This is a genomic window from Vibrio profundi, assembly GCF_043642225.1.
Lineage (GTDB): Bacteria > Pseudomonadota > Gammaproteobacteria > Enterobacterales > Vibrionaceae > Vibrio > Vibrio profundi_A.
This window is the reverse complement of the sequence record NZ_JBHZSF010000011.1, coordinates 57,672-115,342: the sequence shown is the minus strand read 5'-3', so window position 1 is coordinate 115,342 and position 57,671 is coordinate 57,672. Positions and strand designations below refer to the sequence as shown.

The 57,671-nt window shown below is 43.0% G+C and carries 54 protein-coding genes and 4 pseudogenes (2 of these 58 cut by a window edge); 25 read left to right on the top strand and 33 right to left on the bottom strand.

What is annotated here, in order from left to right:
* Positions 1 to 680, top strand: the 3' portion of a protein-coding gene (locus ACHUFI_RS16325; RefSeq protein WP_394250995.1) for a GGDEF domain-containing protein. The gene continues 289 nt to the left of window position 1, outside the view; the window shows 680 of its 969 coding nt (coding positions 290-969); its start codon lies off the left edge, out of view; its stop codon occupies positions 678 to 680.
* A 183-nt stretch (positions 681 to 863) separates the two neighbouring features.
* Positions 864 to 1,208, top strand: a complete 345-nt coding sequence (locus ACHUFI_RS16320; RefSeq protein WP_394250993.1) for a DUF3802 family protein — start codon at positions 864 to 866, stop codon at positions 1,206 to 1,208.
* A 17-nt stretch (positions 1,209 to 1,225) separates the two neighbouring features.
* Here the strand turns inward: ACHUFI_RS16320 and ACHUFI_RS16315 are convergent, their stop codons facing one another.
* A complete protein-coding gene (locus ACHUFI_RS16315) occupies positions 1,226 to 1,714 on the bottom strand; it encodes a C40 family peptidase (RefSeq protein WP_394250991.1) in 489 nt (162 codons plus the stop codon).
* A gap of 104 nt (positions 1,715 to 1,818) precedes the next feature.
* Here ACHUFI_RS16315 and ACHUFI_RS16310 point away from each other — a divergent pair, with 104 nt between their 5' ends.
* Positions 1,819 to 3,852 (top strand): methyl-accepting chemotaxis protein, encoded by a 2,034-nt coding sequence (locus ACHUFI_RS16310; RefSeq protein WP_394251111.1) that lies wholly within the window; start codon positions 1,819 to 1,821, stop codon positions 3,850 to 3,852.
* A gap of 60 nt (positions 3,853 to 3,912) precedes the next feature.
* Here ACHUFI_RS16310 and ACHUFI_RS16305 read toward each other — a convergent pair whose 3' ends face one another.
* Positions 3,913 to 4,716, bottom strand: coding sequence for a sterol desaturase family protein (locus ACHUFI_RS16305; protein ID WP_394250989.1), 804 nt, complete (start codon positions 4,714 to 4,716; stop codon positions 3,913 to 3,915).
* A 76-nt stretch (positions 4,717 to 4,792) separates the two neighbouring features.
* Here ACHUFI_RS16305 and ACHUFI_RS16300 point away from each other — a divergent pair, with 76 nt between their 5' ends.
* A complete protein-coding gene (locus ACHUFI_RS16300; protein WP_394251109.1) occupies positions 4,793 to 5,533 on the top strand; it encodes a tRNA-uridine aminocarboxypropyltransferase in 741 nt (246 codons plus the stop codon).
* A gap of 153 nt (positions 5,534 to 5,686) precedes the next feature.
* Positions 5,687 to 6,595: an N-acetylglucosamine kinase gene (nagK, locus tag ACHUFI_RS16295; protein WP_394250987.1), complete on the top strand. Its 909-nt coding sequence runs from the start codon at positions 5,687 to 5,689 to the stop codon at positions 6,593 to 6,595.
* 110 nt (positions 6,596 to 6,705) lie between these two features.
* Here nagK and ACHUFI_RS16290 read toward each other — a convergent pair whose 3' ends face one another.
* From ACHUFI_RS16290 to ACHUFI_RS16265, 6 genes are all read right to left on the bottom strand, one after another.
* The gene (locus tag ACHUFI_RS16290) at positions 6,706 to 6,972 is read right to left on the bottom strand and encodes a DUF2960 domain-containing protein (RefSeq protein WP_394250985.1); all 267 of its coding nucleotides are present in this window, start codon (positions 6,970 to 6,972) and stop codon (positions 6,706 to 6,708) included.
* Positions 6,973 to 7,034: 62 nt separating this feature from the next.
* The gene (locus ACHUFI_RS16285; RefSeq protein ID WP_394250983.1) at positions 7,035 to 8,819 is read right to left on the bottom strand and encodes a bifunctional molybdopterin-guanine dinucleotide biosynthesis adaptor protein MobB/molybdopterin molybdotransferase MoeA; all 1,785 of its coding nucleotides are present in this window, start codon (positions 8,817 to 8,819) and stop codon (positions 7,035 to 7,037) included.
* A complete protein-coding gene (mobA, locus tag ACHUFI_RS16280) occupies positions 8,819 to 9,403 on the bottom strand; it encodes a molybdenum cofactor guanylyltransferase MobA (RefSeq protein ID WP_394250982.1) in 585 nt (194 codons plus the stop codon). The genes ACHUFI_RS16285 and mobA overlap by 1 nt, the downstream gene beginning before the upstream one ends.
* Positions 9,381 to 10,100 carry an ABC transporter ATP-binding protein gene (locus tag ACHUFI_RS16275; protein WP_394250980.1) on the bottom strand — a complete coding sequence of 240 codons (720 nt, stop codon included), beginning with the start codon at positions 10,098 to 10,100 and terminating at the stop codon, positions 9,381 to 9,383. The genes mobA and ACHUFI_RS16275 overlap by 23 nt, the downstream gene beginning before the upstream one ends.
* A gap of 9 nt (positions 10,101 to 10,109) precedes the next feature.
* Positions 10,110 to 10,808 carry an ABC transporter permease gene (locus tag ACHUFI_RS16270; RefSeq protein WP_394250978.1) on the bottom strand — a complete coding sequence of 233 codons (699 nt, stop codon included), beginning with the start codon at positions 10,806 to 10,808 and terminating at the stop codon, positions 10,110 to 10,112.
* Between the two features lie 27 nt (positions 10,809 to 10,835).
* A complete protein-coding gene (locus ACHUFI_RS16265; RefSeq protein WP_394250976.1) occupies positions 10,836 to 11,642 on the bottom strand; it encodes an ABC transporter substrate-binding protein in 807 nt (268 codons plus the stop codon).
* 295 nt (positions 11,643 to 11,937) lie between these two features.
* On the opposite strand from ACHUFI_RS16265, the gene ACHUFI_RS16260 reads away from it, so the two are divergent.
* Positions 11,938 to 13,404 (top strand): sigma-54-dependent transcriptional regulator, encoded by a 1,467-nt coding sequence (locus ACHUFI_RS16260; RefSeq protein WP_394250974.1) that lies wholly within the window; start codon positions 11,938 to 11,940, stop codon positions 13,402 to 13,404.
* Entirely contained in the window at positions 13,391 to 15,415 is a 2,025-nt protein-coding gene (locus ACHUFI_RS16255) for a sensor histidine kinase (RefSeq protein WP_394250972.1), read from the top strand. Before ACHUFI_RS16260 ends, ACHUFI_RS16255 begins: the two co-directional genes overlap by 14 nt.
* Before the next feature lie 67 nt (positions 15,416 to 15,482).
* Here ACHUFI_RS16255 and ACHUFI_RS16250 read toward each other — a convergent pair.
* The 3 genes and pseudogenes from ACHUFI_RS16250 to ACHUFI_RS16240 all read right to left on the bottom strand — a co-directional run bounded on the left by ACHUFI_RS16250 (position 15,483) and on the right by ACHUFI_RS16240 (position 19,804).
* Positions 15,483 to 16,409: pseudogene (locus tag ACHUFI_RS16250) on the bottom strand (LysR family transcriptional regulator).
* Between the two features lie 169 nt (positions 16,410 to 16,578).
* Positions 16,579 to 17,457 (bottom strand): mechanosensitive ion channel family protein, encoded by an 879-nt coding sequence (locus ACHUFI_RS16245; protein WP_394250970.1) that lies wholly within the window; start codon positions 17,455 to 17,457, stop codon positions 16,579 to 16,581.
* 1 nt (position 17,458) lies between these two features.
* The gene (locus ACHUFI_RS16240) at positions 17,459 to 19,804 is read right to left on the bottom strand and encodes an ATP-binding protein (protein ID WP_394250968.1); all 2,346 of its coding nucleotides are present in this window, start codon (positions 19,802 to 19,804) and stop codon (positions 17,459 to 17,461) included.
* A gap of 298 nt (positions 19,805 to 20,102) precedes the next feature.
* Between ACHUFI_RS16240 and ACHUFI_RS16235 the strand changes: the two genes are divergently transcribed.
* Positions 20,103 to 21,695: an ABC-F family ATPase gene (locus ACHUFI_RS16235; RefSeq protein ID WP_394250966.1), complete on the top strand. Its 1,593-nt coding sequence runs from the start codon at positions 20,103 to 20,105 to the stop codon at positions 21,693 to 21,695.
* Positions 21,696 to 21,770: 75 nt separating this feature from the next.
* Here the strand turns inward: ACHUFI_RS16235 and ACHUFI_RS16230 are convergent, their stop codons facing one another.
* On the bottom strand, positions 21,771 to 23,657 hold the full coding sequence (locus ACHUFI_RS16230; protein ID WP_394250964.1) for a methyl-accepting chemotaxis protein: 1,887 nt from the start codon (positions 23,655 to 23,657) through the stop codon (positions 21,771 to 21,773).
* Between the two features lie 331 nt (positions 23,658 to 23,988).
* Complete coding sequence (gene fdhD, locus ACHUFI_RS16225; RefSeq protein WP_394250962.1) at positions 23,989 to 24,822, bottom strand: formate dehydrogenase accessory sulfurtransferase FdhD; 834 nt, start codon at positions 24,820 to 24,822, stop codon at positions 23,989 to 23,991.
* A 171-nt stretch (positions 24,823 to 24,993) separates the two neighbouring features.
* Between fdhD and ACHUFI_RS16220 the strand changes: the two genes are divergently transcribed.
* Together ACHUFI_RS16220 and ACHUFI_RS16215 are read left to right on the top strand one after the other, a co-directional pair.
* Positions 24,994 to 25,461: a DUF3305 domain-containing protein gene (locus ACHUFI_RS16220; protein WP_394250960.1), complete on the top strand. Its 468-nt coding sequence runs from the start codon at positions 24,994 to 24,996 to the stop codon at positions 25,459 to 25,461.
* The gene (locus ACHUFI_RS16215; protein WP_394250958.1) at positions 25,451 to 26,065 is read left to right on the top strand and encodes a DUF3306 domain-containing protein; all 615 of its coding nucleotides are present in this window, start codon (positions 25,451 to 25,453) and stop codon (positions 26,063 to 26,065) included. Before ACHUFI_RS16220 ends, ACHUFI_RS16215 begins: the two co-directional genes overlap by 11 nt.
* 265 nt (positions 26,066 to 26,330) lie before the next feature.
* Here the strand turns inward: ACHUFI_RS16215 and cydX are convergent.
* From cydX to ACHUFI_RS16195, 4 genes and pseudogenes are all read right to left on the bottom strand, one after another.
* Positions 26,331 to 26,431, bottom strand: a pseudogene (cydX, locus tag ACHUFI_RS16210) (cytochrome bd-I oxidase subunit CydX).
* Between the two features lie 51 nt (positions 26,432 to 26,482).
* Entirely contained in the window at positions 26,483 to 26,890 is a 408-nt protein-coding gene (locus tag ACHUFI_RS16205; RefSeq protein ID WP_394251107.1) for a cytochrome ubiquinol oxidase subunit I, read from the bottom strand.
* 261 nt (positions 26,891 to 27,151) lie between these two features.
* Positions 27,152 to 27,382: pseudogene (locus ACHUFI_RS16200) on the bottom strand (HvfC/BufC family peptide modification chaperone); the annotation flags it as partial.
* Between the two features lie 13 nt (positions 27,383 to 27,395).
* Positions 27,396 to 27,851 (bottom strand): multinuclear nonheme iron-dependent oxidase, encoded by a 456-nt coding sequence (locus ACHUFI_RS16195; RefSeq protein WP_394251105.1) that lies wholly within the window; start codon positions 27,849 to 27,851, stop codon positions 27,396 to 27,398.
* Positions 27,852 to 28,206: 355 nt separating this feature from the next.
* Here ACHUFI_RS16195 and ACHUFI_RS16190 point away from each other — a divergent pair, with 355 nt between their 5' ends.
* The 9 genes and pseudogenes from ACHUFI_RS16190 (at position 28,207) to cobB (ending at position 38,161) form a co-directional block, all read left to right on the top strand.
* Positions 28,207 to 29,868, top strand: coding sequence for a 4Fe-4S dicluster domain-containing protein (locus ACHUFI_RS16190; protein WP_394250956.1), 1,662 nt, complete (start codon positions 28,207 to 28,209; stop codon positions 29,866 to 29,868).
* A 6-nt stretch (positions 29,869 to 29,874) separates the two neighbouring features.
* Positions 29,875 to 30,522, top strand: coding sequence for a TorD/DmsD family molecular chaperone (locus tag ACHUFI_RS16185; protein WP_394251103.1), 648 nt, complete (start codon positions 29,875 to 29,877; stop codon positions 30,520 to 30,522).
* A 46-nt stretch (positions 30,523 to 30,568) separates the two neighbouring features.
* Entirely contained in the window at positions 30,569 to 30,772 is a 204-nt protein-coding gene (locus tag ACHUFI_RS16180) for a twin-arginine translocation signal domain-containing protein (protein WP_394250954.1), read from the top strand.
* Between the two features lie 9 nt (positions 30,773 to 30,781).
* Positions 30,782 to 33,637, top strand: coding sequence for a formate dehydrogenase subunit alpha (locus ACHUFI_RS16175; RefSeq protein WP_394250952.1), 2,856 nt, complete (start codon positions 30,782 to 30,784; stop codon positions 33,635 to 33,637).
* Positions 33,638 to 33,648: 11 nt separating this feature from the next.
* Positions 33,649 to 34,257 (top strand): formate dehydrogenase FDH3 subunit beta, encoded by a 609-nt coding sequence (gene fdh3B / locus ACHUFI_RS16170; RefSeq protein WP_394250950.1) that lies wholly within the window; start codon positions 33,649 to 33,651, stop codon positions 34,255 to 34,257.
* Between the two features lie 14 nt (positions 34,258 to 34,271).
* Positions 34,272 to 35,240 (top strand): annotated as a pseudogene (locus tag ACHUFI_RS16165) (formate dehydrogenase subunit gamma); the annotation flags it as partial.
* Between the two features lie 58 nt (positions 35,241 to 35,298).
* Complete coding sequence (locus ACHUFI_RS16160) at positions 35,299 to 35,715, top strand: hypothetical protein (protein ID WP_394250948.1); 417 nt, start codon at positions 35,299 to 35,301, stop codon at positions 35,713 to 35,715.
* Between the two features lie 321 nt (positions 35,716 to 36,036).
* Entirely contained in the window at positions 36,037 to 37,257 is a 1,221-nt protein-coding gene (locus ACHUFI_RS16155; protein ID WP_394250946.1) for an ammonium transporter, read from the top strand.
* 169 nt (positions 37,258 to 37,426) lie between these two features.
* Positions 37,427 to 38,161, top strand: a complete 735-nt coding sequence (gene cobB, locus ACHUFI_RS16150; protein ID WP_394250944.1) for a Sir2 family NAD+-dependent deacetylase — start codon at positions 37,427 to 37,429, stop codon at positions 38,159 to 38,161.
* Between the two features lie 47 nt (positions 38,162 to 38,208).
* Here the strand turns inward: cobB and ACHUFI_RS16145 are convergent, their stop codons facing one another.
* The 6 genes from ACHUFI_RS16145 to potA all read right to left on the bottom strand — a co-directional run bounded on the left by ACHUFI_RS16145 (position 38,209) and on the right by potA (position 44,134).
* Entirely contained in the window at positions 38,209 to 39,003 is a 795-nt protein-coding gene (locus tag ACHUFI_RS16145) for a GGDEF domain-containing protein (RefSeq protein ID WP_394250942.1), read from the bottom strand.
* 97 nt (positions 39,004 to 39,100) lie between these two features.
* Positions 39,101 to 40,138, bottom strand: coding sequence for an extracellular solute-binding protein (locus tag ACHUFI_RS16140; protein WP_394250940.1), 1,038 nt, complete (start codon positions 40,136 to 40,138; stop codon positions 39,101 to 39,103).
* A 141-nt stretch (positions 40,139 to 40,279) separates the two neighbouring features.
* Positions 40,280 to 41,314 carry an extracellular solute-binding protein gene (locus ACHUFI_RS16135; protein WP_394250938.1) on the bottom strand — a complete coding sequence of 345 codons (1,035 nt, stop codon included), beginning with the start codon at positions 41,312 to 41,314 and terminating at the stop codon, positions 40,280 to 40,282.
* Positions 41,315 to 41,407: 93 nt separating this feature from the next.
* Positions 41,408 to 42,178 carry a spermidine/putrescine ABC transporter permease PotC gene (gene potC / locus ACHUFI_RS16130; RefSeq protein WP_394250936.1) on the bottom strand — a complete coding sequence of 257 codons (771 nt, stop codon included), beginning with the start codon at positions 42,176 to 42,178 and terminating at the stop codon, positions 41,408 to 41,410.
* The gene (gene potB / locus ACHUFI_RS16125; protein WP_394250934.1) at positions 42,178 to 43,035 is read right to left on the bottom strand and encodes a spermidine/putrescine ABC transporter permease PotB; all 858 of its coding nucleotides are present in this window, start codon (positions 43,033 to 43,035) and stop codon (positions 42,178 to 42,180) included. The genes potC and potB overlap by 1 nt, the downstream gene beginning before the upstream one ends.
* A complete protein-coding gene (gene potA / locus ACHUFI_RS16120; RefSeq protein WP_394250932.1) occupies positions 43,019 to 44,134 on the bottom strand; it encodes a spermidine/putrescine ABC transporter ATP-binding protein PotA in 1,116 nt (371 codons plus the stop codon). The genes potB and potA overlap by 17 nt, the downstream gene beginning before the upstream one ends.
* A gap of 334 nt (positions 44,135 to 44,468) precedes the next feature.
* Here potA and ACHUFI_RS16115 point away from each other — a divergent pair, with 334 nt between their 5' ends.
* From ACHUFI_RS16115 to ttcA, 4 genes are all read left to right on the top strand, one after another.
* The gene (locus ACHUFI_RS16115) at positions 44,469 to 45,272 is read left to right on the top strand and encodes a DUF2189 domain-containing protein (protein ID WP_394250930.1); all 804 of its coding nucleotides are present in this window, start codon (positions 44,469 to 44,471) and stop codon (positions 45,270 to 45,272) included.
* Positions 45,265 to 46,113 carry a glucosaminidase domain-containing protein gene (locus tag ACHUFI_RS16110; RefSeq protein ID WP_394250928.1) on the top strand — a complete coding sequence of 283 codons (849 nt, stop codon included), beginning with the start codon at positions 45,265 to 45,267 and terminating at the stop codon, positions 46,111 to 46,113. Before ACHUFI_RS16115 ends, ACHUFI_RS16110 begins: the two co-directional genes overlap by 8 nt.
* Before the next feature lie 19 nt (positions 46,114 to 46,132).
* Entirely contained in the window at positions 46,133 to 46,786 is a 654-nt protein-coding gene (locus tag ACHUFI_RS16105; protein WP_394250926.1) for a DUF2987 domain-containing protein, read from the top strand.
* Positions 46,787 to 46,993: 207 nt separating this feature from the next.
* Positions 46,994 to 47,887 carry a tRNA 2-thiocytidine(32) synthetase TtcA gene (ttcA, locus tag ACHUFI_RS16100; RefSeq protein WP_394250924.1) on the top strand — a complete coding sequence of 298 codons (894 nt, stop codon included), beginning with the start codon at positions 46,994 to 46,996 and terminating at the stop codon, positions 47,885 to 47,887.
* Between the two features lie 61 nt (positions 47,888 to 47,948).
* Here the strand turns inward: ttcA and uspE are convergent, their stop codons facing one another.
* The 10 genes from uspE to ccoN all read right to left on the bottom strand — a co-directional run bounded on the left by uspE (position 47,949) and on the right by ccoN (position 56,868).
* On the bottom strand, positions 47,949 to 48,899 hold the full coding sequence (gene uspE / locus ACHUFI_RS16095; protein ID WP_394250922.1) for a universal stress protein UspE: 951 nt from the start codon (positions 48,897 to 48,899) through the stop codon (positions 47,949 to 47,951).
* A 133-nt stretch (positions 48,900 to 49,032) separates the two neighbouring features.
* On the bottom strand, positions 49,033 to 49,779 hold the full coding sequence (locus ACHUFI_RS16090; RefSeq protein WP_394250920.1) for an FNR family transcription factor: 747 nt from the start codon (positions 49,777 to 49,779) through the stop codon (positions 49,033 to 49,035).
* Positions 49,780 to 49,865: 86 nt separating this feature from the next.
* Positions 49,866 to 50,546: a sulfite exporter TauE/SafE family protein gene (locus tag ACHUFI_RS16085; protein WP_394250918.1), complete on the bottom strand. Its 681-nt coding sequence runs from the start codon at positions 50,544 to 50,546 to the stop codon at positions 49,866 to 49,868.
* Entirely contained in the window at positions 50,543 to 50,713 is a 171-nt protein-coding gene (gene ccoS, locus ACHUFI_RS16080; protein ID WP_394250916.1) for a cbb3-type cytochrome oxidase assembly protein CcoS, read from the bottom strand. Before ccoS ends, ACHUFI_RS16085 begins: the two co-directional genes overlap by 4 nt.
* Positions 50,713 to 53,085, bottom strand: a complete 2,373-nt coding sequence (locus tag ACHUFI_RS16075; protein ID WP_394250914.1) for a heavy metal translocating P-type ATPase — start codon at positions 53,083 to 53,085, stop codon at positions 50,713 to 50,715. Before ACHUFI_RS16075 ends, ccoS begins: the two co-directional genes overlap by 1 nt.
* A 2-nt stretch (positions 53,086 to 53,087) precedes the next feature.
* Complete coding sequence (locus ACHUFI_RS16070) at positions 53,088 to 53,567, bottom strand: FixH family protein (protein WP_394250912.1); 480 nt, start codon at positions 53,565 to 53,567, stop codon at positions 53,088 to 53,090.
* Positions 53,568 to 53,650: 83 nt separating this feature from the next.
* A complete protein-coding gene (gene ccoP, locus ACHUFI_RS16065) occupies positions 53,651 to 54,625 on the bottom strand; it encodes a cytochrome-c oxidase, cbb3-type subunit III (RefSeq protein ID WP_394250910.1) in 975 nt (324 codons plus the stop codon).
* Complete coding sequence (locus tag ACHUFI_RS16060; RefSeq protein WP_394250908.1) at positions 54,625 to 54,798, bottom strand: cbb3-type cytochrome oxidase subunit 3; 174 nt, start codon at positions 54,796 to 54,798, stop codon at positions 54,625 to 54,627. The genes ccoP and ACHUFI_RS16060 overlap by 1 nt, the downstream gene beginning before the upstream one ends.
* 9 nt (positions 54,799 to 54,807) lie before the next feature.
* On the bottom strand, positions 54,808 to 55,428 hold the full coding sequence (ccoO, locus tag ACHUFI_RS16055; RefSeq protein WP_394250906.1) for a cytochrome-c oxidase, cbb3-type subunit II: 621 nt from the start codon (positions 55,426 to 55,428) through the stop codon (positions 54,808 to 54,810).
* Between the two features lie 12 nt (positions 55,429 to 55,440).
* Positions 55,441 to 56,868 (bottom strand): cytochrome-c oxidase, cbb3-type subunit I, encoded by a 1,428-nt coding sequence (gene ccoN, locus ACHUFI_RS16050; RefSeq protein ID WP_394250904.1) that lies wholly within the window; start codon positions 56,866 to 56,868, stop codon positions 55,441 to 55,443.
* A gap of 258 nt (positions 56,869 to 57,126) precedes the next feature.
* Between ccoN and ACHUFI_RS16045 the strand changes: the two genes are divergently transcribed.
* Together ACHUFI_RS16045 and ACHUFI_RS16040 are read left to right on the top strand one after the other, a co-directional pair.
* On the top strand, positions 57,127 to 57,507 hold the full coding sequence (locus ACHUFI_RS16045) for a hypothetical protein (RefSeq protein ID WP_394250902.1): 381 nt from the start codon (positions 57,127 to 57,129) through the stop codon (positions 57,505 to 57,507).
* 72 nt (positions 57,508 to 57,579) lie between these two features.
* A protein-coding gene (locus ACHUFI_RS16040; RefSeq protein WP_394250900.1) for an FIST signal transduction protein crosses the window boundary here: on the top strand, positions 57,580 to 57,671 show its 5' portion. It continues 1,087 nt past the right edge of the window; only the first 92 of its 1,179 coding nucleotides appear in the window; its start codon is at positions 57,580 to 57,582; its stop codon lies beyond the right edge, outside the window.

Below are 57,671 nucleotides of genomic sequence, written 5' to 3'. Positions count from 1 at the left end.
GTAATTTCTCTCCTGTCTCCAACGGCGCGGAATTCATGTACCAGGATATTGTGATCACACCACTAAGATCACTGTGTGGTGAAACTTCTCATATGTCGATCATCATTAACGATGTATCAGATATCGCGAAGAATAAAATAGCCATGAGGGAAACGAACTTACGACTGTCGAAAGCCAGCAAAACTGATGGTCTAACCGGTTTGTATAATAGAAGGTTCTGGGAGGAATCTCTCAAAGCCGAATTTGACCGCACGTTGGCACTGGAAACCTCTTCTTCAATTGTTATCTTCGATATAGACCATTTTAAAAGGGTCAATGATACTTATGGTCACACGGTTGGTGATGATGTGATACGTAAAGCTGCGGAGTTAGTACAACAAACCGCGAGAGGTACAGACATTTGTGGCCGTTACGGTGGTGAAGAGTTTACTGTGTTGTTGCCAGATACCACTTCAGATCAAGCCTATTACTTTGCAGAACGGTTACGTAAACGAATTGCGTCTACGATAGTCGAATCTGATGGCCACAGTATTGAATTTACCGTTAGCCTTGGTGTCTGTGAAACCAGCTTATATGTGACAGATTATTTAGATTGGCTAAAGCAAGCGGATAACTGTTTGTATGAATCTAAGCAGCAAGGCAGAAACACAACCTCAGTTTTTATGCCTCAAGACTCATAAATGCTGAGTTTACTTGGATTAAAACTTTGTCTCGCTTTCATTATATTGCTCAAATAATTACCAACTAAATAACCTGTGCTAGGTTTTTAAAAATATATTGATGACAAATGTCAGAGTTGTCTTAGTATTACTACTAATAGTGAGATTAAAACTCTGATACTAGCTCAGAAGTGGAGAAATATAGTGGTTGTAGAAACCGATGGTTATTTAGCGTTGATTGAGCATTTGGCATTTAACTTAGATGTCTTTGCCAAAGAGCAGGGTGATACCGGCACTGAGAGCGTGGAAGATATCGTAACGGATATGATTTCAAGCAACATCATGGCGATCTTTGAACAAAACCCTGAGTTGCACTCAAGTGTTCGTTTTCAGCTGCTAAAAGAGACGGACTCAGTGGTTGCTGATTTAAGTGAAGTATTGGCTGGAGTTTGGGCCAAGAAAGCAACAAACGAGCAAATCGAATTTCTCGATGAATACATTGCGTTAGTAAAGAATCTATTCGATTCAGCGGTTGCTAAATACGACTAGCTTTTTTGATGGCGAGCTTAGACTCGCCTAAATTGCCAAAATACTGAAGCCCAATATGGGTTGTCTAATCGTGAAATGATCACGCCCTTTGAGGTAGAAGCATGTAAAAACTGTTTGTTACCCAAGTATACGCCTACATGGTTGGTCGAACGCGATGTTCGGAAAAAAACTAAATCCCCACTTTTAGCTTGTTCAAAGCTCACTTCAAGCCCGTGTTCACTTTGTTGATGCGTAGTCCTTGGAAGTAGTTGCTGTGTGACATCTCTCACGACAACTTGCACAAAGGCCGAACAATCTATGCCAGAAAAAGAATTTCCACCATATAAGTAAGGCACGCCTTGCCATTTATCATAAAGCGCAAGATAGGCTTGTGTTGTTTCTTTTTCGGCGTGTGAAGTTGGTTGATTACGATAGGCACTTTCTGGTGCTGAAAAATCCGGCTGGTGGCTACAGGCCGTGAGCAACAAAATATTAAAGGTAAGATATAAGATTATCGGTGCTTTCATGTGTCACTCATTTGAAATCTATATGAAATAAAACCGTAATCTACGGATCCTAGTATACGCCTTAAATTAAGGGGTTAGCCCTTATGAGTCAAATTGGATTCCTTATGCCCAACACCACTAGTTCTCGCTACACCTTTTCGCTGATTCAAATGATCAGTGTGATCTTTCTATCTATCATTTTATTGGTTGTCGTACTTTCTTTCACAAGTGTCCGTGGTGTAGAACGTATTGGAGGCCATTTCGAAACCCTATCAGAACAAGCGCTACCTTTGGCGATGCATAACGCAGAACTCACGCAAAGTATATTAGAGCAGGTTAAGTTACTTAGCTATGGGATTCAAACTGAGTCTAAGGGCTCACTCGTTGAGTACAGAGAAAGCATTACGTCACACAATCTACACTCGGCTCAACTCACTCAACAATTGTTTAATATTGCAGACCGATACAGTGAAGCCGTAACTCAAGACCAGCAGCTTGCCTTAAAAGCCGACATAGAAGCATTTCAGCATTTGTCACTAAGCATATTAGATGCGCAAATGGAGATCTTGAATAAGCAAGCCAAGATTGGAAGTGATGTCACTGAATTTCGATATGGGTTGAGCTCGATTGGGCCAGAAATGAATCGGATTAGCTCATTCTTGGTACAAGACAACCCTGAGGCCTATGATGCAGCGAACCGTTTTACGGCAAGTGCCAGTTCCATGGAAAGCACATTCTTAGTGTTAATGATGCAGGATAATTTGCAAAGTGCGGAGCGAGAGTACCAAGAAATGAAAAACCGCATCGCTGGCATCAATTTAGCCTATGATGATTTTTCTGAGTGGCACCCGGATATCAAAGAGTTTGCGAGCTTAACTGCGCCTTACGATATGGTCCGCAGTGGGTTTGAAGAGCAGGGAGTACTCAAGCAAATTATAACTAAGTTGGCATTAGTTGAAGAACAAAAACACGACTTTTCAGAAGTCAGCATGATCGCTGAGCGAATCATTAATACTTTAAACACTATTTCTCACACCGCGTCAGCGTTAATTGGCAACAGCGAGCGAGTGGTTACCGCTACCATATCCAATATCATTGGGATCATCATGATGAGCAGTGTTGTGATTATCGCCGTGGTATTCGTTTCATGGTTATGGCTACGCACTTGGACAAATAAGGGATTAAAGAACATTACGAGGCAATTGAGTCATCTATCTAGCCATGACTTCTCGCACAAAGCCGAGTTAATAGGGCCTTTTGAACTGAAAGATATCGCCCGAAAGCTGAATGTAGTGATCGATTCTACAAACTGTTCGATTGCAACAGTTACTCGGAACTGTGAAACACTTTATCAAACCGCTGAAGTCAGCCACGATGCAGCGGAGCAAACTAACCATAGTTTGCTTGAGCAGAACGATTCATTACAAAGTATGATTTCGACTGTCACCGAGTTGGAGGCGTCAATCGGAGAGATTGCAACAATCACTAACGCATCCAATGAAGACGCCACTTTAGCGGCGAATCAATCATTACAGGGTGGGAAAGTGATCGGGCTTAATCAAGAACGCCTACAAAGCTTGGAGCACACGCTAAATATCAACGAGTCGTCGATGGTCGAGTTGGATTCTAGAGTCAAACAGATTCGAGAAATGGTTGATATGATCAGTGGTATTGCTGAAAGCACCAACTTGCTTGCTTTGAATGCTGCAATTGAAGCCGCGCGAGCTGGGGAACAAGGCCGTGGATTCGCTGTTGTTGCAGACGAGGTACGAAAACTTGCCAGTGATACCTCGCAACAAACGACGAACATCCGAGACATGATGAATGAGTTAGTCAATGCCGCTGAGAAATCGCGAGTCGCGGTGGCAGAATCGAGAAAAGAAATGTCGAGCGCGTTACAGACCAGTAATGATGTGAAAGATACCTTTGAAGAAATTGCGCTAGCGGTTGAACAGATCCGTGGTCGGGTTGAGCAGATTATGGTCGCGACAGAAGAGCAAGAAAGAGCAACAGCCGATGTTTCACGTTCAATATCTCGTGTGTCAGAGCGTGGAGAAAATACAAAACATCAAATTGAATCCATGGTGGAAAGCTCGCAACAAGTCGCTCAGATAGCTGGAAATCAGCAAGCGATGCTACACAAGTATTTGCTTGATTAGTATCGGTGGGGTGAATGAAGCAAGAGGAGCGCATTACGACGCTCCTTTTTCGTTTAAGCTCTATTTATCTTGAAATGAATGGTGAACAAAAGGCTGAACTAACATTTTGTCGAGTCGCTGTGATTTCGATTCCCTTATTTCTGGCACACCTATGGTTACTTCTGTATGCCCAAGACTAGGCTGGTCACGATATGTTTTGAAAATGACATCCCAGATAGATAAGAAAAAGCCAAAGTTAGAATGCGTTTCTCGTAAAATTACCGAGTGATGAACCCGATGCATGTCTGGGGTCACGATCAGTTTACGGAACCATTTATCAAAACTGAGCGGTAGCTTTGCGTTGCTGTGATTAAACATGGCGCTAGCATTCAGTATGATCTCAAAAATGACGACAGCGATAGGCGAAACACCAAGCGCAATAACCACTGCAACCTTAATCCACATAGACAATATAATTTCAATTGGATGGAAACGAGTGCCTGTTGTAACGTCAATATCTAAGTCTGCATGGTGTACGCGATGTAATTTCCACAGCATTGGGATACGATGAAAGAGTAGGTGCTGAAGGTAAATGGCTAAGTCGAGAAGTACAATACAAATGATGAGCTCAATTGGATTCGGCAACGCCATTAGGTTGAACAGCCCCCAACTATTACTTTGAGCGATGGTAGCCGCTTCAAAGGCTAGAATCGGCATTAATAAGGCGACAAACACACTATTGAGCGTTAGTAGTGAAAAGTTATTAAGCCAGCGGAATGCTTTGTTTTGCGTGAGCGCTTTACGCTTAGCTTTATATTCCCATAAAGCACATAAGACAAATACAGAGACAAAGCTAGCGAAACGTAATAACGATGGGTCTTGCATGGAGAAATTCCTTCTATCATTCTCCTCCCACTGTAAGTACAATCAGCGCAATTTTCTAGACCTACCTTTAGTGACCATGAGATTCCACGCTTTTCACGCCCTATATAAACACCGATTGTCCCTTTCCACACGACCTTTTAAAGCTCGTGGCTGTAAAGTGGTACGTTGCGAATATTGCAAAATCGAGCAGGGACATTGCATCTGCGACCATCAGCCTGATATAGAAACCGATGTCGCAACTATGTTGATTTTGTCGGATAACGAAGTATTGAAGCCAAGCAATACCGGGAGACTAATCGTTGATACGGTAAAGGAAAGCCATGTGTTTTTATGGCATAGAACTGAACCGGACCCAAAAATGCTAGAGGTTTTGGCTGACGATAAATACCAACCTGTAGTTGTGTTCCCAGAAGATTACACCGATGATAAATCACGGGTAATTGAGAGCCTGCCGCATATGCGGGATAACGGAAAAACGTTACTGTTGATCTTTATCGACGGAAGTTGGCGTGAAGCCCGCCGGATCTTCCGCCGTTCAGAGTATTTGCAATCCCTGCCAGTTCTGTCAGTTGAGCCTGAATCGGTTTCGCAATATATGATGCGAAAGTCAGACAATGAACAGCATCTTTCTACCGCTGAAGTGGCCAGTTTAGTTTTAAAGCAGGCAGGGGAAGAACAGGCAGCGGAAACACTGAACCTTTGGTTTGAAGCTTTTCGTGAAAGCTACATGCTGAGCAAAACACGCTATAAGTCTGATCAAACTAAACCGAGCTTGAAAGCGTTCATAGAACACAGTAAAAGCGAGAAGTCAGTCTAAGCTTTGCCAATCCGTGTGCTGACTTGTTGTGCAACTGAATCGATTCAACATATAAATAAGCTTTCCGTCACAGTTTGTGGGGGGAGGGATATGGATAATGCCCCTAGTTTAGTTTAAAACTCCCATTTTTAGGGAAGAATCAGGAGAGAGTTAATGTATTACGGCTTCGATGTTGGCGGTACTAAAATTGAATTTGGTGCTTTCAACGAAAACTTAGAGCGAGTAGCAACCGAGCGCGTTCCAACACCAACAGATGATTACGCTAAGTTGGTAGAAACCATCGCTTCGATTGTGAACAAGTATGATGCTGAATTCTCTTGTGAAGGTAAAATTGGTTTAGGTCTTCCGGGTATGGAAGACGCTGATGACGCAACGGTTCTTACTGTGAATGTTCCTGCTGCTAAAGGTAAGCCTTTACGTGCAGACCTAGAAGCTAAAATCGGACGCTCTGTAAAAATTGAAAATGATGCTAACTGTTTCGCACTTTCTGAAGCGTGGGATGAAGAGCTGAAAGATGAACCATCCGTAGCGGGCTTAATTCTTGGTACTGGTTTTGGCGGTGGTTTGATTTACGATGGAAAAGTATTTTCTGGTCGTAATCACGTAGCTGGTGAATTAGGCCATATGCGCCTACCACTTGATGCATGGCTTCACCTTGGCGAGAACGCACCATTACTTGGTTGTGGTTGTGGTAAAAAAGGGTGCTTAGACAGCTATTTGTCTGGCCGTGGTTTCGAACTTCTATACGAACACTATTATGGTGAGAAGAAAAAAGCGATTGAAATCATCGAGGCGAACGCGCAAGGCGAAGAAAAAGCAGCTGAGCACGTAGAACGCTTTATGGAGTTGCTAGCCATCTGCTTTGGTAACTTATTCACTGCACTTGATCCACATGTTGTTGCATTAGGTGGTGGCTTATCAAACTTCGAGCTAATTTACGAAGAAATGCCAAAGCGTGTACCTAAGTACCTACTTTCTGTTGCTAAATGTCCGAAAATCATTAAAGCAAAGCATGGTGACTCAGGCGGTGTTCGTGGCGCAGCTTTCCTAAATATTAAGTAATTCAGATTTATTCGTTTTACTTCGATTGAATTAAAAAAGGTTGATGCAAGCATCAACCTTTTTTGTTTTCGAAATCAAAGAAACTTGTGCTAAAAGCAGGGCTTCCAGATTTATTTTTTCTTTTTACCGACACCAAGGTTATCTTTTTGCTTCAGAGTAAGCTTTGTGAAACCTAATTTGCGGAAATAGTTGTCTTGGTAATTTCTAACGGCTTTCGTATCAGAAATTACCTCAAGTTGTTGCTCTGTCTTGAGGTATTCAGTTAAGTCGATACCTTCTGCATCCGCAACGGCTTCTTGAATGGTGCGGTGCTCTTGATAAGAAAACAATAACTCTTTGTCTTCGTCTTTGTAGGTGTAAAGAATGGTACGTGCCATGTCAATCTCTCTAAATGCTGCGATTGGAAGCCAAACATCAAATGGCTTCCAAATAGAATTGGCTAGATTCTGCCTTGAAGCGGGATGATTGTCACGCTTTCACCGGTTTTTACTGTGTCTACGCATGGAGAAACTTCAATTAAGCAGTTTGCTTCGCTCATTGAGCGTAAAATTCCAGAGCCTTGCTTACCTGTCGTACGAACTTCTAATACACCATGCTCATTCATATGAAAGACGCCACGACTAAACTCGGTACGACCTTGACGTGAACGAATAGATTCAGCGGCAATGGCATTTGCTTTTAGTGGCGTCCAATTGGCTTGCCCTTGTAGCTTACGGATAGCAGGTTCGACAAAGTTGATGAATGAAACCATGACGGCCACTGGGTTACCAGGCAAGCCGAAGAAAGGAGTATTTTCAATCTTGCCATAGGCAAGTGGGCGACCTGGGCGCATATTGATACGCCAGAAATTGATTTCCCCAAGTTTATCGAGAGCAAGCTTTATGTAGTCCGCATCGCCAACAGAAACGCCACCAGACGTGATCACCATATCGTTATCAAGCGATGCGGCGTGAAGAATATCGACCATCTTTGATTCGTCATCTTCGATAATTCCGTAGTCAACCACTTGGCAGCCAAGCTTACGTAGCATCCCCATGATGGTAAAACGATTCGAATCAAATATGGAGTTGGCCTTTTGCGCTTCACCTGGGTTTTGAACTTCATCACCCGTAGAAAATACGGCTACTTTTATTTGGCGCTCGACCTTACATTCACCAAAGCCTAACGACGCCATCATGCCCATTTCCGGAGATTCAATATGAGTCCCTTTGGTAAACACAGCTTGGCCAATCGCCAAATCTTCACCAGCTTGACGAACATTTTGTCCTAGAGTGATTTTTGCGTCAGGGAAACGGACTTTATTCTCTTCTTGAATCGCCTGCTCACGCATGATGACAGTATCCGCGCCCACTGGCATCGGTGCACCTGTCATGATCTTCACGGCTTGCCCAGATTTCAGCTCTTCGTCGTAGGCATGGCCAGCCATCACTTCCGCGACTACTGTATAAGAGTCGAGTTCTAGATCATCCGCTTTAATCGCATAACCGTCCATTGCAGAGTTGGTATACTGCGGGACATTAATCGGTGAGATAACATCTTCCGCCAATACGCGTTCAAAACTCTCTAACAAGCTGACGGTTTCAGAAGTGTTAGAGGAATCAATACTGTCTAAGATTTTTTCTTGGCCTTGAGTGACGGTTAGACCGGCAGGAGAGAAAGAATCACAGCAAACAGCAGGAGTATCGTCTTTCGTTTGACTATTAAAACTAGCAGTGTAGTGAAGAACGAAATCGCGAATCGCAGGAAGGTCGTTGATAGACATTTGCGGTAAATCGGATTCAACGGCGGAATCTGCAGCAATCGCAATGATGTTACTATCGTTTTGGTATAACCAAGGTTTACCCACTTCGTCACGGTGTAATTCGATCTTAGGGAAAGCAATATTCTTACAGCCTTCAACCAAAATTAAATCGAGCTTATTGGCATCAAAGCGAGACAATAAATACTCAAATTCTGCCTCGGCTTCTGGTGTTTCAGTCATTAACGCATGGCGGTTACGAGATGAAATGAGCATCTGACTTGCGCCTGCTTTTCTTAAACGGTGGCTATCTTTGCCAGGTTTGTCGACGTCAAAATCATGGTGAGCGTGTTTTAGAACACCAATTCTTAGCCCGGACTCGGTTAATAACGGTAAGAGGGCTTCAAGTAATGTGGTTTTTCCAGTACCGCTATAGGCAGCAAAACCGAGTAAAGGAAGGCTAGGGTGGCGTTTCGATTGAGTCATTACTGGATGGTTCCAAATTGTGTGAGTTCTTCAGGCGTGTTCAGATTTACAAAGCAATTCGGCGAATCACTGAAATCGACATAACTAGTCTTACATTCTTTGTATAGCAGGATGATTTTTCTATCGCCGCGCTCTAGAAAAGCTTCCAGTTTTGGCAATACACGCTTATGAAATAGAGTAAATACAGGCTGTTTATATTCACCATCATGAGCCACTAAAATATCGGAGTCAGGCTCGACTTGCTGGCAAAAACGTTCGACCAGATCGTCGTTAATTTGTGGGCTGTCACAAGGTACAAACCCAACCCAATCACTTTCGGCACTTTTTAGGCCCGCATGAATTCCCCCTAGAGGGCCGGGAAAGTGAGGGAAGATGTCTTGTACGACAGGCGCAAATTGTCCATACCGTTCCAAATTTCGGTTGGCATTAATCGTAATAGATTGGGTTTGCTTAGATAAGTTATCGAAAACGTACTGGATAAGAGGGCGACCGTTTAGTTCGACTAAACCTTTATCTTTACCGCCCATACGGCGTGCTTGTCCGCCAGCTAAAATGACCCAACTAGTTTGCGTTGGAAGCAACATATAATTTCTCTTGTGCTTTATGTTTTGAAATAACGTGCAACATTGGCGATTCGGTTAAAGTGTTATCTTTAATCTGCCACTGTTTTTGGCATAGATCTGTTAGCGCATTGGTTTGATGGCTTGTAATAACCAAACTCACTCCGCGTTTTAGGAGATCTTCTGCCATTACGACCAATCTTTCAATAGATTCTTTATCTAATGAGGCGCTAGGTTCATCCATCAGCAAAATAGATGGTTTCAGAATCCAAGCGCGAGCCATTGCTACACGCTGACGTTCCCCCCCTGATAAAACAGAGACGTGTTCGTCGGCTAATGTTTCCAAACCTACCATTCTTAGGGCGTTAATTATTTGCGCTCGCTTATCTTTTTGGCACTCTTTTACAAAGCGAATACCATAAGCGACATTTTGATACACGGTGCCATCAAATAAATACGGGGACTGGTGCAGGTAGATAATGTCTTTGAATTTTGTTCTTGGAAAAAGTGTGGATTTCCAATCTGTGTAAGAGCCACATATCTTTCCAGTTGTTGGCTTAGTCAGCCCCGCTAGCACCTTAAGTAAGGTCGTTTTTCCTACACCATTGTCACCTTTTAAGTAAATGGCGTCGTTAGGACCAATACTTAACGAGGGGATATGAAAAAGAACCCGTTCTTTAAAGCGAACCGAAAGCTGTTGCGTGGTGATTTTTATACTCATTCTACCCACCTAAGTTCTTAAGTAACCTTTTCCTCTAACGCTCGAAAGGAAAAAGTTTAAAGCCAGTGCTAAACACAACAAAACCATGCCTAGAGCGACGCCCTGAGCAAACGCCCCTTTGTGGCTCTCCATAGCAATCGCGGTTGGGATATTTCGCGTCATTCCCATGATGTTGCCACCCACCATCATCGAACAACCAACCTCAGTCACAATGCGAGAAAAAGCAGCGATGGTAGCGGCCAATAAAGGAAAACGAGTCTCCCAAACCAGTGTGGCTGCAACACGAGTCGTCGAAACTCCTAAGGTAACAGCGGTTTCTAATGCCCTGCGGTCACTGGCCTGTAAAGCACCATGCATCATAGACACAAGGATCGGAAAGCAGATAAGCATCTGACCGAAGATCATGGCCTTTTGAGTGAAGAGCATTTGCCAATCACCCAGAGGGCCAGAACGAGATAACATCATGTACAGCAAAAGGCCAATGACAACAGTGGGGATTGCTTGAAGGGTATTGATGACAGAAAGTACTGCCCATTTACCCGGAAAATTCGTATAGGCCAAAATGAACGCCATAATGATCGAGGGAAAGATCACTAGCGAAATAGCAGATAACGACACGCTAAAAGAGACAGCAACAATTTGCCATAACTCGTTGTCGAAACTGACCAATAGATTTAATGCTTCAAGCGTCGTTTGCCAAAGGCTCATGGTTATCTCGTATTCGTTATAGGAAAATTATTCAGCGCTTGCGACAAACAATTGCTTACCATGAAGTTTGAATTCGTTGATTAGCTTTTGCCCTTTAGGGTTCACAAGCCAATCGCTGAATACCTTAGCTCCTTGGTAGTTGATAGCAGGGTAACGCTCAGGGTTAACTAAAATCACTTGGTAAGGGTTAAACAGGTTTTTGTCACCTTGGAATAAAACAGAAAGCTCGAGTTTATTTTGATAAGCGAGCCACGTACCTCTATCGGTCATCGTATAGCCCTGCATTTCAGACGCCATGTTTAGAGTTGGTCCCATGCCTTGACCAACAGAGCGGTAGCCACCGAAATTTGGTTCCATCTTTGTCTGAGCCCAAATTCCCATTTCTTTTTTGTGAGTCCCTGAGTCGTCACCACGAGACACGAAAGTCGCGTTGTAGTTAGCGATCGATTTGAATACTTCCGCGACCGATTTTTGAGATTCGATCTTTGCAGGGTCTTGCTGAGGCCCAACAATCACAAAGTCGTTATACATTAGCTTACGCGGTAAAACGCCATAGCCTTTATCAACGAAAGTGGCCTCAGCTTTTGGCGCATGTGTCATGACTAAATCAACGTCGCCATTTTGGCCCATACGTAGAGATTTCCCCGTACCGGCAGCGATAACATCGACTTTAAATCCAGAATCCTTTTCAAATTCTGGTAGAAGAAAATCTAAAAGCCCAGAGTGATAAGTACTGGTGGTGGTGGCTAATTTGATGTGCTGAGTGCTTTCAGCGCTACTAGCCGAGTAACTGACGATAGAAAGGGCTGCAACAGTTAACGTGATTGCTTTCATTATTATGTCCATTATTATGATTTATAGTTGATGGGCAAGAAACTCCGTTCTTTTTGTCCCAACGAGCGGTAATGCAATACTTTGCTTACCATATGCCTACGTAAGCAAGCTTGATGCCAATAATTTAACTTAGATAAAACCTAGAAATAGACGGAATTTCAGGCAATTAGAATGAAAGGTTTGCCAAAATCGCCTGTAAAGTTTGAGCTAGGACAAAATGTCGCATATTAAACATATTGAACGGAATTATAGTTGGTACACTCTGTCTCATTCCCACTCAAAAAGTAAGTTCATTATGTCGACTTTCACCCGCTCGGAGCATTCTTCAGATAATCAACCTTATAACCAATACCAAGCATTCTCGGTATTAGTGGTTGATGATGAGGTTGGTATGCAAGCTATTTTAAGAAAAGCGCTTGGCAAGTTTTTTGGAAAAGTTGAATGTGCCGGCTCTGTTGAAGACGCAGAGATTATTCGTAGCCGAGAACACTTCGATCTAATTGTTTTGGACATCAACTTACCGGGACGCTCCGGTATTGAGTGGGAAGAAGCATTTAATGATCCGGACAAACCATCAGATGTGATTTTCATGACGGGGTACGCTGATCTCGATATGACCATCTCGGCTTTAAAACTTGGCGCATCCGACTTCATTCTTAAGCCTTTTAACTTGGAGCAAATGATCCAGGCAGTTTTAGGTTGTATGGACAAACGTCTTGAACAACGCATGCAATATGCATTGAAGCGCGATGTGAGCCGACATATTACGACCGAAATTATTGGTAGCTCCGATAAAACGAAGCAGTTGAAGCAGATGATTACCCAATTTGCTCCTTCAAGAGCATCTGTATTGATAGAAGGGGAATCTGGTACGGGTAAAGAACTTGTAGCTAGAGGGGTACATGAAGTGAGTAAGAGAACGGGGCCATTTGTACCCATCAACTGTGGAGCCATTGCGCCTGAACTTTTAGAAAGTGAATTGTTCGGTCACACATCGGGCGCCTTTACTGGCGCAAAAAAAAGCCGCGAAGGATTGTTTCGAGTTGCCCATGGCGGAACACTTTTCTTAGACGAAATTGGAGAGATGCCTTTACCTATGCAAGCTGCATTATTACGTGTGCTAGAACAAAGAACGATTCGTCCAGTAGGTAGTGAACGTGAGATTTCGGTCGATGTTCGCGTCGTTGCGGCTACGAATAGAAACTTGCAGGAAGAGGTGGATAAAGGGACATTTCGGCGTGATCTGTATTATCGACTGAATGTATTAAAAATCGATGTTGCTCCATTGAAAGAGCGCCTAGCCGATCTTATTGAATTGGTCCCGCATTTTACGCGCATGCTTTCGAGCGAACTCGGGATGCCCGAGCCAAAGTGGGCTCATGAAGACATTTTGGCAATGAATGAATATGCTTGGCCGGGCAACATTCGAGAACTTAAAAACCTGATGGAACGTTGTATTTTACTGGGTAAGCCCCCTGCACACTATTGGCGTGAACTGAGTGGTGAAGTAACGCCTACTCATGTGTCTATGACGGTGTCACATGGGGCTGAGTTGCCAAATATGGATACTGGTGATGCCGAAGAAGGCTATCCAAATTCGTGGACACTAAAAGAGGTTGAAAAAGCGCACATTCAACAATTGGTCGATCACCATGATGGGAATAAATCTGCGGCAGCAAGAGAGCTTGGTGTCGCCCGCAAAACCTTAGAGCGCAAATACAAGGAGTGGTACATCGAAGGTTCAGAATATGCCAATTCGTAACCTTGCGAGTAAATGGCGCTTCCGTTTTAAAACGATGGTGCGTTATCGTCTGCTGTTTTTAACCTCTGCGCCTATCATCCTGACTTTATGTGCGCTGGTTGCTATCACCATGTATTGGTCGGTGCATTACACTTGGCAAGGTGCAGTGGTCGATGTATCTGAGCGGTTAGATGTTGCGGATAACAGTATTAACTTAATCCAACATCAACAGGCGAGCAACGTCAGGGCTTTCTCTGAGTCTTATGATTTTCGCTCACGTTTAGATATCCAATATCAAGAATCAGAGTTTGAACTGTGGGTTGCAGAAAGTAGAAAACGATATCAATTGGATTTTCTGCATTGGCATCGCGTTGATACCATGGAGAAAAAGTGGCAGTTCCTTGACCTCACTAGGCGAGAGTCGTTCTTTGACGTACTCGACAAACAAGAGCTAGACGAACTAGATCATGAACTGGCAATACGCGCTGAAGTGCCGTTACTAAATGGAAGCGGTATCGAAACACGTGGTTTAGTCAGTCGAACCGTCATTCCAATTCGAAACAAATACAATGACATCATCGGCTTTCTTGATGGTGGCATCTTGCTGAACAACTCGACAGTGCTAGTCGACCAAATCCGAAACCTTATTTACCCTCCACGTGAAGGCTCTACTCGTAGAACGGGAACAGTCACGGTATTTCTAGATGACTTACGGGTAAGCACGAATGTTCCTCTAAATAGCAAAGATAGAGCAGGGCGTGCGATTGGCACTAGAGTTTCCCATGAAGTCCATTCTCGTGTGCTTAACCAAGGTAAAGAGTGGCATGATCGAGCGTTTGTTTATGACGCTTGGTATATCACGGCGTATCAACCGATTCGAGATCAATATGACAATGTCATAGGGATGCTATATACGGGTTATTTGATCTGGCCTTTGGTTAAAACTTATTTGACCAATCTCGGTGAGATAAGCTTGACCATCCTAACACTGCTTCTTGTATCTGGTTTGATTGTGTACCGAGGCGCGAGGGATCTGTTTAACCCTATCGAGCGGATTCATAAAGTCGTAAAGCTGGTGCAGATGGGACAAGACAAGCGAATTGGTACGCTTGGGCTTGATGACCAGCATGAGCTTACGCAATTAGCTAAGCAATTCGACAAGATGCTTGATTTGCTTCATCAGCGAAACAAAGAAATCAACGAAGCAGCACAAAGGCTAGAGTGCAAAGTCAATGAAAGGACTGCCAGCCTAAAAGAAAAAACGCAGCAGTTAGAACATCATATTAAGTTGTTAAATCAAGCGCGAGACAAGCTTGTTGTGAATGAAAAACTGGCTGCATTAGGTGAGCTGACGGCTGGTATTGCCCATGAGATTAATAACCCTACCGCTGTAATTCTGGGTAACGTGGAATTAATGAAGTTTGAGCTCGCAGATGAAGCGAATCGAGTCGATGAAGAAATTACCGCGATAATGGCGCAGATAGACCGCATTAGGAATATCACCAGAAGTTTACTTCAATACAGCAGGCAAGGCGGGGTTCAGGATGAAATCACTTGGCAGCATATCAACCCGATTGTTGATGAAAGCATTACGTTGGTGAAAACGGGGGCAAAGAAACGCAACATTGAGTATGTGTCAGCGTTGAATGCCAAAACTTCGGTCGAGATTAATCGAAACCAGCTACTTCAGATCTTAGTGAACCTGCAAATGAACGCGATTCATGCAATGAAAGGGGAAGGGCGTTTGACTGTGAGTAGTGAAGACTGGCTAGAGCATGGGAAAGTTCTCGGCGCGGTTATTCACGTAGAAGATCAAGGGTGTGGGATAAAAGAAGAGCACCTGAAACGTATATTTTCACCATTTTATACGACAAAGCGTGATGGAACCGGACTTGGATTATCGGTTTCTCAAAGCATCTTGAGCCAAACAGGCGGGGAAATCCGGGTGAGGTCTGAAGTTGGGAAAGGGAGCTGTTTTAGTGTCTACCTTCCAACCAAAGTTGAGAACGAGTTGCAGATTGCTAATCTTTGACAAAACTAACCTTTAATAAAAAGCCCTCTCTAACAGTAGAGGGCTTTTCATATTGTCAGTTGCACTATCAAGATTTATGCTTTGCGCGATCTAAAATCAGTTCACGAAGCCACTTGTGGCTAGGATCGTTTTCAAAGTGTTTGTGCCACAGTAATGCGCATCCACCAGGTTTTAAAGCAATGGGCAGAGGCTTCGCGACTAATTCGCTGCTGACTTCGTAGGCAGTGACTGACGAAGAGGGACAACACATCAATAAATCACTCTGGGCACAGAGTCTCATTGCACTGTTAATATCGGTAATTGTGACGCTTGTGTTCAGTTGCTTATGCTCAAGAGAAAGTACATCATTAAGTAGCCAGGTTTCCATACCACCGATTTTTAATTCAATGTGACGATATTTTAAAAAGGTTTCGATGTTCCACTCTTCTTCTAAAGCCGGGTGTCCTTTGCGCATCAGGCAGGTGGAAGTGTCCTTCATAAGTTCCACATATTCAATTTCGTCCGGAATTTTCAGGTAGTGCGTGTCTCCTCTGTCATCCCACTCAAAAATGCCGATTCCGAAATCAACTTCCCGTCGTAGTATGCGGTTGACACTGTTGTCTGACCATCTTTGGTTATGGACTTTGATTCCTGGTGCCTCCGCAAGCAGACTGGGCATAAATTTTAGATAAACGGACGAGTAGGCTGTTTCACACAGATCAATTAAAAAAGTTCGTTGACTATGCTCTGGTTCAAAATCGAGTGGAACCGCTAACCTGTCTAAATGTTTCAAGATTTCAAAAACTTGAGGGGCGAGCAACAGCGCCTTCGGTGTTGGGTTTAGAGTGGTGGCTTGACGTTCAAATAAAGGGTCGTCAAACGTTTCCCTTAGCTTAGCAAGCTGTTTGCTGACGGCCGATGGGCTCCGCTATAACCGCTCAGCGGCAGCTGTAACACTGCGTTCTTCTAATAGCACCGCGAGGACTTTTAATAAGTTAGCGTCAAAATTTTTCATGGTTATAACCTGCGGATTAGAGAAGAAATTAAAATATAGCTGATTTAACAAATGAAATGAAAGACTTAGCGCTGATATAGAAACGGAATCTGTCTATTTCCGCTAATTTGCCTTAAAGGTAAGCAAACCCACCCAAAAAGAAGAGCATTTGGGTGGGGCCTAAAATCAATTAGGGAGTATTAAACGCAATCACTGGCGGCTTAATTCCGTGTTTTTTAAACTCTTTCATCACTCGCAAGGTGATATCGGTTTCGAATAGCTTTTCGTAGGTGGTGTCTACAACGTAAGCTTTACACGTAAGTTTTATTGCTAGGTAATTATCCGTGATGGTTTGTTGTACGAGAACCGTAACAGGCTTAGGTAAGTGAATGTATCGACTTGAAGATGCTGCTTCCTGAATTAAGTCCCGAGCGAGTGTGATGTCTTCATCCATCCCTATATAAAAAGGGATCACCACTTGCATATCAAGTGCGCCATAGTTGCCGCTGGTCGTGACTTCATTTAAGAACTTATTGTTAGGAATCGTAATGATATCGTCATTAAGGGTTCTCATACGAACCGAGCGTAGCCCAATCGTGATGATGTCACCATAATTGCCTTCAAAAGTAACGCGGTCACCCACTTGAAATGGCCTGTCAATCATCACCGTTAAGCCCGCAATGAAAGAGGCTGCCAGATCCTTGAGTGCGAAGCCTACCGATACCGCTAAAGTACCTCCAATTAATGCAAGAATGTGGTCATTGATTCTAAAACTCATCATAAATACGACGAGGCCAGCCGTCATGTAGATGAAGAATTGCAAGAAGGACTGAAACTTCTGCAAAATCATTCGGTATTGAACGAATTGACGACCAACACTTTCGACCATTGAGTTCATGAACTTGATCAATAACCAAGTAACGCCAACTACCAGCACCGAGAAGAACACGCCGCTCCAACGAATCAGGCTTGTAAATTGCTGAATATTGTCTAAGTTCGCAATATCGTCAGCAGCAACTGAATTGAATGATAGCAAGGCTGCTACGAGGAATAAGAAAGTCTTTGTCATCTTATTTCACCAGTAAATGTTGACGATCTAACACATTGGTAATGTGCCTAAACCAATGGTCTGAAACTCGGGCTTTATCTTCGCTACATTCGATAAACCCTCTGCTTTGGAAGTAGCGCAGTGTGCCAACGACTTCAGCAATCGTCAGCTGGGTGCATTCCGATAGCTCCTCGGGAGACGCAATTTCTAGCTGAACAATTGAACGTAATACCGCAAGCATCGGCTTTGGCATCTTTTCAAGTTCTTCGGATTCTGGCGCATAAAATAAACGCACGTAAACTTGTTCAGTTTCTTTATGGCGGTTTAGTGATAAACGGAAGAAGCGAAGTGCAACCGTTGGGTTTCCATCAGAATAGTGCCAAAGAATTCGATAGAAGCCTTGCTTTGCTCGTTCTTCTTCAGACACGTCTTGCTGATCCCATTGCTTAGGAACCACTAAACCTTCGAAGCTTATGTGATATTCATCCTTTTGGTTGATACGAGTATTAAGTAGCGATTCAATTTGAGACTCGCTCCACTTAGGCAGAAAGGTTACCCAATCAAAGAGAAGACGCTCACCACGTGCTCTGTCTACAAAGCGCCAACTGGATTTTTCTATCGCAATGACAGCGCGGTGGTTTTTCTTGGAACGTCGCAATAAATTGGTTAAACGGATCAGGTCACTAAGCCCACCAACCATGGGCTTAACAAGCCGCTGTCCATTATCTATCGCGATCAAATACGTCGTTTGGCTAGAACGTAAGTGCGACAGTACTTGGATTTCAGAGGCTTCTTCTTCAAGCCCTAAACTTACGGCAAGGTGAGCAAGCAGCTCTGAGTAACCAGCATATGGACAGCTGACGTAAATCGGTTCTGCGTTTTTCGCCTTGTGCAAAATCTGTTTGATTAGTGTCGTAGTACCGACACCGCGTTCACCAGATACGACGCAAATCGCGGGGCTGTCTGTTAGAAGGTATTTTGAGAGTTGTTTGACTTCTGCTGATCCGTATTCGACTAACTCACTGTAGTCACTTCCTGGGAGTACGTAATTAAATGCAGCGTCACCTTTCACTCTTGCCAAGTTCTGATTAGAAGCTGCGCTATTTTTCTGTTTGGCTACTTCGATTTTGAATAGGTAAGCAAGCGCTTGGCTAAATAGCGTAAAATTAGACAACTCCGAAATCAAACGCAGTTTGAGGTGATGCACGATAACCCAGGTCGCCGCGATGGCCGTTGCCCCGATACGTATGATAAAGGTATCTTTTTTGGCGACTGACCACGTTACCCACCATGGCTTTTCTGAAATCTTCTCTGCGGCTTCAAACACTTTAGTTCGCCAAAGTCGAAGAACGGACAATGTGATGAGTACAAACCAGAAGAACAAGGCGCTATAGATCCAGTTATAAATCGTGCCTTCACCTAGAGTACGTACTGAGATTTGCAAGATAACGCCCGCAACAATAGCGCTCCAGACGTATCGCCGAATGGTTTTCAGTCTAAGAGCGATGCTTTCTTGACTTGAGCTTTGGCTATTGCGATAGGCGAATTCCAAAATAAAGCTGATGGCAATTGACCCACCAAGGATCCACCAAGTGAATATCTCAAGGTAAATCAAATGTTGAAGGCTTGGGATCTCCGACAATATACGCAGTGATAAGGTAATTGCGACGAGCCACGCTAATGCTTTATTTGCCTTACCGACATACCAGATTAAGCGGACCCAAAGTGGTGGGACGGTTTGTGCATCTAATACATTGGCTTTGAACCCTTGAATCAGTCGCTTGCTGTTTGTTAACCACCACGTTAACACTAAGTAGATAAAGAAGACTTTAGTTCCTGACCAAATTACAGGGATAGGTGAAATGAGCAGGTCATTCACCAGAGCTGTAAAACTGCGGAGTTGAAAATACAGTGCGTACTGAGCGTTAAGCTTGGTTAACGTCCATTCTTGCTTGAATTGAGTTACACCGTAAGGTCCAAAGCCTGTTAATGCTTCTCTTTTTTTACCCGTTGTCAGTTGCAAGAGTCTTTGCTTGCTTTGGCTAACACTCGCTAAGGTGAGGTAACTAGACTCAACCTTTAACCATTCTTCTTCACTGAAGGTTTCGAGATAAGAGGAAAGGTTATTGGCGAAGAGGTTACTTTGGGCTTGTTGCTCCGAAAGGGTGGCATCAAGAAGCTGGCGTACTTTGATTTGGTCTGTAGAAGTCATGAATAGCGGATCTGGAATATTTGCCACTTCCTGACTAATACTGACTGCGACTTCGGCCACAGTCGGTTGATTGTCTGGTTGGTATTGCCACTCAGACAATGCGTAAGGAGAAAAAATGACTGAGAAAGCAATCAGCATTTTGAATAGATAACGCATAGGGTTCACTTTTAACATCCTGTTTAGATTGAATAAGTGTAGTGGGTTTGAGCGAAATAGTCTTTACAAAAGGAGATTCGGTAAGATTTGAATAGGCACCGGTATATTAAGTATTCGAATCGATGTCATATTCGTATGATTTTATAAGACTATAATGTGATGACGCTCAAATGAAAGTGAGCGATAGATAATCAGTCTCTATTTCTTTCAAATACGGCTTGAAAGCAAAACAACGCTTGCAGTTCGGGCTCTTAAGAAGTACCGTTGCGGCGTTTTTTATATTAATAAGGTAAAGGTTTTGATCTCTACAGCGAATATCACCCAACAATTCGGCGCTAAGCCACTTTTTGAGAACATTTCGGTTAAGTTCGGCGAAGGTAACCGCTACGGTCTGATTGGCGCGAATGGCTGTGGTAAATCGACCTTTATGAAAATCCTATCTGGCGAATTGGAACCGACAGGCGGTAACGTAAGCTACGACCCAAATGAGCGTGTTGCTAAGCTAAACCAAGACCAATTCGCATACGAAGAGTTCACAGTTGTTGATACCGTTATCATGGGTCACAAAGAGCTGTGGGAAGTAAAACAAGAACGTGACCGCATCTACTCACTCGCTGAAATGAGCGAAGAAGACGGCATGAAAGTGGCTGACCTTGAAGTGCAGTTCGCGGAAATGGACGGTTACATGGCTGAAGCAAAAGCTGGCGAATTGCTTCTTGCTGTAGGTATCCCTGAAGAGCAACACTTTGGTTTGATGAGCGAAGTGGCACCAGGTTGGAAGCTTCGTGTTCTATTGGCGCAAGTTCTTTTTGCTGACCCGCACATCATGCTACTTGACGAACCAACGAACAACCTGGATATGGACACGATTCGCTGGTTGGAAGAAACACTAAACCAACGTAACTGCACAATGATCATCATTTCGCACGACCGTCACTTCTTAAACTCAGTATGTACGCACATGGCTGATTTAGACTACGGTGAACTTCGCCTATTCCCTGGCAACTATGATGAGTACATGACCGCAGCGACTCAAGCTCGTGAGCGTCTATTGTCTGACAACGCTAAGAAGAAAGCGCAAATTGCTGAACTTCAAACGTTCGTTTCTCGTTTCTCTGCGAACGCTTCTAAAGCTAAGCAAGCAACATCTCGTGCGAAACAGATTGATAAGATCCAACTTGAAGAAGTTAAAGCGTCTAGCCGTCAAAACCCATTCATTCGTTTTGAGCAATCTAAAGAGCTATTTCGTAACGCACTTGTGGTTGAAAACCTATCTCAAGGTTTTGAAGAAGACCTATACAACAAGTTCGATGCGATCTTTGAAGTAGGCGAGCGTGTTGCAATCATCGGTGAGAACGGTGTGGGTAAAACAACACTACTAAACACACTAGCGGGTGCGTTAGAGCCTCGCACTGGTGAATACAAGTGGTCTGAAAACTCTAATATTGGTTACTACGCTCAAGATCACGCTCATGACTTTGAAGAAGACATGAACTTATTTGATTGGATGAGCCAGTGGCGCCAAGAAGGTGAAGACGAGCAAGTTGTTCGTAGTTTCCTAGGCCGCATGCTCTTTGGCCAAGACGACATTAAGAAGTCTGTTAAAGTCATTTCTGGTGGTGAACAAGGTCGTATGCTTCTTGGTAAGATCATGATGCATAAACCAAACATCCTTCTAATGGATGAGCCTACCAACCACATGGATATGGAATCTATCGAAGCACTGAACTTAGCACTTGAGAACTACAAAGGCACTTTGTTCTTCGTATCTCACGACCGTGTATTCGTTGACTCTCTAGCGACTCGTATTCTGGAAATCAAAGATGGTCAGATTCACGATTTCCGTGGCACATACGCAGAGTTCTTAAAAGCGCGTAATATCGAAGGCTAATTTGCATTCGTAAATGAATAATAAAAGGCTCCTAATCAGGAGCCTTTTTTATTTCTTACATATTTGTAAAACAGGTTAGTACTTAAATTGAGCGACAACAGCTTCTAGCTTCCTACTGACATCAATCACTTCTTCACTTGAAGCACCTGTTTGAGCCACATGTTGAGCGGTATTCCCCGCAAGATCAGCGATTTGAGTAATGTTTCTATCAATATCTGCCGATACCATTGATTGCTCTTCTGAAGCAGTCGCGATTTGAGCATTCATATCAAACACTTCACTGATTTGATCGACGATTTTCTGAATAGACTCTACGGCTAATACGGTCTGCTGATTGGTGGTGTTTACTTGCTCCAAACTATTTTGCATTGTGGTTACTGTTCGATCGACGCCAGAAGTCAATCCGTTAATGGTGTCCTCAATTTGCTTAGTCGATTCATTGGTCTTTAATGATAACTGACGCACTTCATCAGCCACGACCGCAAAGCCTCTGCCATTCTCGCCAGCTCTTGCTGCTTCAATAGCTGCATTCAGCGCCAGAAGGTTCGTTTGTTCGGCTATTCCTGTGATGGTCGAAATAACGGTTTTAATTTCATGACTGTGAACAGAGAGCTCATGCACGAGCTGCTGTGAGTCCGAAATGTTAGTAGTAAGTGATTGTATGCTTTGGCCAGCAACATTGGTGACCTGCATGCTTTTTTCTGCTTCCGTTTTTACGCGTAGCGCGTTGTCTGCGGCGCTCTCTATGTTTGCGGTAATTTCATTACTGGTCATCACTAACTCATTAACGGCCGTTGCAACAGATTCTGATTCAATCTTTTGCTGCTCGGCGTTCTCCATACTTTTCTGAGCGGCTTTTTGAGAGGTTGCGGCGCAATATGATAGTGTATGCATTACCGATGCTATCTCTGAGATGTTTTTATGCAGCTTGGCAACAAAAACGTCAAACGAATTGGCGAGTTGCGCCAGCTCATCCTTACCTTGAGCATTCATCCGAACCGTTAAATCCCCATTACCTTCCGAAATGTCTTTCATCAACGCGGTGATTTTTCCAATGCGACCGGTGATGCTTCGACCAATAATGAGTAGCAGAGAAGAAACTATTAAGGCGAGGCTGAAGCCCATGATTTGCAAACGAAGTGTCACTTCTGCGGTTGCCGTTTGATAAATCAGAGTGATTTTATCCTGTAAGGTGTGAATCGCTTCTTCAGTTTGGTGAACGTTCGTTCTCAGCTCTCCTTGTAAGCCATCATTTGCACTTAAACCGATAGATAAATAGGAGTTGGTTAAGTCTGACACCGCAGTTCGGTAACGATAAACAGGTTCCCCTAAACGCGGGTATTGGCGAGTTAAAGATTCGAATATAGTGATTTGATTAACCAGAGACTCTAAAGACGTCGTAGTTGGGTTCTCAGTAAATCGAACACTTTGATTCAAAAGTAGGGTATACGCGGCTTGTAGCTCAAAATCACCAAGAAGATTGATCTCGTTAGCCAGTTGCTTCCGAGCCTCAAGAACCGCCAAAGCTAAACCCACTTCATGTTTCAAACCTTGTGTTTGCAACTTATTAGCCAGTTGATGGAATTGGTCTTGATACAAGGACAAGGTTTCTAATGACAAGCTTACCGAGGACTGTATTTGTTCCTTATGATCATCTAATAGGTTCTCGATATTGAGAATCCGACGCTGTAGTGTGGCGAGTGTTTTGTCGAAGCGTTTAATGTATTTCGGATCTTGACGAGCTAAGAAATCCTTTTCATGCCTTCTTAGAGTGAGCAGATCAATCTCACTACTTTGGTTTTCGTGATCAGCGGTTTTTAATAGATCGAGTTGGGTGAAGCTGTATTGTTCATATAACGCATATGTGCCTATCCCGCATAACAAAAAGGCAGTGATTAAAATCAACTGCGTGCGAATAGAAAGAGACTGCAGAAAGCGAGTAATAAAGGGTAGCCTAGCCATAGATACCTCCTAGGTATTCTGATGTTTATTGACCACTGAAATATTATGGTTTTATGACACTTTTGTGACAGTGGATATTAAACTAATAGCACCTAACGCCTTCTATGCAAGAGAGTGACTATACGATTTAGTCTCTTTTTAAGGTAGGTACCGTGGAGGTGCTGATCCAGAGCTGGAAAGGGAATAGGTCAACTATATGATAAGTAGGGATTTATTAAGGTCGAATCATTGATTTACAACATAAGGATGTTTTCGACTGCTGAGTTTTCCAACATTTAAGAATGGAAAGATAAACGAGGGCACGACCGCCCTCGATAGGATTACTTCTCAATCAATCTTCTTTCAAGTGACCTTTCACGTCGAAGTCTATCTTGTCTGCGCCGGTGAATACTTGGAATCGTAAGCCTTTCGCACGAGCGATCGTGGTGATACCAAACTTTTGCGCTAAATCGAGTCCCATTTGGGTGACTCCAGAGCGAGAAAGTAGAACAGGGATGCCCATTTGAGCGACTTTTATCACCATTTCAGAAGTCAGTCGGCCTGTTGTGTAGAAGATCTTATCGTCACCACTTTCCCCATTGACCCACATTTCACCAGCCAATGTATCTACCGCGTTATGACGACCGACATCTTCCACAAAAGAAAGCACTTGGTCATCTTTACACACAGCACAGCCATGAACGGCTCCGGCTTTTTTGTAGGTATCGTTATAATGGGTTAATGCTTCTAAAGCGGTATAGATTTCTGATTGCTTTAAACGTGTTTGAGGTACTTGATAATCTTCTAACTGCTTCATGACGTTGCCATACATGGTGCCTTGCCCACAGCCTGATGTTACGGTCTTTTTTTTCAACGCGGCATCAAGATGCTGTGTATCTTCCTTTGTCACGACTGCAGCGCTGTGAGTTTCCCAATCGATAATGATGGATTCGATCGCTTCAGGGTCTGTGAGGAAACTTTGATTCTTAAGGTAACCAAGTACAAGAGATTCAGGCCTAGAGCCTAATGTCATTAAGGTGACAATCTCTTTCCAGTTCAGCATCACGGTTAAAGGGCGCTCACAAGCAATTTGCTTGGTTAGCTTTTCGCCATATTCGTCGAAGACTTCCACTTCCATTGTCTGGAAAGGGTTTTCGCTAGTTTTAATTATATTGGGTTTAGCCACTTTAGAGTCCTTGTATTGCGAGTTATCTCGTCGCCTGACTTACGGTAAAGCAATTCTTGTTCCAAAGAACTGAGCTAGAATAAATACACTGGGAATTAATGGCTTAGAACTTGCTTTATCTGAACGTATGAGTGTAACTCAGTCACCAAAAAGATGAAGAATGAGGACGTAATGGATATCTCAAATAAACAAAAAGATCGCCTCGTAACCATACAGAAAAGTGAAACGCTTTGGCCGATAGATTGCGATATTGAAGTCCAAGAAGTGAAGACGAGTAAGTGGGCTACGATCCAGTGGCAGCTCAAAGGCTTTAGCTTATCGAACAATAAAAACAATACCGCTTTATTGGAATTACATAGAGATGAGCGTACCGACTACCGTTTTAACTTAAGCTCTCATAATCCAAAACTCTTTGTCGTACTAGACAGCTTAGAGAGTGACGAGCAGCCAAACATTGTCGCACTGACTGCGTCTCAAAGTATCGCAGGCCAGTATATGGATGGTGATTACCTAGTGCTTTCAGATGATATGCCACTACCGGTACAGGCATGGATGGAGGCTTTTATCGGTCGTAATGGCGAATTGCTAGAACAGCGACGTAAGAAGCGTAAAGGAGCGGGGCGTTCGAGTGGCAAATAGTTTCTTATCTCGTTGGTCTCAAAGGAAATTTGAGCAAGACAAAAGCCAGAGTGAACCTGAAGTTACAGAAACGCTAGCGGTAGATACCACCACTAGCGTAAGTGCTGCAGAACAAGATACTAAGGCAAACGTGTCTCAAGAGGAAAATGCGCAACGTGTTACAGGCGATATTGAGGGCATGGGTGAGCTTCATTCTGAACAATCAGAATCTGTGGCCTCATTATTGGCAACAGGTGCTGAAGCGGCAGTAAAGAAAGCTGCGCTTAGAAAACTATTCCTTAGCGGTGAGTTTAGTGAAGTCGATGCGCTCAATGATTACGACCATGACTATAAAGCGGTGAAATCACTATCATCGGACGTAGCAAGTAAGTTGCGCGGTTGGGCAAAAGAACAAATCGAAGAAGATCCGGAGCTTCAAACCGACGATGTAGTGCCTTCTGAAGAAGTGAGCGCACAGACTGAACTTGAGGACGAGGGAACAAGCGTATCGACCTCTGATTTAGTAGCTCAACAATCAACGGAAAACGAACCAGTGGAGTTGCATAACGGGGACGAACCGGTACCACTTGAAGTGATAAGTCCTGTTGTAAATGGCAAAGTCTAGCTCCAAGGAAAGTTCAGCTAATGTTTAATTGGTATATTTTGACCAAGTAGGCCTACTATAAATAGGGACAATTTGTCTCATGCGACAATTGGGGCAAAATCTTCAGTAATCAAATACACAAATGCCTTCGCGATATCTGGCTTTAAGCGAGTATATGCGAAGGCATTATTGTGACGAACGTTAATTTCTATGATTGTTAACTTCTACGGTCGTTAGTTAACTAGCGTGATTCGTTTGGTGCAAACACCATTATGAGATCAGCGCATCACTTCTCTTCGAACCATTCTGATTGTTCAAGCCATAGCGCATAATGATTCCGAATGAGCAGGCTAGCAATACGCCTAATACCCAACAAAAATACCACATACTGATTTCCTTAATATAGCGATGAACTGTTGTCGTGAATGTACTGATTGTTTAAGCGTCCAAACATTTTGCAATAACACCATACGGTGTAAACAAGAATAATTGGCACGACGATAATCGCCCTGTTTTTAAAGCGCTAGGTCCGCGTTTCGCAAACTTAACCAATAGGTACATTTCGATGATGAGGAATAGGGTATACAAGATGTAGACAGCCGCGAGTGATAGCCAAATACTTGAAGCCGGTAAGTTAGAAGCCGCCATGTTAACTGGAAGTACTTCACCAATTGCCCAAGGCTGTCGACCAAACTCAGCCACGAACCAGCCCGCTTCACATGCGATCCACGGTAGTGGGATTGCTAATAATGCTGATTCTTGCAAAGCAAGCGTCATCACTTGCTGATGGGAGTCTCGATATAAGGCGTAATAAACATGGTCACGCTTGTGGGTTAAAAAAGTCACTGACTCGCTATGAACAATGAAAGGCAGGGCTAGTAAATGAATACTTGGATTAAGTTCTACAGCGAATCCAGACCATTCATTTTCTTCAAAGCGCCACTTGAAGAAGTTGGGGAGGATAACCGTATCAACTTCTACAGATAGCGCAGCCCATTCATATTCAAGTAACGCGACTTCATTGCTCGACAAGCTTTTGGGGTTGTATGCAACATCAACACTGTGTTCAACGTCGCTTTGCTGAGTTCTCTGTTGGATAAACTTGGCGAACTCAGTGGCGATGTGATGAAACTGTGGCTCTGTTGCATGGTGAACGTCGATAAACTCTTCAATGAGCGCATTCAGTTGCTCGCTAGGTAGCTGTCTACAGAACAGCGGATAAGTGTTAGTGAGTAAACCCATTACATTGTCTCTAACGAACTCCCCATATCGGCATGCGGAGCGATCAAAATTCGATGAGCGTATGGTTGCCGTGAGCACTTGTGTTTCACTCACCATTTTGTCTGGTGGCTTAAGCACAGTTTGCCTCCACTGTATTCAACCGAACTGAGCGAGTTGGCATCAGAATTTGATCGTGAATCTCATGTAACTCTTCCGCTAACACCACCAATGGCGGTACGTTATTGTCTCGCTCTAGCAATAGAGACTTACTTTCATGTATCGCGATAGTCTTTTGAGCCAACTCAATCACACTTTGCTGCACTTGTTTTCCGTGCGTATCAAGAAGGAAATGATCGCTTTCCTCTAAGTGGCCCGCGATGTGGTAATAGCGAATGGCATCACTGGGTAGTGTTCTCAGCATCTCTTTTGCATCGAAACCGTGGTTTCTACTATTTACGAAAGCATTATTGATATCTACCAACAGCTCACACCCACTGCGCTTTACGATTTCCGCAATAAACTCACCTTCAGGTATTTCATCTTGGTAGTCGTGGTAATAAGAAATATTCTCTAGCACTAATAATATGTTTAGTTGATCTGAACGGGGTGGCTACATTAAACGGGTTAGTAAACGAAACTGGAAAGAGAGAACAACATTAAAGGAGGCTAAGAAGGCGGTGTTACTTATGCAGTAGCGTTAATAAAGGTACGCAATTCAAGTGAGACAAATTATCCCACACCAATAATAGGTACATTTTGACTTATCCATCAATATTCACGTTGAGACATATTGTCCCAGTAGCGTAACTGAACCGAAATATGTGAATGATAAAACATCAAAACCATTATAAGCTATTGATTTATTAAGCAATAAAAGTTGGAACGCTACTTGCTATGTACAGTTCAATTCACATGAATTCGTTCTAAAATGGAACTGAGCAATGTTAAAACAACTATTACAAGAAACGACGTCGACGAACGGAAAAGCGAGACTTTATGCTTTTGAAAATACCGTCGAACTCTCAAATTTAATTCCACCAACAGTGAGCTATGAGAGCGGAGGCAACACTCTCATAATTGGTCCTACGGCGATCATTACAAGTGCAGCTGAACAACTATCTCAAATGAATTCACTGACTTTGCTGTCAACTGATGGTGAGCAAAGCGAATTGGCAAACTTGTATCACGCAAGTTCAATTGAACTGTCAGGTTTCTTGGGGACATTTTCAGTCATCATTGGCAATCAAGGAACGACGACCAACTTAGCGAAGGTAGCGCTGAACCATGACTGTTTCGATGTCATCTTAGATTTGTCTCTAAACGGCTGTATGACAGAAGAAGTTCCTGTACCTGGTTATTACCCGGTTGGTAGAGGTTATCCGAAACTTGCAGAGGCGTTAGAAGAAATTCCAACTCTTATGGGAACTTTTGATAAGCCTAAGTACTTCCGATTAGATACAGACTTATGTGCACACAGCTCACGTGGTGTAAAAGGTTGCGAACGCTGTGTCGAGGCTTGTCCAGCAGGCGCTTTAACAAGTGATGGCGCGGATAAAACTGGTCACAGAATTGAGATAAATCCATATCTTTGCCAAGGCGTAGGCACATGTGCGACATCTTGTCCTACAGAAGCGATTTACTATGCGCTACCTGAACCTCAAGACACTCAAAAGTTTATCGAACGTACGCTAACGAACTATGAAAAAGCAGGCGGCGAAGATCCGATTGTATTGATCTGTAGTTCACGTCATGAAACTTATAACGTGATGGCACTTCAAGCATTACCAGACAACGTCATTCCTGTTGTGGTTGAAGAGCTTCCTTCAGTGGGGATTGATTCATGGTTCGCGGCACTCACAAATGGTGCGACTCAAGTGTTGTTTGCAGCCAGCCGTCACATGCCAGAGACAATCCAAAGAGTTCTTAATAGTGAAGTAGGGGTTGCGCAAGACCTACTCGAGCAACTTGGTATTGAAAAAGAGTGTATCGATATTATCTACCTAGAAGACCTAAGACAAGGTTTACCAACACTGCAAACTAAAAGCTTCGATCTTTGGATTGGAGAGCTAGAAGGGAATAAGCGAACGCGCCTATTTACAGCTCTTGATGCGCTAGTAAGTAATCGAATCCCAGTTGAAACCATTCAGCCAATTCCAACTTCGGCTCCTTATGGCGCGGTTTCTTGCGAGTCAAAAGATTGCACCCTATGTATGGCGTGCGTAGCCGTTTGTCCTACCGCTGCTATTCATAATGATGGTTTATCTCCAAATATTAAGTTCATCGAACAAGATTGTGTTCAGTGTGGAATGTGTGAAAAAGCATGCCCAGAACAAGCACTGACTTTAGAACCTCGAATGAACTGGGATAAGGCGACACGTACTCAAGCGGTCATTCTTCATCAAGAGCCCGCAGCAGAATGCTTACGATGTAAGAAGCCATTTGCTCCCCAATCTATGATTTCGATGCTTCAAGACAAGTTACGTAATCACTCCCAGTTTGCAGACGAAATGTCTATTAATCGAATTGCAATGTGCGAAGACTGCCGAGTTGTCGACATTTTCGAATCTATGGCCGAGAAGCCAGAACAGCAGCTTAAATATTAAGAGAAGATCTCAATGGAAAAATTACAAGATCAGGCCTTACGCGCTGATATTTACTTGCTTATCGCCAGTCTTATCAGACAACAACCAAATGCTGAACTTTTAAGTTGGCTTTCAGAGCTAGAAACATCGGATAGCCAAGACGAGATGTCAAAAGCGTGGTCAACGCTCAAACAGTCTGCGAAAACAATCTCAGCAGAGCAGATCTCTGATGAATATCAGAACCTATTTATTGGAATTGGACGTGGAGAAGTCGTTCCATTCGCGTCTTGGCATTTAACGGGCTCGTTAATGGAGAAACCGCTAGCTGCCATTCGCCAAGATCTTTTGAAACTCGGTTTTGAGAGAAATGAGCATACGAAAGAACCCGAAGATCATATCGCAGCTTTATGTGAAGTTATGGCGATGCTTAACGAATCCCCGTTAGAAACTCAACGCGAATTTTTCAACGCTCATATCGCATCATGGCAACACAAAATAGTTAATCAAATCGAGTCTGCGAAAAGCGCTCGGTTTTATTTATCTGTCGCTAGTTTGATGAAAGCGTTTTTTAACTATGAGCAAGTAAGTTTCGTAGAAGCCCCGGTTTCAATGAAACCTGTAAACAAGATAGAAATTAAGAACATTGTCGACACTGAAGTGAACCCGTCACATTAAGAGATGCATAAGCATCCAAACTACCGTTTCGGTAAGGGAAGCAATAATGAAAGATAACGAAAAAGTGAATACCAGTCGTAGAGGGCTTTTAAAAGGCTTAAGTACTGCGGCAGTCGCGGGAGCAGTCGTGGCAGGAACAACGAAAGTTGCCTCTGCTGCAGAGCCAGAAGTATCCGTATCGAATCAAGATAAAAAGACAGATGGCTATCACGAAACACAACATATTCGTGATTACTACGACTCGCTATAGGAGCAGACCATGAAATTAACAAAACGCTCCGATAGCGTTACTAAGCAAGAAAATCAGTTTGGCATCAGTCGCCGTGCTTTCATGAAGAATAGTTCATTAGCAGCTGGTGGCGTTGCCGCAACAGCGTGCATGTTCGCGCCTGGCATGATCAAAAAAGCGGAAGCAAAATCGGTCGACCCGACAGCAAAAACAGATATTAAACGTACTATTTGTTCTCACTGTTCGGTTGGTTGCGGTATTTATGCTGAAGTTCAAAACGGAGTTTGGACAGGCCAAGAGCCAGCTTTTGATCACCCGTTCAACGCTGGTGGACATTGTGCAAAAGGGGCTGCGCTACGTGAGCATGGACACGGTGAACGTCGCTTAAAATATCCAATGAAACTTGAAAATGGCAAATGGAAGAAGTTGTCATGGGATCAAGCCATTGAAGAGATTGGTAATAAAACTCTAGAAATTCGTAAAGAGTCCGGCCCTGATTCCGTTTATTGGTTAGGCAGTGCTAAACATAATAACGAACAAGCGTATATGTTCCGTAAAATGGCTTCTTTATGGGGAACGAACAACGTCGACCACCAAGCACGTATTTGTCACTCTACAACTGTAGCTGGCGTAGCAAATACTTGGGGCTACGGCGCAATGACTAACTCTTTCAATGATATGCATAACTGCAAATCTATGCTTTTCATTGGCTCAAACCCTGCAGAAGCGCACCCTGTTGCTATGCAGCACATTTTAATCGCTAAAGAGAAGAATAATTGTAAGATCGTTGTTGCTGATCCTCGCCGTACTCGCACCGCTGCAAAAGCTGATCACTATGTTTCGCTTCGCCCAGGTTCTGATGTTGCATTCATCTGGGGTGTATTGTGGCATGTATTCGCAAATAAATGGGAAGACAAAGAGTTCATCCGCCAACGTGTATTTGGCATGGATGAAATTCGTCAAGAAGTCGCGAAATGGACTCCTGCTGAAGTAGAACGTGTCACTGGTATTTCTGAAGAAGAAGTGTACCAAACTGCTAAGTTACTTTCTGAAAATCGCCCGGGGTGTGTCGTTTGGTGTATGGGTGGTACTCAACACACGACTGGTAACAACAACACTCGCGCATATTGTATTCTTGAACTTGCACTTGGCAACATGGGTAAATCTGGTGGTGGTGCGAATATTTTCCGTGGCCACGATAACGTACAAGGTGCCACTGACTTAGGCGTACTTTCGCATACATTACCTGGATACTACGGCTTATCTGACGGCGCTTGGAAGCACTGGTCAAAAGTGTGGGACCTCGACCATTCATGGGTTCAAAATCGATTTGACCAAAATGAATACCGTGGCAAAAAGCCAATGAACAATATGGGGATTCCGGTATCTCGTTGGATTGATGGTGTTTTAGAGAATAAAGATAACATCGAGCAAAACGATAATATTCGTGCAATGTTCTACTGGGGACACGCGGTCAACTCGCAAACCCGTGGCGTGGAAATGCAAAAAGCGATGCAGAAGTTGGACATGATGGTGATTGTTGATCCATATCCAACAGTTGCGGCTGTAATGAATAATCGTACTGACGGCGTATATCTATTACCAGCGACAACTCAGTTTGAAACCACAGGTTCTGTTACGGCTTCAAACCGCTCTCTTCAATGGCGTGAGCAAGTCGTTCAACCATTGTTCGAATCTAAGCCTGACCACGAGATCATGTATCTACTTACTAAGAAGTTAGGTTTCGCTGAGCAGCTATTCAAAAACGTTAGAATACAAGATAACCAACCAGTTATTGAAGATATCACGCGTGAATTCAACAAAGGCATGTGGACGATTGGTTATACCGGCCAAAGCCCTGAACGTATCAAAGCGCACACAATGAACTGGCATACATTCCATAAGACTTCACTCGAAGCAGAAGGTGGTCCGGTTCACGGCGAAACATATGGTTTGCCTTGGCCATGTTGGGGTACACCTGAAATGAAGCACCCAGGTACACACATTCTTTACGATACGTCTAAACCTGTTGCTCAAGGTGGCGGTAACTTCCGCGCTCGTTTTGGTGTTGAGTTTGAGGGCAAGAACCTTCTTGCAGAAGACAGCTACTCGAAAGATTGTGAACTAGAAGATGGTTATCCTGAATTCAGCGCCAAACTTCTAAAACACTTAGGGTGGTGGGATGACCTAACAGCAGAAGAAAAAATAGCGGCTGAAGGTAAAAACTGGAAAACCGATACTTCTGGCGGAATCCAACGAGTTGCAATTAAGCATGGTTGTATGCCTTTTGGTAACGCTAAAGCTCGTGCGGTGGTATGGACATTCCCAGACCGTGTGCCACTGCACCGTGAACCGCTTTATACGCCACGTCGTGATCTCGTTGCAGACTACCCAACTTGGGACGATAGCGAGTCAATTTACCGCTTGCCAACGATGTACAAGTCGATTCAAGACCAAGATAAATCTGGCGAGTATCCAATTATTCTGACTTCCGGACGTTTAGTTGAGTATGAAGGTGGCGGTGAAGAAACTCGTTCTAACCCTTGGCTTGCTGAGCTTCAACAAGAAATGTTTGTTGAGGTTAACCCGAAAGATGCCAACGATCTTGGCTTCAAAGATGGTGAAATGGTATGGGTTGAAGGTGCAGAAAAAGGCCGTATTCATGTCAAAGCGCTTGTAACTCGTAGGGTTAAACCCGGGCTCGCGTTCATTCCGTTCCACTTCGGTGGCAAATTCCAAGGTGAAGATCTACGTAGCAAGTACCCAGAAGGTACTGATCCGTATGTCATTGGTGAGTCGGCGAATATCGCAACAACCTACGGCTACGATCCTGTAACACAAATGCAGGAAACCAAAGTCACCCTCTGTAAAATTAGCAAAGCGTAAGGAGTCACAAGATGGCTAGAATGAAATTCCTTTGTGACACCAAGCGTTGTATCGAATGTAACGGCTGTGTCACTGCATGTAAAAATGAAAATGATGATGCACTAGAGTGGGGCATTCAGCGTCGCCGCGTAGTGACCCTAAATGATGGCGAACCGGGCGAGAACTCCATTTCTGTCGCTTGTATGCATTGTACTGATGCACCTTGTATGGCGGTGTGCCCAGCAGACTGTTTTGAACAGACTGAAGATGGTGTCGTTCTTCATAATAAAGACCTGTGTATCGGCTGTGGTTATTGCTTGTTCGCGTGTCCGTTTGGCGCTCCTCAATTCCCGAAACAATCTGCTTTTGGTGAACGCGGGAAAATGGATAAATGTACCTTCTGTGCGGGTGGCCCTGAAACAGAAGCTGGCTCGGAAGAAGAACGCAAGAAGTATGGTGCTAACCGTATTGCAGAGGGCAAGCTGCCAATGTGTGCTTCACTTTGTTCAACAAAAGCACTGATTGCGGGTGATGCTGATAAAGTATCGGAAATCTTCCGTCAACGTGTTGTTGAACGTGGCGCAAAAGCGGCGGGTTGGACAGACGGCAACGACCTTTCTTACGATGCGACTAAAAGCTAAGTTGGGAGAGACGTATGCTTTCACTGTTTAAACGTCTCTCAATTGTTGTGCTGCCTTTGTTGGCAGCGCTAACAATGCTAGCTCCAATGAGTCAGGCATCTGAGACTAAAGCGAACACGGCTGAACGAGAAATAACTCAACTCGCAGGTTCGGAATTTTGGCAACAAGTAAGGGCAGGAGAAGAGGGGTACACAACCTCTCAGTTTCCTGAACATGGCGTGCTGATCAGTACACCGGGACAAACTTGGTACATTTTAAAAGAAAAGTGGATGTCGCCGGCGGGTGCGGTTGCGATTTTCGGTAGTATCGCCTTTGTGACCTTGATGTACATCGTCATTGGTCCGCTTATGCTGAGTGCTCCAAGAACGGGAAGGAAGATCAAACGTTGGTCGCGGTTAGATCGCGCATTGCACTGGAGCATGGCGTTTACGTTTCTTACGCTAGCGTTCAGTGGTTTGATGCTGGTTTACGGCAAGCATTTCCTTAAGCCTTACATTCCTACGGACCTTTGGGGATTCATTATTTTATTGGCTAAACAATATCACAATTACATAGGGCCTATTTTCTATGTATTGCTGATGTGCGTTTTAGTTAAATGGTGGCGAAAGTCTACCTTCAAGAAAGTTGATCTTGTTTGGTTTATGAAGCTTGGCGGTATGGTTGGAAAGCATAAAGGTTCACACCCTTCGGCAGAGTTTTCTAACGCAGGTGAGAAAGCCCTTTTTTGGTTGCTGATCGTCGTTGGTACCGTTGTCGCGTTTAGCGGTTTGGTTCTAGATTTCCCAATTTTTGGACAAACTCGTCGTGACATGGAACTTTCTAACCTTGTTCATATGCTTGCTGCTTTAATCCTTATTTGTGGCTTCGTTTTCCATATCTATATCGGGCTGTTTGGCATGGAAGGGGCTCTAGAAGGCATGGTAACGGGAGAAGTCGATGAGACATGGGCGAAAGAGCACCATGATTTATGGTATGAAGAAGTTAAGCATACGGCCCAAGAGCCTGGCTTGTCTAAGAAAGAAGTAGAAGGAAAGCCGCACTATGACCAAACATCATAAAGGGATATGGTTTGCTTACATCGCAAGCCTATTCACGCCTTTCACTTGTTTGATTTCAGGCGTCATTGCCATTGTCTATGCAGGCTATCGCCTCGACAAAAATGAAGACGGTGAAGTCGTTAACTCACATTATTATGGGTTAATTCGTTCTTTCTTTCTGAACTTGACGTTTTTTGTCGTACTTATTGTCACTGTGGCAACGTCAAATGGCGTATTAATTGGTGTGAATGATTATTGGTACAAAAACCACCTCATTGACGAGATTGCTTATTTCATTCCTTATATTGGGATGCTGTTTGCTGCGATAGCGATCATCATTTGGCTGATTCGAATGGTTCAAGGGATGAAGCAACTCAAGCAGAACCTTCCTCATCAACCAACAAAAGGACCTAACCTTTAGCCTTGATAATGTTGATGCCTTAACTATAAAGCCCCATTAAGTGGGGCTTTTTTGTGCGCTCTGAATTAGTGCGTTTTCACCTTATTGGTGCACGCAGATGCAGAGGGAGAGACGCATCAAGAACATAGGTTGGAGTTGATGTGTTTTAAGTTCATGAAATTTATAAACTATTCTATTTCCTATCTAATATTTCAATTTTATCAATAATTGGAATGTATTTTGCTCTACTACCAGTCAAATAAATATTTCACCAATTTGGTGAAAACAATAATTTGTCGCACAGGTAAGGTGCGCTATAGGTAATATGGAGCAATACCAACAATGAGCATTTCAGCAAGTCAGGTACACGGAGCCGTTCAGACCCTGACTCAAAGTTCGGATACACTTTTTCTACTCCTCGGTGCGATTATGGTGTTTTTGATGCACGCAGGCTTCGCATTTTTAGAAGTGGGTACCGTTCGACAAAAAAACCAAGTGAACGCACTAGTAAAAATTCTCGCCGACTTCGGTGTCTCAGCGATCGCATACTTTTTCATTGGATATTGGGTCGCGTATGACGCCACTTTCTTTGCTGATGCTCAAACCTTGTCTCAAGGGAATGGCTATGAGTTAGTGAAATTCTTTTTCTTACTCACATTTGCGGCCGCTATTCCAGCGATCGTTTCTGGTGGTATTGCAGAAAGAGCGAGATTTTATCCTATCTTGATAGCAACTTTTTTTACGGTTGGTATCGTCTATCCACTGTTTGAAGGCATGATTTGGAATGGGAATTATGGCGTTCAAGCGTGGTTTGAAGCTCAGTTTGGCTATGGGTTCCATGATTTCGCAGGATCAGTCGTAGTACATGGCGTTGGTGGTTGGATAGCGTTAGTCGCTGTGATGTTTTTGGGCATGCGTAAAGGCCGCGTTCGCGCAGGGAAACACACCAACTTTGCACCTTCGAACATTCCATTTCTTGCGTTAGGTGCCTGGATACTATGTGTGGGTTGGTTCGGCTTTAATGTAATGTCTGCACAAACACTAAATGGTATTAGTGGACTAGTGGCAATGAACTCTCTAATGGCGATGGTAGGCGGTATTTTAGCTGCACTAATTGCAGGCAAGAATGACCCTGGTTTTATTCACAATGGACCATTGGCCGGCTTAGTCGCAATTTGTGCAGGTTCAGATTTAATGCACCCAATCGGAGCGTTAGTGACCGGGGCTGTGGCGGGGGCACTGTTCGTCTACTTGTTCACCTACCTACAAAACAAAACTAAAATTGACGACGTACTAGGTGTATGGCCTCTTCATGGTGTTTGTGGTGCATGGGGTGGTATCGCAGCTGGTATTTTTGGTCAAAGCGCGCTGGGTGGCCTTGGTGGCGTGAGCCTTACCGTTCAAGTATTAGGGACGCTTGCGGGCATTACTGTCGCGTTAGTTGGTGCTTTTGCGGTTTATGGTACTTTGAATCAGTTAACAGGATTAAGGCTTTCTGAAGAAGACGAATTTAACGGGGCAGATCTGGCTGTACATAAAATATCTTCTATAAGTGACGACTAACACTCTGTAATTTAATAGTAAAAGGTAGCCTTTAGGCTGCCTTTTTTGTTTGAGTTCACATAAAAATAGATACCTATCGTGACATGCGACTATGGTCTAATCCATATCACTATTGTTGGTATTGGAACGGTGCTAAGCTAAATGCATAGAAAGAAACAAGGATTGTTATATGAATTTCCCGTATAGAAACATAGTTATACTTACTGGTGCAGGTATTTCGGCAGAATCTGGTATTCAAACGTTTCGCGCGCAAGATGGCTTATGGGAAAACCATCGAATAGAAGATGTTGCTACACCTGAAGGCTTCGAACGCGACCCCGATTTAGTTCAAGATTTCTATAATCAACGTAGAAAGAAGTTACAGGGTAGTGACATTAAGCCTAATGCCGCACACATTGCTTTAGGCGAGCTCGAAGAACGATTAGATGGAAAGGTTACTGTTATCACTCAGAACATTGATAACTTACATGAGCGAGGCGGTACTAAGAATATTATCCATATGCATGGTGAGCTACTAAAAGCGCGATGCAGTGAGTCTAACCAAGTTATAGAACACAAAGATGCGATATTAACTGGTGAGCTTTGCCATTGTTGCCAGATCCCTGCCCAAATGCGACCACATATTGTCTGGTTCGGTGAAATGCCGCTTAAAATGGGCGACATCTATTCTAGCCTCGAAGAAGCGGATTTATTTGTCTCTATCGGCACATCCGGCGTCGTCTATCCAGCCGCTGGTTTTGTTCATGATGCCAAGATGCATGGTGCGCATACGATAGAAATCAATTTAGAGCCTAGCGCGGTTGAGAGTGAGTTTGAAGAAAAGCGTTATGGTAAAGCTAGCATTGAAGTTCCCAAACTTGTTAGAGAGCTACTTGACTCAGGTAGCGAATCAAAGCGCGCTTAACGAGCTTCAACACCAATAGAAGAAAGATACCGCGACGGTATCTTTTTTTATGCGTTGTGTTGGGAATTAAACTTTGCCGACTTTTTCATTTCATACATCGCTTTATCTGATTTGATGAGTGCTTCTTCAAAGTTCGCGCGTGTCGAATGCTCAATGCCATAAGAGAAAGAGATCTGCTCACCATCAAGCAGGTTGTTTACTTGTGTTATGTAGTCTTGAGCACGGCCTGACTTAACCGTTACTACAAATTCATCGCCTCCTATACGAAACGCCATTTCATCTTCAATGGTGCACTGTTTGAGGGCCTGAGAAAAGCGAACTAACATCAAGTCGCCGACATTATGGCCTTTCTTGTCATTCACCAACTTTAATCCATCTAAGTCGAAGTAAATCAAATCAAACTCTTCTAATTTAATTTGAGATAATTTCTTGCGATTGTATAAACCCGTGAGTTCATCTACAGAGTTTTGCTCTTTGAGTTTGAGGGTAATCTCTGTCAAACCAAATGCTATCAATAGGAAAGATATTTGCAGCAGCCCATCTTCAAGAAAGGTATCAATAAACTCATATTTATCAGCTAACTTATCAAAAATGGCTATTTCAGTGACTACATCGTATGTTTTGTTAAACAGTAAAATCCAGGTACCGTATTTAAGTTTACTATTCCTTTGGATCGCTTTACGCGCAACAGTACAAATATAAAAGACAATGATGAGAGTGTTAGTCTCGAAGAACAGATCATAATTCGAATCAACGTCTGCGACATAGCTAACGCCTAACATGACAAACGATGCTAGCAGCATGAAAGTGACGATGACTAATAGAGGATGCGTTTTTGACATTTATATGGCACTTTGTATTGTTTATTTGGGAGCCTATATAAAGTGTAGGTAAAAATAAAGCGGCTTGCGCCGCTTTATTCGTCAATCGAACTGTAAATCAGTTATTTACCTTTAGTTTTTGGAAGTACTCGTCATAAATAACGCTTGCTTCACCAACTTCATCTTGCCAAACGCCGCTGTCCATTACAGATTGAGGAGGGAAAACGTTTGGATCATTAGCGAACTCTTTAGGAAGAAGTGGGTAAGCTGACTTCACTGGAGTAGGGTAACCAATTTCCAAAGCGATCTTAGCTGCGTTTTCAGGACGAAGTAGGAAATCAATCATCTTATGTGCAGCATCGACATTCTTTGCGCCAGATGGGATAGCTAGGCTGTCCATCCAAAAGATCGTTCCTTTCTCTGGCCAAATGATATCGATGGTTGCACCTTCCTGACGAGCCATATAAGCCGAACCATTCCAAAGCATGCCAAGAGACACTTCACCGGCAAGGTATGGGTTTGCTGGGAAATCTGAGTTAAACACAAGCACGTTCGGCATCAGTTTCTTCAGTTCTTCGTATGCTGCTTTAATCTCATCAGGGTTTGTCGTGTTAGGAGAGAAGCCTAATTTGCTTAGAGCGATGTGGAACACCTCACGTGAATCATCCATCATCATCAATTGACCTTCCCACTGTGTATCCCATAGGTCGCCCCATGAAGAAACCGATGAGCGATCAAGCATATCAGAATTAATACCAATACCCGTTGCACCCCAAATGTATGGGATTGAATAGCTGTTGCTTGGGTCGAACGGCTTATCAAGGTAGTTAGGGTCTAGGTCTTTAAAGTGGCTTAGCTTTTCTTTGTCTAACTCTTGAAGCATACCTTCTTTACGCATTTTTGATACGAAGTAAGTAGACGGAACCACAAGATCATAGCCAGAACCTTGAGTCTTTAACTTGGCATACATGCTTTCGTTAGACTCATAAGTTGAGTAGATCACTTTGATTCCGGTTTCTTTCGAGAAATCGTCAAGAACTTCACTTGGAATATATTCAGACCAGTTGTAAAAGTACAACTCTTGGTCAGTTGCGAAAGTGGGAGTTGAGATAAAAGTAGCAGCACACAATGCGCCGGTATACAGTGCTTTTTTCATTACTGTTCCGTTCATTTGTTTGGTTTGGAGCTGGGTAGCGAACCCAAAGAAAATGGATCTATAAAAATTTGGTGCGGATTATAACAGGAGAGAAATAAAATAGGCAGCCTTAGCTGCCTATCAAATGAAATTGAGGTCGTTTTATTGACCAGCTTTTAGCTTCATAAAGTACTCTTCATACTTTACTGTCTTATCCCCAACTGCAGCTTGCCATTCTACTCGGTCAAGATCTTCCTGTGATGGGAAAAGTGCAGGGCTGTCCTTGAATTTGTCGTTAGAAGCCTTAACTGCCGTTAAATAGCCAGTATCTCGAGAGATTTGCTCGGCGATTTCTGGTCGTAATAAGAAATCAATCATCTTATGTGCCGCTTCGACATTTGTCGCGCCCGAGCTGATCGCGAAGTTATCTACCCAACCGATTCCCCCTTCTTTAGGGAAAACCAATTGAATTGGTAAACCTTCATTTTGAGCAGCGGCGGCTGAACCATTCCACAGCATACCTAAACCAACTTCTCCAGACATATACGGCGCACCTGGGTTGTCAGAGTTAAAAACCAATACATTAGGCATCAACTTTTTAAGTTCAGCGTAAGCTTCATCGATTTGCTTTTCGTCGGTAGTGTTGCCCGAATAGCCAAGTTTGCGCAATGCGATATGAAAGACTTCTCGAGTGTCATCCATCATCATCAATTGACCTTCAAGTTCTGGCTTCCACAAATCAGCCCAGCTTTGAAAGTCTTCAGGATCGTACATATCGGTGTTAACCGCTAATCCTGTAATTGCAACGACATGAGGAATCGAGTAATCATTATTCGGATCGTATGCTTTGTCTAAGTAGTTCGCATCAAGGTTGCTAAAGTTACTTAGTTTAGTCTTATCGATTTTTTGAAGCATACCTTCATCGCGCATCTTAGAAACAAAATACGTTGAAGGAACGACTAAGTCATAACCCTGATTATGGGTTTTTAGCTTGGCATATAAGGTTTCATTAGACTCATAAGTTGAGTAGATAACTTTAATGCCAGTTTCGTCGGTAAATTGCTCTAGGAGCGAGCTATTGATATACGGCCCCCAGTTCATAAATACCAATTCTTTATTATCGTCCGCAGACACTGTTCCAGAAAACATTGAAAGCGCACATGCACTACCAGCTAATAGAGTAGCCCACTTTTTCATTGACGTTAGCTCCAAACTAAACGTTGCCCAAAGGCAGTAGATAGAAAAACACAATGGAACATTCCATTCTGTTTATGTAATTCGATGCGGAGTTTACTTTATTTTGTCTCTTGCTAACAACTGCGAAGTGACAACCAGTATTAAGGAAACCACTAACATGACTGTTGCTAGTGCGTTGACTTCAGGGGATATCCCCACTTTCACCATCGAATAAATTTTTAACGGTAGAATTTCGTATGTTGGCCCAGTTACAAAAGAACTGATGATCACATCATCTAAAGACAACGTAAAACTCAATAGCCAACCAGCAGCGACCGCAGGTTTCGCCAGTGGGAAGATGATCTGTTTTAGAATCGTCCACTCACTTGCTCCAAGGTCTTTGGCTGCTTCAAGCATTTTCACATCAAACCCATTTAACCGGCTATAAACCGTTACAACAACGAACGGTAAACAGAAGGTAATATGTGCGACCAGTAAGGTGAAGAAACCTAACTGAACACCCATCACTAAAAATAGCGCAAGCAAAGAGATCGCCATTACAATGTCGGGTGACATCATGACAATAAACAGCATCGTGTTGACTGCACCTTTTCCTTTAAATCGGTAACGGAATAAGGCTACAGCGGTCAAACTTCCAATCAGAGTCGCGGCTGTGGCGGAAAACACGGCAACATTCAATGAATGCCAAGCGGCTTGCATCAAGCTATCGTTATTGATTAACGCGTCATACCATTTTGTTGTAAAGCCCCCCCATTTCATACCAAATTTATTGGCATTAAATGAGTTAGCAATCAACACGATAATCGGAAGGTATAAAAAAGCATATACCAATGCCATAAAGCTGAACTTAACTGTACGACCCATTAGTCTAGCTCCACTTTCTTATTCAATAATTTGCCCGCACGGTAGTAGGCATAAAGCATAATCGCCATTGCCATTGTCAGTGCAATACTTGTCGCGGCACCAAACGGCCAATCTCTAGCATTGAGAACCTGACTCTTAATCACATTACCAATCAATAAGTTCTTCGCTCCGCCCAATAGATCAGCGATGTAGAACATACCAAGGGCAGGGAGCAGAACTAGCAAACACCCGCCAATAATGCCAGGCATCGTTAGTGGTAAAACAACTTTAAGTAAAGTCTGTAGCTTGTTTGCACCCAGGTCTTTAGCAGCTTCCAGGTAGGTGTCGTCTAATTTTTCTATCGCTGAGTAAAGAGGCAAAATCATAAACGGCAGCAAGATGTACACTAAACCAATCATTACGGCAGTTTCGCTGTACATAATGCGTAAAGGCTTATCGATGATATCTAACGCCAAAAGCCCTTTGTTCAGAACGCCTTGGGTGCCCAATACGATTTTTAGTCCATAGGTGCGTATTAGTGAGTTTGTCCAAAAAGGAACAATCACTAGAAACAGCATGAACGGACGCCATTTCTCCGGCATCTTTGCCACAATGTAAGCGAAGGGATAGCCAATCACTAAGCAAAGTAACGTCGCCACAATCGCCATATAGAATGAATGCCATAAGACTTTCACATACAGCGGGTCGGCTAAGCGCGTGTAATTATCGAGAGTAAATGTCATTTCGATAAGATTCGCTTCATCACGCGTTAAGAAACTTGTGCCAATGATCATTGCGTTCGGGATGAGTACAAATAGCACCAACCAACCAACAATGAGCGCAATAATGGCTTTTTGAAGATTAAATATTTTGCTCATCTTTCAATACCACTTCCCAACTCTCAACCCAAGTAATCGCGACTTTTTGCCCTAGTGAGTGATCAACATCCGGATCATCTTCATTAAAGAATTCGCTGACCATAACGCGCATACCAGACTCAAGTTCAACGACTGAGTCTAATGTCATGCCTTTATATGTACGTTCAATAACATGACCGACAATGCCGCGCTGTTCAGATTCTTTAATTTCCTCGATACGAAGATCTTCAGGGCGCAGTAGAACTTGAAGTTTGTCGCCAGAAGTAATCTCTTGGTCGTGATACACCACGCTATCAATGCCTTCGATCGTGGCTGAAATTCTCTTTTCGTCAAGACGAGTCATTGCCGTTGCTTCAAAGACATTAATTTCACCAATGAATCGAGCTACAAAAAGGTTTTTAGGCTCTTCATAGATCTCACGTGGTGTACCATCTTGTTCGATCACACCATCACGCATAACAATAATGCGGTCAGACATTGATAATGCTTCTTCTTGATCGTGTGTAACGAAGATAAACGTAATGCCCAGCTGACGTTGTAGCTGCTTGAGTTCAATTTGCATTTGTTTACGCAGCTTATAATCTAACGCAGACAGCGATTCATCTAAGAGCAATACTTTGGGCTTATTTACCACTGCGCGAGCAATTGCAATGCGCTGCTGTTGGCCACCGGAAAGCTGATGAGGTTTGCGTTGAGCCATTTGCTCCAACCGAACCATTTTCAACGCTTCCATAACGCGAGGTTCAATTTCGCTACTCGGAACCTTCTGCATTCGTAAACCAAACGCGACATTATCGAACACAGTCATATGAGGGAATAACGCATAACTTTGGAAGACAGTATTGACGTGCCTCTGTTCAGCAGGGGTTTGGGTCACATTTTGATTCGCTAATAGGATTTCACCTTTATCAGCGGTTTCAAAACCCGCAATCATTCTCAGAACCGTGGTTTTACCACAACCTGAAGGACCTAATATAGTGAGAAACTCACCATGATTAACGTTCAAATCTAGATTGCCGATGACTTCCTTACCATCGAAACTTTTACTAATACCAGTGAGTTGTACAACTGGTTTTCCTACCGATTGTTTAGCGTTCAATGTCTGTTTTTCTCCACCTTGGTCTTATACAACGACCTGTTGCTATACACTTTTGAGGCGCGCATCATAATCACCAAAAGTGTGAAATCAAAGCATTTTTTCTAGTTGAAAGATAAAAAATTTTACAGGTAAAAGTAAACATTTCTTACCATACTGTATTTAGGGAGTTTGCTTTGGCGTTAATTGGTTAATTATCAATCAAATAGACGATAAAGCAAGGCTTGTTACAGAAACCGATTTTAATTCACGCACGACATATGCGTATAATGAAGCCAATTTTTTATCAACAAGTTAGGTGGCTTCTACCTGATGGGAAGTGCACCTAGGAAGTAATATGAATAAAGACATTGAAAAAGATTTCAATTTAGGCGGAAGTATTGAACGAGCGCTTTCTGGTGATTACGAATTGAAAGCAACCGCGGTATTTCAAGAGGCTTGGAAGCATACAATTAGCCATTTCCTATCTTTTTCTCCCGCAATCATTGCGCTGCTTTTTGTTCAATTAGCGATTTTCTACATTGCGCTTCAACTTCAGCTTGGTGATCCCGGTATCATTTTAGATGCGTTGATCGATCCCGAGTTATTTGACCCACGAATTGTTGAGTCAATTTTTATCGCGAACTTTAGCTATGAAGTCGTCAGTGCTCCAATCTACGCTGGAATTAGCTTGATGGCGATGAGCCATGCCGCTGGCTTGAAAACAAAAGTGCGACATATCGGAAAAGGGTTACAATTTACTGTTCCAGTGATTATGGCGACAATGTTTAGTCTAATGATGCAAGGCCTATCTGGGATGATCCTGCCTTTCTTATCTATGTATTTTTCTCTCGCTTTCAGCCACTCAATTTTACTTATTTGTGAAAAGCGAGTGCCGCCAATGCAATCTCTATTGCTATCACTACGCGCAGTAAATAAGAAGATATTTGTGGTTGCGACGGTTTATCTTGCAGTCATGCTGATGTTCATTGTCGCGGCAATGATGTATGGCATTGGTCTAATTTTTGTTCTTCCATTCTTTTTCCATGTGAAGGGTATCCTTTATCGCGAAATGTTTGGTATTAAGTTGAAGATTGTCGCGTCTGAACGCTCTAATGATGATGACGACCACGACAAAGATTCTCAGGTGTTCAATGCCTAACTATAACTTTACTCAAATTGGGCTTAAGATCGTCGCGATTACAGCTTTCGGTGCTTTTTCAACAATTGGACCATACCTTTATGAATCCGAAGTGAGACGAGCAAAGAGCTATGGCATAGCAAAGCAAGATAATGTCGAAGAGCCCCCCCATACCGCTGTGAATGTACCGACCGGAACTCCGGACTTTGCTTCTATTTCTGATACTAAACAAAAGAAGCAGAGTTTCTTTGATTTTTTAAGGCCGAGTATAGAGCTTGAAAATGCAAGAATACTCAAAGAACGAAAGTTCCTTGTTAACCTTTCTGAGAATGCACAGCAAGGTTGGTCTGAGGAGCAGGTGCAATATGCTAAGCGTTTAGGAAAGCTATACAATTTACCACTGAGCAATGGTGAGATAACGCAAACGTGGCTTAATGAAATGTTATCTCGCGTGAACGTATTACCCGCTTCTTTGGTGTTAACTCAAGCGGCGAATGAATCGGCATGGGGAACTTCTAGATTCGCGACACAAGCGAATAATTACTTTGGGCACTGGTGTTATAGCAAAGGTTGTGGCTTGGTCCCATTACAACGCAATGAAGGCAGTTCTCACGAAGTTGCAAAGTTTAGCTCCAGCCAGGAATCGGTGCACCGTTACTTCATGAACGTGAATAGAAATAGGGCTTACGCAGAGCTACGCGTTATACGAGAAGAGCTTTTAGCATCCGGTGCCGATCTAACTACTCCGTCTGCTGCAACCGAGCTAACCAACGGGTTACTCAAATATTCAGAAAGAGGTGTAGATTATGTCACTGATCTTCAAGCAATGATCAGACATAATTCGTCTTTCTGGGTCCAATAATTTAAATAGAAATCTAATAATGAAAAAAACAACGCTAGCATTACTTACTATGCTTGGATTTACCTGTGCCTTGCCTGTCGCGGCTCAGGAATATATGTTCACCTATTCAAAGCTTTACACCCAATTAAAGAATAACGCGAAAGAAGGGCACGATGACGTGAAAGTCGGCGTGTTTTTTGTCAATGCCGATACTAAGCAGATCTGTACTATCGAAAAAGCATGGATGGAAAAAGAAGAACATTATGAAGAGTTCGTGATTCCAGACAACAATGAACTTCCTCTGCCAGTAGATAACAACCTTCGCTCGGCAAATCCACTAGTATTCGTCCAAACTCAAGCAGAAGGCCAATGTGACTACTCGCTGGTAGTAATGACGAAAAACAATCTAGAGGGTACGGTGACATACGAGCAAGTAGAAACCTTGCTACCACAAATGCAAGCAATGCTTGAAGATCTAAGCGGTATGTTTTCAAGCTGGTTTACCCCCGACATTACCGGTGTAACGCTAGAATTCGCTAATCAACTGAATGGTCAAATTGAATTATCAAATGGCAAAGTAGTACCGATTGAACAAGGCAAAGCGCAGCTAACATTGGCTGAAATTGGGCAAGGTGGCTCTATGGTTCTACCAAAGCCTACACAACGAGTTTTACCTTTTATTTCCCCTCAGTAGCAACCGGAATGAATAAATGGGCAGCGCGAGCTGCCCATTTTTATTTTGTCGACAGCTAAAGATCGAGGATTGTACTTTACATGCGTTTTATCAATGAGATTGCTTGTTTGGGTTTCAACCTAAATTAAAACACCGTATAATCCGCGCCCTATAACGAATCCCTCTAGGAAATCAACGGCCGAAAACACGGCAGTATGAGTAATCGCAATGAATCAAAAAGATACAAGAAAAGAAACTCTGGAATACAACAAACTACAAAAGCGCCTTAGAAGAAACGTAGGTAACGCAATCATCGATTACAACATGATCGAAGAGGGCGATGTGGTCATGGCATGTATCAGTGGTGGTAAAGACTCTTTTGCGATGCTTGATATACTGTTAAAGCTTAAGCAAGCGGCTCCAATTAAGTTTGATGTTGTTGCTGTAAATTTAGATCAAAAACAGCCAGGGTTCCCAGAGCATATTCTTCCTGATTACTTTGAAACGCTTGATATCCCATACTACATTGTCGATAAAGACACGTACTCTGTTGTAAAAGAGAAAGTACCAGAAGGTAAAACAACCTGTGGGTTATGTTCGCGTTTACGCCGCGGAACGCTGTATTCGTTTGCAGAAAAGATTGGTGCGACCAAAATTGCTTTAGGCCATCACCTAGATGACATCGTAGAGACTATGTTCTTAAATATGTTCCATGGTGCGCGTCTTAAAGCGATGCCGCCTAAACTGCGCTCTGACGATGGACGTAACGTGGTGATTCGTCCATTAACTTACTGCCGTGAAGAAGACTTAATCAAGTACGCAGAACATCATCAGTTCCCAATTATTCCTTGTAACCTATGCGGATCTCAAGAGAACCTTCAACGCCAATCAATCAAAGCTATGCTAATTGATTGGGATAAGAAGACACCGGGTCGTGTAGAAAAGATCTTCAAGTCAATCCAAAATGTAAGCCCAAGTCAGCTTGCCGACAGAGAGCTTTTTGACTTTGTAAACTTACCGATAGACCGAGAAGGGAATCGTGAAGAATATGAATTCACTGAAGCTACGGTATCATCAACCAATATTGATGAATCGATGTTTATTGATGTAACCAATATTTAATAATTTAGAAAAGAAAAAACCAAGCATTTAGCTTGGTTTTTTTATAATTAAAATCGAGTTGTTACGCCACGTGATTCGGATCTAACGGGCTGACGTAGCCTTTCGGTTTAAGTGCTAACACATCACAATTGATTTTATCGATAACGTGTTCTGCAGTGTTACCTATAAACACCGCTGACAAGCCAGTCCTGCCCGTTGTACCAAGTATTACCATAGCGGCATTGTGTGCTTGTACGGCTTCTGGAATCACATCTTCTGGCAAACCTTGTTCAACGATTGTTTGCTCTTCATCCATACCGTGCTTTTGCCTTAAGGCTTTCATGGACGTTAAATGATGTCCACGAACAGCGTCAGTGTATGATGTTGGATCAAACTCAGGTAACTCAATGGTAATATTTGCTGGAGTAACTGGGTAAGCATTAACAATAAATGGCTTAGCATCGAGCCTTCCAGAGATTTCCAACAACCTCTCAACCATCGCATCGTTCAAATCAACATGTGTTTCGTTTTCAGAGCCTACATGAACTGAAGCTAAGATATTTGCTTGCTCCGGCCAAAATGCATTTTTAACAAGTAATACAGGGCAAGGACACTTACGCAACAAGTGCCAATCGGTAGGAGTAAAAATAACTGACTCTAGAGTGTCGTGTTTACGAGTTCCTTTGATGAGAACATCGTGACTATTGCCAAATACTTCAGCAATGATGGCTTCATAAGGGCGATTATGCCAAACCACTTTTACTTCAAACTCGAAATCAACATTATCCAAGTACGGTTCAGCTACTTTTTTCATCCATTGTTCACGTTGACCAATGACACCTCGGCGCATCGCATCTCTTTCATCAACAGAGAGCATTGATGTCATTTCATAAGAGAAGTCATATATAGAAAGAAAGAAGGTAATGCGGCTCTTAGAAACGCTTTTTCTAGCGAGCTGTATTGCTCGGGCAAGGGCGGGTTGCTCATCATCATTAATATCGGCAACAACAAGAATTTTACTATAAATACTCATAACAAAGCCTACTATAGGAACTGAACCATATAGTTAATGTAGCTTAGTTGATTAGAGAAGAAGAGAAATATGGGAAGATTTAGAACAGAAACTTGATGTAGCTCATTATAGAGCTACATCATTGATAAATAAGTTATTCTTTTGAAACACCAGCCAGCTCCATTAGAGCATCGTGGTCTTCGATAGTAATGTATTTACCTTTAACACTTAAAATATCTGCTTTTTGGAAGCGACCAAGAAGACGACTGATCGTTTCAACGGTTAAGCCTAAGTAGTTACCAATGTCACCACGAGTCATCGTTAGACGGAACTCTCGAGGGCTAAAGCCACGTTGAGAGAAGCGTGTTGACAAGTTGTATAGAAATGCAGCTAAACGCTCTTCAGCATTCTTTTTAGATAGCAACAGAATCATTTCTTGATCGCCTTTGATTTCATTACTCATCAAACGCATGATTTGTTGGCGAAGCTTAGGCATTTTGCCTGACAGGTCATCTAAAATTTCGTACGGAATTTCGCATACCATTGACGTTTCTAGCGCTTGCGCGAAACTAGGGTGCATATCTTCAGTAATGGCATCAAAACCGACTAAATCACCTGCTAGGTGGAATGCAGTAATCTGCTCGTCACCTTGCTCTGTAATAGTGTAGCTTTTGATAGTGCCAGAGCGGATCGCATATAGAGATTTAAGTTCATCTCCAGCTTTAAATAGCTCTTGGCCTTTTTGGATAGGCTTCTTACGCTCAATGATTTGATCTAGTTGATCTAGTTCGGTTTCGCTAAGAGTAAAAGGGATACACAGTTGGCTGATGCTACAATCCTGACAATGGATGGCACAACCACCTGATTGAACTCGTTTCGTCACAGGCTTTTCAGAAATCATAATAATCTTTCACTATTTGATATACGTCAATATTTTAGCATCCCTTAATACTAATGGATAGTAAAAAAACGCCATTTAAAGGAGAGCTATGCTGTATAATAAAGAAGCATCAACGCATCGTATCCAGTGTATAAGCCATAAGTTAGGATCAAAAATGCACCAACTTGTCTAAAGACATTAGATTGTTGAAACCTTTTTAGCACAGTTGCTCCGTAGCCTATAGCAAGCATTGCAGGTAAGGTCCCTAAGCCAAACGAGAGCATAATTAGCCCGCCATCAAGCCAACTTCCAGATACTGCAGACCATGTAAGAGTGGAATAGACTAAGCCACAAGGAAGCCAGCCCCAGATAAAACCAAATGGGAGTGCGTGGAGTGGGTTTTTAAGAGGAAGTAGTGATTGACCTACAGGGGAAATGTGTTTCCAAATGTTTTGGCCAAGCTTTTCGATAACAAGCAGTCCGTGCCACCATTTACCAATGTAAAGGGCGAGTAGAATCATAAATATCGCCGCTAATAGCCGAAGCCAGATGAGCACGCTATTGAGCTCACTGAACTGAGCAAGTGAAGAAACAGTCCCACCAATGATTGCACCGATTAAAGTGTAACTTGCTAAACGGCCAAAGTTATAAAAAATGGGGATCGCGAGTTTATTCGCTGTTCCAGTATTGCCAATCGACAGCACTGAAGCGATTCCACCACACATCCCCATACAATGTCCTGCACCAATCAACCCAACGAAAAATGCACCAAGCCAGTCCGCCGTCATTTCTTAACGGCAGCCTTTTGTTTTTCGTCTTCTTCATCGAACAAGATATTGTGACCTTGACGCTCTAAATCTTCGAATTGTTCGCTTTTCACTGCCCAAAGAAAGATTCCGACAGCAACACATACTAGGATGATCGCGATAGGGATTAATATGTATAAGCTTTCCATTACTTACCTTGTTCTTTAAGCAATCTTAAAGAGTTGGAAACTACAATAATTGAACTTGCGGACATCCCTACAACAGCAATGTAAGGAGCAACAAGACCGGCGACAGCCAATGGCAATATCAGAATATTGTATCCTAATGACCAAGCAAGGTTTTCACGAATAATCTTACGAGTTTTTAACGCAAGCGCACGTGATTCGAGCAATTTATCCAGTTTGTCACCTAACAAAATCATGTCAGCAGAAGCTTTTGCCACGTCTGTACCACCGCCCATCGCTACTGAAAGGTGTGCACCAGCTAGTGTTGGGGCATCATTAATTCCGTCACCGACCATCATTGTGATCTCCTTGCTATCGGTATTATTCAAATAGCTCAGTTTATCTTCTGGATTGGCACTTGCAACAACGTCGTTGATACCAATTTTATCGGCGACAGGCCTCGCATTCGCTAACGAGTCACCGGTTAAAAGCGTCGTTTTAATCCCGGCGTCTTTAAACTTTTTAACGAGCTCAGCACTCTCCTTTCGAATTGGGTCTTCGTAAATGAAAGTTGCAATATGCATCCCATCTAAAGAGAGATAAATACCATTACTGACTGCTAAAGAATCGGAGCCGAGAATAAATGAAGCACTACCAATAGCGACGGTCTTTTCATTCCATTTAGCTTGAATCCCAGAACCAATAATATTATTCACGGATTCGAGTTGGACACTAGAATCAAAATATTGATTGAATGCTTTAGCGATAGGGTGATTAGCGTGTTGTTCTAGGCTAGCTGCAAGTTTAAAGCAGGTGCTTTCGTCTAAATCTGACTTAAGTAAAATATCTGCAATCTTGATATTACCTTCAGTCAGCGTTCCAGTTTTATCGATGATCAGATGATTCACTTTACACAGAGTTTCAAACACATGCCCCTTACGTAACAAGATTCCAAACTTGCCCATTCTAGAAGTCGAACAAGTGATAGCTGTTGGGGTTGCAAGTGAAAGCGCGCAAGGGCAGGTAGCAACAAGGACGGAAAGCATAATCCAAAATGCATCTTCTGGGCGCGTATCATGCCAGTAATACCAAGTAGCGAATGCTATGATCAGGATAATTGCGACAAAGTAGCGTGCGACTATATCTGCGATTTCAGCAATACGGGGCTTCGATAATTGAGCTTCATCTTGCAGCCTAACGATATTAGAAATCATTGAGTCTGCTTTCGAAGACACTACTTCTAACTCGAAGGATTCATCACCGTTTAATGTCCCTGCAAATACACTGTCGCCTACTTGTTTTACAACATGGATTGATTCACCCGTTAACATTGATTCATCGATATGAATACGACCAGAGAGGACTTTACCATCTGCAGGAATATGTTCACCGGGTAATACACGTATCTTGTCACCAACTTTTAGCGTCTTTACAGGTATTTGCTCACCATCCAACGTAGTCGCCATAACTGGGATAAGTTTCAACAGGTTTCCGCTCGCAGCAGCGGCTTTTCGACGCGCTCGCATTTCCAAAAAGCGGCCGAGCAGTAGGAAGAAGGTGAACATAGAAATGGATTCAAAGAACACTTCACCTTTATCGGTCACTGTCGCGACTAAACTCGCAAAATAAGCAAACAAGAGCGCGATAGAAACGGGAACATCCATTCCTAAAGTTCGACCTTTAAGGCTTCGCCAGGCGTTGATATAAAAAGGTAGAGCAGAATAAAGTAGAACTGGCGTTGCAAAAATCAAGCTGACCCAACGGAAGTAGTTTCTAAACTCGGGTTCTAAGCTACCAAACACTTCCAGGTACAAGGCTACCGCAAGCATCATAACTTGCATTGTTGCTAGACCAGCAACCCCCAAACGATACAGATATTGCTTCATCGAACGATGATAAGACGCTTCTTGCTTATCTGCTTCAAACGGGGCGGCTTTATAGCCAAGCTCATGAATTGATGAGAGCAAGCTGCTGAGCTTCGCTTGAGACGCATCCCAAGAAAGCAATGCACGGTTGGTAGTGGTGTTAACACGAATTGAAACCACTCCGGGCTGTGCTGAAACCTTTTTCTCAATAAGCCACGCACATGCAGCACACGAAACTCCCTCTAGAGACAAAGAGACTTGAGAAGCGTTCTCAACGTGATGTACAAATTCTTGCTGAACATCTGCATTATCGTAGTGCGCGAGAGAAAGCAGTTGCTCTGGGACCAGATCAGCTTTTTCGGCAGGGGCAGTTCGGTACTGGTAGTAAGAGCTTAAACCACTATCGATAATGGTTTGAGAAACACTCTCACACCCAGGACAGCACATTTGGCGTATCTGCCCCAGAATTTCGACTTTATAATCCGTGTTGACTGGTACATCTTCACCACAGTGATAACAGGAATTACACATAATTAGTTCATTAAATCAATTGTTGTTTCGGTAGGGAAAGTCACACGACCCTGAATTAGCCATTCTTCATTGTGAGGTGTTAATTCGATAAACCAAGGGCCTTGGATTTCTTGCGAAGGCGTAACTCGATACACACCTTTAGCATCAGCAGTTAATAGCTCAGTAAAGTCACGGTCAGGTAGAGTGCGGTGAACGAACATAGCTTTGATTGCAGGGTAGTGAGTTAAGTCGCCTTTATCTAATTGAATAGAGATTGATTTAGCATCCGAGTCAACCTGAGCACTTAGGCCAAGTTCTTTTGCTACATTGACTTTCGAAATATCAATGTTTATTCCTTTTCCTTTTTTATAGTAATCCTCAGTCACAAGGTGAACAGAGTTTTGCGTAAACACTGTTACCGTTATTACAGTCCAAACAACAACAGTAAGTGGGAGCGCGATTAGGAACCACGGCCAGAATTGTTTATACCAAGGCTTTACCATAAAAAAGATCTCAACAGCTAGAATAAGAAAGTTTATAAACTATAGGAAAGACAGCCCCTTAGAAAGGGGCTGTTATTGAAATGTTACTTATTATCTGAGTTGCTTAATCCCCAAACGTATGCTGAAACAAGCTGAACTTTGTCTTCACCTAGAATATCTTTCCAAGCTGGCATTACGCCTGAGCGACCATTCATTACTGTTTCTGTTACGTCAGCGCGAGAATCGCCGAACAACCAATCGCGGTCAGTTAGATCAGGCGCACCCACTGCAGGGTTGCCTTTACCATCTGTACCGTGACACGCTGCACAAACAACAAAGCGAGCTTTACCAGCTTCTGCTTCACGAGCATTCACAGAACGACCCGATAGGCTCAAGGTGTAACTTACAACTTCTTTCACACCTTGATCGCCTAGCGCATCTTTCCACGCCGGCATCTGACCGATACGACCATGCATTACAGTCGTTACGATAGCTTGAGGCTCACCGCCATATAACCAAGCGTCATCAGTTAGGTTAGGGAAACCTTTCTGACCACGTGCATCCGAACCATGACACTGAGAACAGTTTTGTAGGAACAGACGTTGGCCAACTTTGTTAGCTTCAGGATCAGCAGCAATTTCAGGAATAGAGCGTAAGCCATTTTCGTTGTATGCAAGCTGTTTGAACGCTTCGCCGAAATACGTGTCAGCGTCATCAAGTTCTTTTGCGTATTGATCAAGTTGCTTTTTTGATTGAGAAGCCGCAACTGACGCGCGAGACTCTTCAACTGTACGCACAGTTTGATCAGAACTTGTCCAGCCTAAAACACCCTTAAAGTTACCCAAGCCAGGGTAAAGAATGAAGTAGACCACTGCAAACACAAGTGTGCTAATAAATAGGTAAGTCCACCACTTAGGTAATGGGTTGTTTAATTCACGAATGCCATCGTATTCGTGTCCCATGTCTTGACCAGGCTCAACGCCTGTTTCATCTTTAGAACACCAACGAAGCAACAGTGCACAACCTACTAGCGTACCAATAGTGATTACTGTAATCCAAATACTCCAGAATGTACTCATTACTTCGTCACTCCTTGATTGTTAGTTTTTGGCTGAGCTTCATCAGCAAATACCAAGTTCGCATCTTCATCGAAACGCGATTTACGGTTTTTGCCAAAAGCCCACCAAACGATGCCAATGAAACAAGCGAAGACGGTAACAGTCCAAATACTTTGAAAAGTAATAATATCCATAATTACGCCTTATTTCATTGCATGACCAAGAGACTGAAGATAAGCGATGATTGCATCCATCTCTGTTTTACCTTCAACTTCTTGCTTCGCATTAGCAATTTGCTCATCAGTGTATGGAACACCAAACTGATTGCGGAAAATTTCAAGTTTCTGCTGAGTCAATTTGCCATCTAGTACATTATCTTCAAGCCATGGGAAACCAGGCATGTTTGATTCAGGTACTAGTTCGCGAGGGTCAATCAAGTGAACACGATGCCATTCATCTGAGTAACGATCACCAACACGAGCTAGATCTGGACCAGTACGTTTAGAACCCCATAAGAATGGGTGTTCCCACACACTTTCACCAGCAACAGAGTAGTGGCCGTAACGTTCTGTTTCAGAACGGAATGGGCGAATCATTTGGCTGTGACATACGTTACAACCTTCACGGATGTAGATATCACGACCTTCCATTTCAAGCGCTGAGTAAGTTCGTAGGTTTTCTACTGGCTCAGTGGTTTGCTTTTGGAAAATCAGCGGTGTGATTTCTACAAGTGCGCCAAAACTGATTGCAATAACAATCAAGATTGCTAACAAGCCAACATTTTTTTCGACTAATTCATGGCGATTGTTTGAATTTGAGCTCATTCTTTAATCTCCTTATGCCGGCTGTTGGATAGCTTTTAGGCTACCTTTAGATGCAGTAACTGTTTTGTACGTGTTGTATGCCATTAAGAACATACCTGTTAGGAAGATGAAACCACCTAAGAAACGAACAAAATAGAACGGGTAAGACGCTTGTACAGACTCTACGAAGCTGTAAGTCAATGTGCCGTCAGAGTTAACTGCGCGCCACATTAGGCCTTGCATTACACCTGAAATCCACATTGCTACAATGTAGAAAACCGTACCGATCGTTGCTAACCAGAAGTGAACATTGATCAAAGATACAGAGTACATACGTTCTTGGCCAAATAGACGAGGAACTAGGTGGTATACAGAACCGATTGAAACCATTGCTACCCAACCTAACGCACCAGAGTGAACGTGACCGATAGTCCAGTCCGTGTAGTGAGATAGTGCATTAACCGTTTTGATTGCCATCATTGGGCCTTCGAATGTCGACATGCCGTAGAATGATAGAGAAACGATTAGGAAACGTAGGATAGGGTCATAGCGAAGTTTGTGCCATGCACCAGATAGCGTCATGATACCGTTAATCATGCCACCCCAAGAAGGAGCGAACAGAACTAAAGACATCACCATACCTAGTGACTGAGTCCAGTCTGGAAGTGCAGTGTAGTGTAGGTGGTGAGGACCAGCCCAAATGTACAGTGACACTAATGCCCAGAAGTGAACAATAGATAGACGGTAAGAGTAAACTGGACGCTCTGCTTGCTTAGGCACGAAGTAGTACATCATACCAAGGAAACCAGCTGTTAATAGGAAACCTACCGCATTATGGCCATACCACCATTGAACCATTGCATCTACAGCACCTGAGTAAATCGAATACGACTTAGTCAGAGATACTGGGATCGCAAGGCTGTTTACAATGTGTAACACCGCAACAGTGATGATGAAGGCTCCGAAGAACCAGTTTGCTACATATATATGTGAGGTCTTACGCTTAATCATTGTTCCGAAGAACACGACGGCATAAGCTACCCACACTAATGTAATAGCAATATCGATTGGCCATTCTAATTCTGCGTACTCTTTACCTGAGGTAATCCCCAGAGGAAGAGTGATTGCAGCGGAAAGAATAATCGCTTGCCAACCCCAAAAGGTGAAGGCGACAAGAGGGCCACCAAATAAACGCGTCTGACAAGTTCTCTGCACAACATAATATGATGTTGCAAACAGGGCACTCGTACCGAACGCAAAAATAACCGCATTAGTATGCAGGGGACGTAAACGACTGTACGTCAACCACGGCGTATCAAAGTTTAGCTGTGGCCAAACTAATTGAGCGGCAATCAAAACACCAACAGCCATGCCAACAATACCCCAGAGAATAGTCACTAAGGTAAACTGGCGAACGACTGTATAGTTGTAGTTTTGTTCAAGCTGCTTTTCTTGGCTCATTTGCATGCTTCCAATTTCTAATTAACTACACTTTACTTCCAACACGACAAACGTCGTAATGCCACCCAAATCTGCAAAAGAAAGTGAGTTTATTCATAACTTTATTTCTACTTGCTGATTTTGAAAAAAAGTGGCATTTTCAACGCGACACTATACTTGAATTAACAAATCAATGACAGAGTAGTAACCTTACGCTTGGTCGGGATTTGAAAATTTATTTAAAAACTTTGAAGTTTGTTACAAGGAGTAAGGCATAAAATGGCTGCACAGAAGTTAACAAAGGGCAGGCTTGTTCAAATTGTGCTCATGATGGTTGTTTTAATAGCAGCATTCACTTGGAGAACAGTGATATACGAAGAGGGTTATTCTGCTAGCTGCAAGCTAATTGATAGTTGTGAAATTAAAATAGATTCACACAATATTCTTCTTTCAAAGCATAAAGGCGGCTTTTTGATTGAAACATCTGAAAGCGCGACTTTTGATATCTCAGTAGAGAATGTCTCCAGTGTTTCATCATTAAATGAAAAGTCGTGGTTAGTTAAAACAAATGAAGTTGATCCAGTAATAACTGTTACAGATTCGCAACAACAAAAGCCATTTACTATATTGGTCACAATTCCTGGCTATAAGACCGACTAATGTACCAAATCAATACTGAAGCATGCATTAACTGTTATAAGTTATCACACCTCTTAATACTGTCACGAACCAATGAAATTTATATCTTTAACTTCTAGAGCAGCGGATGAGTGGGATGTAGTTAATGATCTCTCACTGAAGATAGCCACTGACAATTTGGCTTG

What these genes read in the sequence shown, in the direction of transcription:
- ACHUFI_RS16315 (WP_394250991.1), bottom strand. Translation starts at nt 1,714, where the DNA reads ATGAAAGCACCGATAATCTTATATCTTACCTTTAATATTTTGTTGCTC.
- ACHUFI_RS16310 (WP_394251111.1), top strand. Translation starts at nt 1,819, where the DNA reads ATGCCCAACACCACTAGTTCTCGCTACACCTTTTCGCTGATTCAAATG.
- ACHUFI_RS16305 (WP_394250989.1), bottom strand. Translation starts at nt 4,716, where the DNA reads ATGCAAGACCCATCGTTATTACGTTTCGCTAGCTTTGTCTCTGTATTT.
- ACHUFI_RS16300 (WP_394251109.1), top strand. Translation starts at nt 4,793, where the DNA reads ATGAGATTCCACGCTTTTCACGCCCTATATAAACACCGATTGTCCCTT.
- nagK (WP_394250987.1), top strand. Translation starts at nt 5,687, where the DNA reads ATGTATTACGGCTTCGATGTTGGCGGTACTAAAATTGAATTTGGTGCT.
- ACHUFI_RS16290 (WP_394250985.1), bottom strand. Translation starts at nt 6,972, where the DNA reads ATGGCACGTACCATTCTTTACACCTACAAAGACGAAGACAAAGAGTTA.
- ACHUFI_RS16285 (WP_394250983.1), bottom strand. Translation starts at nt 8,819, where the DNA reads ATGACTCAATCGAAACGCCACCCTAGCCTTCCTTTACTCGGTTTTGCT.
- mobA (WP_394250982.1), bottom strand. Translation starts at nt 9,403, where the DNA reads ATGTTGCTTCCAACGCAAACTAGTTGGGTCATTTTAGCTGGCGGACAA.
- ACHUFI_RS16275 (WP_394250980.1), bottom strand. Translation starts at nt 10,100, where the DNA reads ATGAGTATAAAAATCACCACGCAACAGCTTTCGGTTCGCTTTAAAGAA.
- ACHUFI_RS16270 (WP_394250978.1), bottom strand. Translation starts at nt 10,808, where the DNA reads ATGAGCCTTTGGCAAACGACGCTTGAAGCATTAAATCTATTGGTCAGT.
- ACHUFI_RS16265 (WP_394250976.1), bottom strand. Translation starts at nt 11,642, where the DNA reads ATGAAAGCAATCACGTTAACTGTTGCAGCCCTTTCTATCGTCAGTTAC.
- ACHUFI_RS16260 (WP_394250974.1), top strand. Translation starts at nt 11,938, where the DNA reads ATGTCGACTTTCACCCGCTCGGAGCATTCTTCAGATAATCAACCTTAT.
- ACHUFI_RS16255 (WP_394250972.1), top strand. Translation starts at nt 13,391, where the DNA reads ATGCCAATTCGTAACCTTGCGAGTAAATGGCGCTTCCGTTTTAAAACG.
- ACHUFI_RS16245 (WP_394250970.1), bottom strand. Translation starts at nt 17,457, where the DNA reads ATGACAAAGACTTTCTTATTCCTCGTAGCAGCCTTGCTATCATTCAAT.
- ACHUFI_RS16240 (WP_394250968.1), bottom strand. Translation starts at nt 19,804, where the DNA reads ATGCGTTATCTATTCAAAATGCTGATTGCTTTCTCAGTCATTTTTTCT.
- ACHUFI_RS16230 (WP_394250964.1), bottom strand. Translation starts at nt 23,657, where the DNA reads ATGGCTAGGCTACCCTTTATTACTCGCTTTCTGCAGTCTCTTTCTATT.
- ACHUFI_RS16220 (WP_394250960.1), top strand. Translation starts at nt 24,994, where the DNA reads ATGGATATCTCAAATAAACAAAAAGATCGCCTCGTAACCATACAGAAA.
- ACHUFI_RS16190 (WP_394250956.1), top strand. Translation starts at nt 28,207, where the DNA reads ATGTTAAAACAACTATTACAAGAAACGACGTCGACGAACGGAAAAGCG.
- ACHUFI_RS16180 (WP_394250954.1), top strand. Translation starts at nt 30,569, where the DNA reads ATGAAAGATAACGAAAAAGTGAATACCAGTCGTAGAGGGCTTTTAAAA.
- ACHUFI_RS16175 (WP_394250952.1), top strand. Translation starts at nt 30,782, where the DNA reads ATGAAATTAACAAAACGCTCCGATAGCGTTACTAAGCAAGAAAATCAG.
- fdh3B (WP_394250950.1), top strand. Translation starts at nt 33,649, where the DNA reads ATGGCTAGAATGAAATTCCTTTGTGACACCAAGCGTTGTATCGAATGT.
- ACHUFI_RS16160 (WP_394250948.1), top strand. Translation starts at nt 35,299, where the DNA reads ATGACCAAACATCATAAAGGGATATGGTTTGCTTACATCGCAAGCCTA.
- ACHUFI_RS16155 (WP_394250946.1), top strand. Translation starts at nt 36,037, where the DNA reads ATGAGCATTTCAGCAAGTCAGGTACACGGAGCCGTTCAGACCCTGACT.
- cobB (WP_394250944.1), top strand. Translation starts at nt 37,427, where the DNA reads ATGAATTTCCCGTATAGAAACATAGTTATACTTACTGGTGCAGGTATT.
- ACHUFI_RS16145 (WP_394250942.1), bottom strand. Translation starts at nt 39,003, where the DNA reads ATGTCAAAAACGCATCCTCTATTAGTCATCGTCACTTTCATGCTGCTA.
- ACHUFI_RS16140 (WP_394250940.1), bottom strand. Translation starts at nt 40,138, where the DNA reads ATGAAAAAAGCACTGTATACCGGCGCATTGTGTGCTGCTACTTTTATC.
- ACHUFI_RS16135 (WP_394250938.1), bottom strand. Translation starts at nt 41,314, where the DNA reads ATGAAAAAGTGGGCTACTCTATTAGCTGGTAGTGCATGTGCGCTTTCA.
- potC (WP_394250936.1), bottom strand. Translation starts at nt 42,178, where the DNA reads ATGGGTCGTACAGTTAAGTTCAGCTTTATGGCATTGGTATATGCTTTT.
- potB (WP_394250934.1), bottom strand. Translation starts at nt 43,035, where the DNA reads ATGAGCAAAATATTTAATCTTCAAAAAGCCATTATTGCGCTCATTGTT.
- ACHUFI_RS16115 (WP_394250930.1), top strand. Translation starts at nt 44,469, where the DNA reads ATGAATAAAGACATTGAAAAAGATTTCAATTTAGGCGGAAGTATTGAA.
- ACHUFI_RS16110 (WP_394250928.1), top strand. Translation starts at nt 45,265, where the DNA reads ATGCCTAACTATAACTTTACTCAAATTGGGCTTAAGATCGTCGCGATT.
- ACHUFI_RS16105 (WP_394250926.1), top strand. Translation starts at nt 46,133, where the DNA reads ATGAAAAAAACAACGCTAGCATTACTTACTATGCTTGGATTTACCTGT.
- ttcA (WP_394250924.1), top strand. Translation starts at nt 46,994, where the DNA reads ATGAATCAAAAAGATACAAGAAAAGAAACTCTGGAATACAACAAACTA.
- uspE (WP_394250922.1), bottom strand. Translation starts at nt 48,899, where the DNA reads ATGAGTATTTATAGTAAAATTCTTGTTGTTGCCGATATTAATGATGAT.
- ACHUFI_RS16090 (WP_394250920.1), bottom strand. Translation starts at nt 49,779, where the DNA reads ATGATTTCTGAAAAGCCTGTGACGAAACGAGTTCAATCAGGTGGTTGT.
- ACHUFI_RS16085 (WP_394250918.1), bottom strand. Translation starts at nt 50,546, where the DNA reads ATGACGGCGGACTGGCTTGGTGCATTTTTCGTTGGGTTGATTGGTGCA.
- ccoS (WP_394250916.1), bottom strand. Translation starts at nt 50,713, where the DNA reads ATGGAAAGCTTATACATATTAATCCCTATCGCGATCATCCTAGTATGT.
- ACHUFI_RS16075 (WP_394250914.1), bottom strand. Translation starts at nt 53,085, where the DNA reads ATGTGTAATTCCTGTTATCACTGTGGTGAAGATGTACCAGTCAACACG.
- ACHUFI_RS16070 (WP_394250912.1), bottom strand. Translation starts at nt 53,567, where the DNA reads ATGGTAAAGCCTTGGTATAAACAATTCTGGCCGTGGTTCCTAATCGCG.
- ccoP (WP_394250910.1), bottom strand. Translation starts at nt 54,625, where the DNA reads ATGAGTACATTCTGGAGTATTTGGATTACAGTAATCACTATTGGTACG.
- ACHUFI_RS16060 (WP_394250908.1), bottom strand. Translation starts at nt 54,798, where the DNA reads ATGGATATTATTACTTTTCAAAGTATTTGGACTGTTACCGTCTTCGCT.
- ccoO (WP_394250906.1), bottom strand. Translation starts at nt 55,428, where the DNA reads ATGAGCTCAAATTCAAACAATCGCCATGAATTAGTCGAAAAAAATGTT.
- ccoN (WP_394250904.1), bottom strand. Translation starts at nt 56,868, where the DNA reads ATGAGCCAAGAAAAGCAGCTTGAACAAAACTACAACTATACAGTCGTT.
- ACHUFI_RS16045 (WP_394250902.1), top strand. Translation starts at nt 57,127, where the DNA reads ATGGCTGCACAGAAGTTAACAAAGGGCAGGCTTGTTCAAATTGTGCTC.